Source organism: Acinetobacter amyesii (assembly GCF_023499985.1).
Taxonomy (GTDB): domain Bacteria; phylum Pseudomonadota; class Gammaproteobacteria; order Pseudomonadales; family Moraxellaceae; genus Acinetobacter; species Acinetobacter amyesii.
This window is the reverse complement of the sequence record NZ_JAMCOU010000013.1, coordinates 345,375-403,045: the sequence shown is the minus strand read 5'-3', so window position 1 is coordinate 403,045 and position 57,671 is coordinate 345,375. Positions and strand designations below refer to the sequence as shown.

The following is a 57,671-nucleotide window of genomic DNA, read 5'->3' as shown; positions in this document are numbered from 1 at the left end:
TTTTTACCAGATCAGGAACAGGCGCAAGCGGTGCATGAGTTGGATCGAGTTTGGCAAGAATTAATCCAACGTTTTAAGGCTTCTAAAAAAGCGTTTCGTCGTTTCCGTCGTCAAACTGCACCGAAAGGGGTGTATATGTGGGGCGGTGTAGGACGTGGTAAAACGTGGCTGATGGATCAGTTTTATGATTCTGTGCCATTTCGACGCAAAACTCGTATGCATTTCCATCACTTTATGCAGTACGTACACCGTGAATTAAATAAGCTTTCAGGTCAGCGTAATCCACTAGACCTTGTTGCCGACCAAATTTATAAAGAAGCAGTCGTGATCTGCTTTGATGAATTCTTTGTATCCAATGTCACGGATGCAATGATTTTGAGTGATCTATTCCAAAAATTATTTACGCGTGGGATCACCCTTGTTGCAACATCTAACATCGCACCAGATGGTTTATATAAAAACGGGATCCACCGTGACCGTTTTATCCCAACCATCGAAATGGTAAAAAAGAACTGTGTGATTTTAAATGTAGACTCAGGCGTAGACTATCGTTTACGTGTATTGAAACAAGCACAGTTGTTTAAGTCGCCTTTAACACATGAACATAAGTTGTGGATGGCACAGCGTTTTACAGCATTAACGCAAACCCAAACGGTTTCACAAGAGCCAATTATTATTAATCAGCGTATTGTAGAAACCATTGGTCATACGGAAGATGTGCTGTGGTGTGAATATTCTGAGCTTTGCCTAAAACCACGTAGTCCAGCGGACTTTATTGAAATTGCCAATATTTATAATACAGTCTTGGTAAGTAATGTGCCGCACATGACGGATTATTTGTCTGAAGGGACACGTCGTTTTATCTATTTGGTCGATGAATTTTATGACCGTGGTGTGAAGTTGTTGCTTACTTCAGAAGATACGATTATTGAATTATATCAAGGTGAAAAATTGGCATTTGAAATTGAGCGTACACGTTCGCGCTTATTGGAAATGCAATCTGATGATTATCTACATACATCTCACCGTCAAATCAATGCACCAGAATCTACAGCAGAAAATTAAGCGTTTCTGTTGGAATGAAAAAAGAACGTCTTGATGGCGTTCTTTTTTTTGATATTTAGTTTTAGATTACATGCATAGATAAGAAAAAGTATAGATCGAACAATCGACTTTAAAAGCGAGGTCGGAAGATAAAAGCATCATTTAATAAGAAGAAGGGTTGTTTAATAATTCATCGATAAAAGCGTTAAATTTAAACTGATTGGTTGAAGTTGTAGCATCGACATTGGCAGCATTTCATGGCTTAATCGAGTGAGTTTGTTTGACGCTTGGGTCTATTTGTTCAGTTTTAGAACAAAATTCTGCACTTAAGTCTAATTTCGACATTTCAAAAACTTTATACACTGTAAAAAGGTATTCAGGCTGATGATGACGTCGTATTTCTGATCTTTATTATGTTGAATGATGAGGGTATTTCATTACATAGAAAATGATCATTATTTAGGAATGTGATAGTACTATTCAGCAAAGTATAAATGGGTATACTAGAATCTCTTGTTATAAAAAATAGCAATATCAGGAAAGACAATGACTGCACGTATTCAAAAAGGCAAGTTAGCGATTGCTAAAGAACTTTACGATTTCATCGAAAATGAAGCACTACCGGGTTCAGGTTTAGACAGTGAAACTTACTGGAAAAACTTTGAACAAGTCGTTGTCGATCTTAGCCCAAAGAACAAAGCACTATTGGCTAAGCGTGACGACATTCAAGCGAAAATTGATGAATGGCACCGCAACAACAAATTTGAACTCGAAGCTTACAAAGCTTTCCTTACTGAAATTGGCTACTTATTACCAGAAGTAGAAGATTTCCAAATCAGCACAGAAAATGTAGACGAAGAAATCGCATTATTGGCTGGTGCGCAATTAGTAGTGCCTGTACGTAATGCACGTTACTGCTTAAACGCTGCGAACGCACGTTGGGGTTCACTCTACGATGCTCTTTACGGTTTTGACGTGATCTCTGAAGAAGACGGCGCGGAAAAAGGTAAGGGCTATAACCCTGCTCGTGGCGCAAAAGTTATCGAATTTGCTAAAAACTTCTTAAATGAAACTTTCCCGCTAGCTAGTGGTTCGCATGCAGATGCAACTAAATATGCTGTAGAAGGCAAAAAGTTAGTTGTAAGCCTAAAAGATGGCTCAACTGCAACTTTAGCGAAAGAAGCTCAGTTTGTTGGTTTTAATGGTGACGAAGCTGCGCCAACCGAAATCGTACTCTTAAACAATGGTTTGCATGTAATCATTGAAATTGATGCGACGAGCCCAATTGGTTCAACTGATGCTGCGGGTGTTAAAGACTTAGTTCTTGAAGCTGCGGTAACCACAATTCAAGACTTAGAAGACTCAATTGCAGCAGTTGATGCTGAAGAGAAAGTTGAAGGCTACCGTAACTGGTTAGGCTTAATGAAAGGTACGCTTTCTGAGTCAATCGAGAAAAATGGTAAGACCATCACGCGTACATTAAATAAAGATCGTACGCACAAAAATTTAATCGGTGGTGAAACTACGCTTCACGGTCGTTCATTGATGTTGCTTCGTAACGTAGGTCATTTGATGACAAACCCTGCGATCCTTGTAGATGGTGCTGAAATCTACGAAGGCATCATGGATGCATTGATCACACCGTTATTGACGTTTGCAGATATTAAAGGTGAAAACGAAAACAAGAACTCTCGTAAAGGTTCCATGTATATCGTTAAGCCAAAAATGCACGGTCCAGAAGAAGTTGCATTTGCAGTTGAATTATTTGAGCGTGCTGAACAAGCGCTTGGTCTACCTGCGAAGACTTTGAAAATCGGTATCATGGACGAAGAACGTCGTACTTCTGTGAACTTGAAAAACTGTATCGCGCAAGCGAAAGATCGTACGATCTTTATTAATACAGGTTTCATGGACCGTACGGGTGATGAAATCCATACTTTCATGGAAGCAGGTCCATTCGTTCGTAAAGGCGAAGTGAAGTCTCAAATCTGGTTCCCTGCATATGAAAACCGTAACGTGATGATCGGTCTACAAGCCGGCTTACGTGGTAAAGCGCAAATCGGTAAAGGCATGTGGCCAAAACCAGATATGTTGCTTGATATGTACAAAACTAAAATTGAGCATCCAGAAGCTGGCGCAAGCTGTGCATGGGTTCCGTCTCCATCTGGCGCTGTAATTCACGCGATCCATTACCATCAGTGCAATGTTTCTGAGCGTCAAAAAGAGTTGTTGAATACTCAGCCGCTATCTTTAGATGACTTGTTAACGCCGCCTTTAGCGACAGATACAAACTGGTCTGAAGAAGAGAAAACCAAAGAACTCGAAAACAACCTTCAAGGTATCTTGGGTTATGTTGTTCGTTGGGTTGATTTGGGTGTAGGTTGTTCAAAAGTACTAGATATCAACAACGTTGGTTTGATGGAAGACCGTGCAACTTTACGTATTTCTTCTCAACACGTTGCAAACTGGTTACGTCACGGTATCGTAACTGCTGAGCAAGTTGAAGAAGTATTTAAGCGCATGGCGAAAGTTGTGGATGAGCAAAATGCCAACGATCCACTTTACACACCAATGGCACCAAGCTTTGATGGTTATGCATACAAAGCTGCTTATGATTTAGTATTCAAAGGTGGCGAGCAGCCTTCTGGTTATACAGAGCCTCTATTACATGCTTACCGTTTAAAATTAAAAGGTTATACAGGTGACTAATCTGTAAATCAAAAAAAGCCTCTTCGGAGGCTTTTTTTATTGCTTGAGAAAGTTAGAATGTCGACATAAAAAATGAAAAGGAAACTCCATGTATTTATGGAATGTAAATCGGTTAGTGGATGATATAAGACTGAATAAAGTCTCTGAAAGCCATTATAAAAACTATTATATTGCCAGCTCAATATTGATTTTCTTTAGTTATTTAGCGCTGACCTTAACCCAGAATCCAAACCTACAGAAGCTTGGGCTTCGTTTGTTTTACAAGTTGGTCTGCTGATTAGCTGGGTGAATGCCATATTTAAAGCCAATGGCGGCGAGCAAGGCCGAGATTTTTTAAAGCGCTTTATTGCATTGTATTTGCCCGTAACGATTCAGAGTTTAGTCCTCTTTATCTTGATCGCTGTTGTTGTCGAAGGGCTGTTACCCATGTTGACCCTAAACATGGAGGAGGCTGCGCTTGAGCAACTCACCACAGTTAAAGATCTAAGTTTTGAAGTCATCATTAGCTGTTATATTTATTGGCGAATCTATAAAGCGATGCGGCAGATTCATCAGCCTGTTTAAAGTATAAGGTTGTAAAAGAAATTAATTATAAAGTTTTATCCTGTTTTTCTCATAGCTTTTCAATGCTGAAGCCTTTACATTGGGATGAATGATAAAAATAGGATGGAAGCGATGTCAGCATATACAGCATTAGATTTGCAATATATTGGTGGGCAATGGCGAGCAGGGACTTCAACGCGTCACATCAAGAATATCAATCCCTTTAGTCAAGCAGAAATTTTTGAATTGCAGGCTGCCAGCAGTGTCGATGTAGACAGTGCTTATAGTGCGGCAGAAGCTGCATTCAAATCAGAAATGACCAAGCCCATTGAAATACGTCAGCAAGTTATCAATAAATTAGCTCAAACCATTCAGCAGCGCAGAGAAGAAATTATTCAATGGCTGATAGATGAATCTGGGAGTACACGTTTAAAAGCCAATATTGAAGTTGATGCGGCGCTCGGCATTATCCAAGAATCGCTGAGTTTTCCTGAAAAAATGCAAACCACGCAGTTGGAGAGTAAAGATCCGAGTCGAAAGAGTTTTGTCTTGCGCAAACCCTTGGGTGTCATTGCGGTGATTAGCCCTTGGAATTTTCCATTTCATTTGTCGATGCGTTCTGTGGTGACTGCGATTGCCTGCGGCAATAGTGTGGTGCTGAAGCCTGCAAGTGACACGCCAGTGACAGGTGGAACGTTACTCGGGAAATTATTTGAAGAAGCGGGTTTGCCGCATGGCGTATTAAATATTGTTGCAGGCAGCGGCAGTGAAATTGGCGACTATTTTGTAGAGCATCCTGTACCTAAATTGATTTCATTTACAGGTTCAACTGAAGTGGGTCAGCAGGTCGGGGTGAAAGCACTAGGAAGTTCACGGATTAAGCGTTTAGCGCTGGAACTTGGCGGTAATGCGCCTTTAGTGATTTTAGATGATGCAGATTTAAATTTAGCCGTTGAACTGACCGTGATGGGGCGGTTTTTGCATCAAGGGCAAATCTGCATGAGTACCAATCGAGTGATTGTGGATGAATCCTTGCACGATGCTTATGTTGAAAAATTAATTAAACGGGTAAAAAGCATTGTGGTTGGTGATCCGAATGATGCCGAAACCCTGATAGGGCCTATCATCAATAAGGCGCAGGTCGATAAAATAAAAACCATTATTCAAAATGCTATTCAGCAAGATGCAATTTTAGCCTACGCAGGTGGTATTGAAGGTCAATTGGTTGCACCGCATATTTTCACCCATGTGGATGCACATACTGATATAGCATTAGAAGAAAGCTTTGGGCCAATCTTGCCGATTTTAAAAGCGCGAGATGAAGCGCATGCACTTGAATTGGCGAATTCAACCCGATTTGGTTTATCGAGTGCGGTATGTACCTCAAATTTAGCACGCGGCGGAGAGTTTGCGGCCAAACTCGATATAGGCATGACGCATATCAATGGCATCAGTGTGGCGGATCATTCTAATGCACCCTTTGGCGGTGAACGGAATTCAGGCCTTGGTCGCTTTAATGGTGAGTGGATATTTGAGGAATTTACCCGCACCCATTGGCAAACGTTCCCTGCTTAAAATACACAAATTGAAGTCTATTTTATCTTGTGCAATAGACTTCACTGCAGGTTCTGTTATGCAGGAGATTTCTAGTTTATTTCCATGAAATATCAGGAAGTATATAGTCCCAAAAACAACTCCAACCTGTTTTGTAATACAGAAAAGAGCCAATATCTTGGCTTGAACAATTATCCTGATAGTGCATTTGCTGATTCATCAACAGCATAGGTTTACGCTGCAAGGCCGTCATATACAGCTTGACCTGAACCTTGTAATTGTAGATTGAATAATTAGAAGAAATACTCTCGGTTTTCATTTTTTGGATATGGTTAATATACACATCAAACTTCAAGCTATTTTTGTAATCCGTTGCCTCATGAATTGTTCGATCTTCGATTGGAATAAGCGGATTGTTATCACTAAACGCTAAATATGCGTTATGTATTTTGTTTCCTTGTTGATAATTAAACTGAATAGCTGAATTTGCAGTAGTGAAATAGGGGAGCGCATCTTGAGGATTGATTTTAAACGTGCCTGTACAATTAGTCCTGACACGCCCTTCATCTGCGTTAACCGTAAACCAGCCAAATTGATCTTCCAATTCCGTGGTATGGGCTTCATCTGCGTCAGGAAGAATCACGCCAAACTGATCTTTTTGTCTTTGCTGATTTTGCATCAAGCGATAACTATTTTGAGTACGTTTTGCAAAACGGATTTCAGGAAACATCTCTGGAGATGTAATTTTAAAATCAGAGACATTGATTACTTCACCATCAGACAAGATGACCAATGAAAATTGTTGTTCTTGGGTGTTGGGAAGATTTTTAACCGTAACCCAATGATGTGTACTGATCATTTGCTGATTGCGAAAATGCTTATATTGAATGTGGTACTTGCCTGCCGGAATCTCAGTCTAATTGATTAGGTCTTGTTTAAATGGATATTCGTTGAGATAGAGCGCGTCCAGACTAAAAGGTAGAAATGAAACGGTATGTACAGAGACTTTTGCGGCATGTGCGGTTGGATACAGGCACATACTTAGAATTAAGACGATAAAGCGACTTCGGTCTAGATTTTTCATTTATTATAAAGATTGATTTTTTGCGGATTATGGCAAATATGTGTACTAATTTCAAACCGATTACCTTATCGCAATTAAAGTCTCAAAACTTGCCTGAAATCAGCTTTGAATATCCTGAGGAAGTCTATCCAAATTATGATTTGCCGCTACTCTTTAAGTCTGAACAAGGGCTAGAGTGGCGAAAAGTGAATTTTGGCATGGTGCCTAAATGGGCCGAAGACAAATCAATTGCACTTAAAACCTATAATGCACGAAATGAAACTTTGTATCAAAAGCCTACGTTTATTAATGCGATTTCAAAATGTAAGTTTGGCGTGATACCCGTGTCTGAATTTTATGAGTCAATGTATATCGATAATAAGCCGCAGCGTTGGAGTGTCAAACGCAGAGATGGAGAAGCGTTTTATATTGCTGCCTTATATGACATTTGTCGGCAAGGTGATGAGATTGTACGTTCAAGTACCATGATTACGATGGATGCTATTCAGCATGAGATGATGAAACACTTTCATGAGCCGGGCAATGTAAAGCGCTCGGTCATTGTGATTCCGCATGCGCGATTAGAGGAATGGCTAAGTTGGAAATCACCCAACATCCAAAGTTTTGTACAAGGTTTTCCTGTTGATGAGTTTGAATGTGCACACGCACCCAAAATAAAAATCGAAAAAATCAGTCCCCAACTGAACTTTTTCGATTGATATTTCGGTGATGCAAATGCTTATCGAGCTAAGTTTTTAAAGATGTGCTTTAAGCTTTCCATGGTTTTTTCAATTTGTAGGGGTGTTAAGCCCTCAAAAGATTGCTCTAGAACGACATTCGTTAGATCGTTAATCTTCTGTGTCATTGCAGTGCCTTTATCAGTTAATACAACCCGGGTAATACGTGCATCATCTTCACAAGAATAAGTATCTACCAAGCCTTCATCTTTTAAGCGATAAACGATCTTGGTTGTGGTCGACATTTTAGATACGACCATTTCAGATAAATCTGAAACGCTAGCATGTGGTTTAGACTTGAGTGCGAGCAGGATACGACGACGTGAATTATCAACGCCATACTTTTTCAATGCATGGTCGACGTTTAAAACATATTGTGAATGCACCTGAGTAACCCAGTAGAAAGGAAAATTTTCTAAACTAAAGTCATCGGTGGATGGTAAAAATTTTGAATACTTTTTTGTCATAAAGGAGTCCCCTGAATATTTGTTTTAATTTTATTTAATGTTTTAACATTCTATTGAAAAATAGAGGGTAATAGCAAGAGTTCACAATAAAAAAATAGAAAGTAGAGGATATCTCATTTTTAGATTATCTAAATAGATTATATTGATATTCTGTCTAAATGCTTAACAGAAATTAAAAATAAGGTTAGGTATAGAGATAGTGTAGTGAAAATAAATAAGTTTTTAATTTGAATTGAATATTAATATTTTTTACCAAAAGGTAGAAATAAATAATTCATTAGATTTGTCATACAATCTCATACAACGTATTTAATTACATTTAATTAAAAGTCAGGTGAATTCATACTTATTTTAAAGTGGAAGAGGAGATCTCAAAAAGTAGGTTTTAACATCTAGATGTGTATTTTATATCGCCCATTCGATTTGTAATACATTCAGCGTTTTTAACATTTTGTCATATTGTTGATGCGAAAAAATATGCTTGAATACATTACAAATGCGCAAGATTATGCATAATGGAATGGTCTCTAGTTACACAGGTTAAATTTATGGATCCGTCGCCGTGCGTTGGTCTGCTTGAAGATATTCTTACAATCCAGAATGAGGAAGAGAGCTAATGGAATTTTTGTTAGATCCCGGAATCTGGGTTGGTTTACTTACATTAATTATTTTAGAAATTGTACTAGGGATTGATAACCTAGTCTTTATTGCCATTTTGGCAGAAAAACTCCCTCCAGAACAACGTGATAAAGCCCGCGTACTTGGTCTTTCACTCGCATTATTAATGCGATTAGGATTGTTATTTGCAATCTCTTGGTTGGTCACATTAACAAAGCCCCTGATTACCGTTTTTGATTGGACATTCTCTGGTCGAGATCTCATATTATTGTTCGGTGGATTGTTCTTAGTTTATAAGGCAGTCACAGAGCTACATGAGAAATTAGAAGGAAAACCAGAAGTTCAAGTGACAACAAAAGTGGCATATGCCAGCTTTACAGCAGTTGTTGCGCAAATTGTTGTCTTAGATGCGGTTTTCTCTTTAGACTCTGTCATTACAGCGATCGGTATGGTCGACAACATTTATGTCATGATGGCAGCAATGATTGTGGCAATGGCAGTGATGTTACTTGCATCTAAACCGCTAACGGCTTTTGTAAACCGACATCCGACCGTCGTGATCCTATGTTTAAGCTTCTTATTACTGATCGGTATTAGTTTGATAGCAGAAGGTTTTGGTTTCCATATTCCGAAAGGCTATATCTACTCAGGTATTGGTGTTGCGATTGTCATCGAAGCCTTTAACCAGTTTAGTCAACGCAATGCTCAAAAACACGAAGCGAAAATTCCATTACGCCATCGTACTGCAGACAGTATTTTAAAACTGATGGGTGGGCGCTTAGAAGCTGATCAAGTCGGTAATCAGGCGCAAGAAACCTTTGCAGACGAAGAGCGTTACATGATTGGGGGGGTGTTGACGCTTGCAGAGCGTTCAGTTGCGTCGATCATGACTCCCCGTAATCAAATTTCTTGGGTGGATTTAAATGACACACCTGAGCAAATTCGTGAGCAAGTCCTTTCTGTGCCGCACAGTTTATTCCCTGTGTGTCGTGGTAGCTTGGATAAAGTGATTAGTATTGTCCGCGCGAAAGAACTTATTGATGTTCTAGACAGTGAAGATGATCTAAAAGCATTGATTAAACGTCATCGTCCGATCTTTATTTTCCAAAAGATGAAGGTGATTGATGCGATTAATACCTTGCGGACTTCTAAAGGCTCTTTGGTATTGGTTACGGATGAGTTTGGGGCGGTACAAGGTCTGATTTCACCACTCGATGTGTTTGAAGCGATTGCTGGTGAATTCCCTGATGCAGATGAACAACTTGATTTGATTAAAATCGATGATGAACATTGGAAAGCTTCAGGCATGCTCGATCTGTATCAGTTAGAACTTGAATTGGAAATGCTGGATTTGATCGAAGAAGATGATGGTTATATCAGTGTTTCAGGTCTTATTTTAGATCAGACCCACGGCAATGTAGAAGTCGGTACTGTGGTTGATTTTAAAGGCATTCAATTTAAAGTCACGGCAATGGATGAAAACCGCATTAAAACGGTTGATATCTATTACCAGGCCTAATGCTCAAATATTAAAAATGACCCTAAGACAGCTTTTCGAAGCTGTCTTTTTTTATGACTAGAAAGTATAAGAAATCCTATATAACGAGGGCTGCAATTCACGATGTTAAAACGTATTATATTTACATGATGTAACAGTCAAAAAACGCTGCAACTTTTGAGCTTTTAGAGGGTTAAAGCGGTTCAAAAGTAAAAAATATTGATAGGGTTGATTTTAAAAAAGCAAGAGGGTAAATAGCGATTCATTTTTAACTTGGGGTTTTAATCATCATTGATGATCTATGAATAATTTTATTTCATTTAAATACCGCTTCGGAAAACTTTATAACTAGGGACTTTGAAAAAACATCAAAGTTAATCCATTAAGAAAATGGGTGTTGGTATGGCGATCACTGAGAATATCATTGATTTTTGCAAACTCACGACTGAAGAAAAACATGAGTTGTTTCAACGGCTCTGGGAGTTTGATCAATGTATTTTCCCAACTTCTAAGATTGAACAACTCTATCAATACATGCATGACCCCGATATTGTTGCATTACCAATCATTCAGTATTTTGAGCACGATAAACTGATCGGGCAAAATATTGTGCGTATATTAAAAATTATGCATAACAATCGGCCGATTTTTATTTTTAATTCACGGGCAGGGGTATTGGTTGATTATCGTCGGAAAAACCTGACCTTAAACTCGGCGATTAAAGTGGCGATGCAGCATCAGATTCGATTTCCAGCGATTCCGATGTGGTTTGTGGCTACATTGGCACAACCAAAGGTATATACATTATTTGCCTCGCGCTCTGTTAAGTTTTATCCAAGGCATGGTGTCCCGATGCCCACCGAGTATGTGGATGTTTTAAATAGTTATAAAATCCGTCAGCATGATGTGCAGCATCGGGCTGAGGATATTTTTGTTCATCGTTGTGATTTACCGAAGGTGACGCCTGAGCAATTGGTTCGGCTACGGAAAAAATCTGATGAACATGTTCAATTTTTTATGCAGCACGTGCCAGATTATTTTGATGGCATGGGTTTAATGTGTATTTGTAAATTAAATGTTTCAACCATTTTTGAAGCAAGTATGAATCTGGCAGTTGGGCGAGCAGTTTAATGACGGACATGGATGTGTTATGGGACAAATGACGATATATCGATTATTAGGTTTTGGTGCGGCAATCTTTTTAACGGCTTGTCAGCCTGCAGAGCAAAAAATACAAGAGCAATCGCAGAAATGTGTTACTCCTGAAAAATTGGTCAAACAAATTTATGACCAAGAGTTGAAATTACATGCTTTGAGTAAAGATCAACTCGCTGCCTATTTTGAGCCATCGTTAGCGGAACGTATGCAAGCAGAAATTAACTGTAAGCAGTCGCAACAAGCGTGTAATGTAGATTTTGATATTTTCACGGATAGCCAAGATCCGCAGCAAGATTCGAAAAAAGGCGTTCAGCCTAAACTGAGTTTTGATGAAAATAAAAACGTTGTTCGTGCTGAGTTTAAAATTGGTGATGAAGCCAAAGTCTTAAATTATGAAATGAGTGATGGCGACTGTTCAAAAATCAAAAATATCGTCTATGCGGGTGACTATGACCTCGACATGATTTTGAGTAATCCAACAGAAACGATCGAAGATTCAGAAATGTTTGATGCCAATGCTGCAAGTGATAGTACGGCACAGTAAGCTTTTTGACGCGTTCTAATTATTCAAAAACAGCATGAAACCCTGAACAGCTTGAGCCTTTTACTCAAGCTGTTTTTTTCTCAAGCTATCGTAGCTTCATAGTGCATAAATTTGCATGTTGGCAAGTTGATTGAAATCGTCTTCATTGAGAGTATAAATTTCATCTAAAAATGCAACATTAAAACTGCCGACACTTGAGCTAAGTTCATAGGCTTTTTGACCTGCAATCGCAAAGTGCAAATGTGCTGCGACCGTTCCAGCAGTTAGCGATTCACTTACGGCGCAATACGCCGCTGTTAATGCACCTAAAGCGCAGCCAGAAGCCGTCACTTTGGGTTGTAAGTAAGATCCACCATTAATCTGTATCACCGCATTCATTTCTTTCGATAAGATGAAATCCGATTCGCCTGAAATTGCCACACATTCACAGTGTTCTAATAAGGGCGCAGCATTTAAATAAATCTCGGCACTATTTAGTGTGCTATCGACACCGCGGGATTCACCTTGATTACCTGCAAGACCACTGATTTCTGATGCATTGCCACGAATAATGCTTGGTTTGTATTGGAGTAATTGGTCAACCATTTCAGATCGCCACGGCAAAACGGGGCCATAACCGACAGGATCAAGCACCCAAGGTTTATTTAAATTTTGTGCTGTTTGTGCGGCAATTTGCATGGCCTGCATTTGTTCAGACGTTGGCGTGCCTAAATTGATATTCAATGCACTGGCAATCGAGGCAAAGCTTTCGGCTTCAAAGGGATTGTCAATCATTGCAGGAGAAGCACCTGCAGCCAAAAGGACATTAGCCACATAATTGCTCGCGACTGCATTGGTGATGATGTGCACCAAAGGTTGTTTGGATTGAAGTTCAATCCACGCATTAATGACGCTTTGCAAAAGCGGGCTATTTAAGTCAGTCAATTCACTGTTCATGGTCGTTTCAAAATTTTCAGATTGATTCATCGGTTTCTCCCTTAGCGGGTGAAGTAATGGTCTTGATGTTTACAATTACGGCAGAACAGGGTCACATAATCTGCGGCATCATAATCGACAGAGAGCTCTTGTGAACCACAGTACATGCAGCGCTTTGTGGAATAAAAATTTAATCGAGGTTCGATTTTTTTCCAAGCATGGCGTATCGGTTGCACAAAGATACTTTCATCGAGTCCTAAAAAGTTAAAGAGTAAAATTTCACTCATTTTACTAAAGGGGAGTTGTGGCGGACGAGGGAGGGTAAAGGTTTCCCATTTTTCCTGTAAGCCACGTTCACGGTATTGCTGTAAGGTCTTTTTTAACAGATTGGTATTAATGAAATTTTCATTACGCACTTGCAGGGCTTTTTGTTTATGTAGGTATTCGAGTGCTGACTGAATCATATAATAAATCTGCCCAACCGCAAGATGGTCGAGTAGGCGATAACAGAACACTTGAAAGCTTTTATTCCCTGCAATTTGAATACCCCATGTCTTACAGTAAAACTGCATAAATTGCACAATTTCTTGAAACAGTAGGAGATACAAACATTCTTTCACTTCGTCAGCGCTTTTAAACGGGACACCCAAGGCTAAATTTTCATAAAACCAATGGCGGAGTTGCTGCGCTACGCTAAAAAGACTGGGCTCTGAATATCCATCCAAACGGACATTGATATAATACTGTTCAGCTTGTAGCGCATCATCTTTCACAATCAAAATTTGCTCATGCACGAGATGCTTTTTGAGCGACTGTTGGAAGAGATAATTTGGGCTGATGTTGTGATATTTAATAGCATCCCAGTCGATAAATTCTTGATGTGCCGTATGTTCTTGGACGTGATTATCCAATAAAGCCAGCAAAAAGAGTTTCTGTAAAAAACTCAGTTCACTTAATTCACGTTCAACGATATCTTTATTTTTGAGTTTTCGATGTTCTTGTAAGCGGGTTTCTTTCAGTAGTTTTTTTCGCGCAGCCTGACAGTTTTCACAATGACAGTTGTATTGCTGTTCTGGAAATATTTGATGATGACAGTGGCTACACTGATAAAAATTAAATTCTTGCTCATCTAATTTTTCAGCATCTACCCAATACATAGATGCACGACACAACGGGCATTGCGTACTTTCATCCATTTGTTTGCGTAGAATATTGAACATGTTGCCAGCGTTTATTGAAAGATTAAATTGATTATACACATCTCTGTTTAAAGACGGGTTTGCAATTTCAGTTGCGGCAGCTCAGGCGATAGGTCGACAAATAAAAAAAGCTGCATAGTTATGATGCAGCTTTTAGTCAGAATGGATTATTAATAGGCGGCTGGGCATGGGATCGATTCGTCCTCCTCTCCAACTTGTTTGGCTTGTATTAAAGCTTGCACTTTTTTAGACGCGACTTTTTTAGTGCCTAATGCACTATATGAATTAAGTAATGAACTGACCTCAAAGGCTTTGAGTGGAATCCCTTCGCAGGTCATAAACATTGCAATCACCTGATGGTCGATATTTGCAGCATCAAGCGCTTGCAGTGTCTTCATATTTTCAATACGGATGATGTGTTCTTTAATAAACATAATGCACCTCTTTTTGTTTTAGCCTGAATATTTTGCTTTTGGCAATTAAGTAGATGCAAAACGCATGCTCAAATGTTTTGAGTAGACATTTTAAAGCAGATAAACGGCATATTGTTTTATTAAGATATTGAAAATAAATTATTAATTTAAAAGTAACAAAATAATATTGATGCGTATGGCTATGTCTAATGAATTCTCAAAATGCTTAAACTGTTGAAAAAGAAACATCTTGGTGCATCGTTTAAACAGAAGTATGCAATCAAATCTAAATCAGAATATTGATATGATTCGAGAGTTAAGGTGCTTTTTGGAGGGAATCGTCTAAGCGATTGGATTTGAAAAGTATATTTGTATATATTGAGCTTATAATTCTAATGATCTTAACTTGCAGGACTGAAACCAAGCGGAATCTACTGAACTTGATAAACAGCATGATTTAGCTGGATTTCTATAGGTTTTGATCTTTTTTTATCCTTTCTTTGTATGGAATACATATGTCAGACGCACTTAAAAACAGCAATATCACCCGTATGCAATTATATAAGCAGCCACAGGGTACGGTTGGTGCGCTGATTATTGGGCATGATCAAACTTTAGAAAAGACGATCGAGTTACTTGGCCTGGCGCAGCAACATCAAGTATCTAAAATTTATGTGGCGGGTGCGACGGAAGAAATTCAGCAATTCCTCACCTCAAAAGTCACGGCATTTCAATTTTTCTTTGCTGCAGACTATGACAGCGCGCTCGATTTAATTTTCGAAAATCAATAATCGTATAAGTCTTAAGCAGGTAAGTTTGAGCGCAATAATTTGAACGTACAGATGGATTAAGCACCTGTACTTTCTCTGTCTAGTATATAGGCGCTTTATTTATTTTAGGTAGATAAAAAATTTGCACATTGTTATAGCTGTACTCAACTCAGGCATTTATTTTGCTTAAACATGGCGAAAATATGTGCCAGCCTTTAAATTATTCTATAAAGATGATTGAAAACAACATGCGCTGAGCCCATATATAAATCATTGTAAATGCGAAGACAGCTTATGCATCTTGTCGTATGATCAAGTCATTCACAATGTGTTCAAAAAGCTGATGAAGCAATAACTAAGGAATAGGACGAGATATGAATATTGCGGCAAATCCAGTGGTCGAAGCAGACCAAACTGTTTATTTAAAAGATTATCAAAAACCATCATTTGTCGTAGATAGTATCGATCTTGATATTCAAGTCTTTGATAAGCATACCAATGTCAATGCAAAATTAGTGATGCAGCGTCAAACGGCTGGGGATTTGGTGTTATTGGGTCGTGATTTGGAACTCAAATCAATTCGCTTAAATGGTCAAGTTTTGCCAGCAGATGCCTATGTTGTAGATGCAGAACAACTGGTGATTTCAAATGCACCTGACCAAGCTGTCATTGAAACCGAAGTCGTGATTCATCCTGAAAGCAATACTCAACTCGAAGGTTTGTACCAAGCGGCAGGCGATTTATTCGTTACTCAAAACGAGCCTGAAGGCTTCCGTAAAATTACCTATTATCCTGACCGTCCTGATGTGCTATCGGTATTTACCACACGTGTTGAAGCGGATAAAAAATTCCCTGTATTACTTGCCAATGGTAATTTGATTGAAGCGGGTGAAACCGGTGAAGGTCGTCATTATACCGTTTGGCAAGATCCAACCAAAAAACCATCGTATCTATTTGCTTGTGTGATTGGTGATTTGGCAGTACTTAAAGACACTTATGTGACGTCTGAAGGTCGTAATGTTGCTTTAGAAATCTATGCAGAAGAAAAAGACATTCCAAAATGTCATATTGCCATGGAAGCTTTAAAACATTCGATGCGTTGGGACGAAGAACATTATGGTCGTCCTTATGATTTAGACAATTATATGATCGTGGCAACCAGTGCATTTAACATGGGTGCAATGGAAAACAAAGGTTTGAATATTTTCAACACCTCTTGTGTGCTTGCTGATGAAGAATACACCACAGATGCAGCGATCATGCGTGTTCAGTCTGTGATTGCCCATGAATACTTCCATAACTGGACAGGTAACCGTATTACATGTCGTGATTGGTTCCAACTTTGTTTAAAAGAAGGTTTGACGGTATTCCGTGATCAGTCGTTCTCAGAAGATTTACAATCTGCTGCGGTACAACGAATCGATGATGTTGCAGTATTAAAATCACATCAGTTCCCAGAAGATTCAGGCCCGCTTTCACATCCACCGCGTCCAGATCATTTTGTTGAAATTAATAACTTCTATACCGCAACAGTGTACGAAAAAGGTGCGGAAATTAACCGCATGATGGCGACATTGTTGGGCAAAGAAAAATTCCGTGCAGGTACAGACGAATATTTCAAACGCCATGATGGTCAAGCCGTGACTGTTGAAGATTGGGTAGCAGCACTAACAGCGGGATCAGGTGTAGATTTATCGAGTTTCTTGATTTGGTATAACCAACCGGGTACACCAAAACTTGAAGCAAAAGGTGAGTACGATGCTGCAAATCAAACCTATACTTTAAGCTTGAAACAAAGCTTAAAAGCTCATCCGAAATATCCAAATTTAAAAGCTGTGCCTATTCCTGTGGCTTTGGCATTGTTTGATGCGACGAGTGGTGAACAGTTAGTTCTCAGCTCAGATGCATTGGTTGAAAATGGCATCAAAGATGGCGTGTATTTATTTGATACCGATACTGCAACCATTACATTTAGCGGTGTAAAAACCCAGCCTGTTGTGTCTTTACTGCGTAATTTCTCTGCACCTGTTAATCTTGAATTTAACTATTCAGATGAAGAGCTTGCTTTCCTAATGCAGTACGAGCCGAATGGTTTTAACCAATGGCAAGCCAGCCAAACCTTGTTAGAACGTATTTTGTTAAATGGCCATGATGCCGACATCTATGTTCAAGCTATTCAAAATACATTACCAGCATTGGTTGAGCGTGATCCATTACTTGCTTCACGTTTATTCGATGTACCGACAGAGGGTTATTTAGGTAGTCGTATTGATACCGACTACAGTCCTGCCCAAGTGCAAGAACAGCGTGAAGCACTGTTAAGTCGTGTGGCACGTGAGCTAGGTTCATTCTTTAAAGAGACTTATGCAACTTTAGACCCAGATGCGCAGAAAGAGTTTTCACAAGCTATGGGTGTTCGTGCATTGAAAAACATCATGTTGAGTATGATGGCACGTCAAGGTGATGCTTCTGTATTTGAATTGGCTTATGAACAATTCAGCTCAACAGGCAATATGTCTGAACGCCTTGGTGCTTTAAAAGTATTGGTTTGGAATGATGCACCACAAGCACAGCAAGCTTTAGAAACCTTCTATACACGCTTTAAAAATGAAGCTTTGTCGATGGACCAATGGTTTATGTTGCAAGCGGCACATCCGAAAGCAACTGCGGAAACCATTAAGGCACTGACTGCTCATCCTGATTATGACTTGAAAGTGCCGAACCGTATTCGTGCGGTTACTGGTGGTTTAAATAGCAATCCTGTCAACACTTGGAGCTTTGGTGTGCAGCATATTGTTGAATTAGCAAAATTCCTCGATGAGAAAAATCCAATTGTCGGTTCACGGTTACTGCAAATTTTGTCCCGTTGGTACACGTTGGCAGAGCCGCAGCGTAGTGAAGTTAAAGCCGAACTTGAAGCGCTTAAACCTGTCGTGAAATCGAAGAATGTATCAGAAACCTTAAACAGTATGTTGAGTGTTTAATCGTTCTACTTCTCAGTAAGATTGATTTGAGTTAAATCAGTCTTACTAAAATGAGTCTGTTGTCATGGCTATGGCAACAGGCTTTTTTTATATCCAATTTTTTTATTCAATCTTTAGCTAGAATTGAAAATCAATCATGTTTAGATGGCTGAAACTCAAGAATTTTCTCTGAGTATTTATTTAAATTGCATAATAATTGCAACATAAATCACATAATGGCGCTACAATAAAATAGGTCTAACATATGAATGACTGTATGCGGTAAGGCATCCAAGTTCATGAATGTTTAGATTTTTTATCTATTTCATTATGCAAGATTTTGAGGCGGGTCATGTTAGTTAAGGTTGATGAAGGTTTTTATTTAAACTCACATCATATTATTGCAATTCGGATTAATAGAGATTTGCTTGATACCTTTGTTGTGTCGGTAGAATACACGCCCAATAGTGTGCAAAACACAGGTGTATTTGAAAAGAAATTCAATGCGCGCCGCGATGCAGAACAATACCTACAGACTCTGAATCAAATCATTGGTAAATCGTAAAAGCTAAAGTGTATATCGTGGATATTGTCTAGATTGAAATGGGCAAGATACGAATCAGACTCAGATTGACGTCTAGCAAAAGGGATGAAGCGCATCCCTTTTTTGTCTTATCTGAGCGAAACTGATGTAAAGAATTGAAAATAAATCATTCTATCGATACGACTCGATTTGCACGTCGGATATTTTCCTGACATGCTGTAGCCATCCAAAATGAGTTAGAACTATATGCGAATCAGTATTGTGGGTGCAGGTCGTGTTGCACATCATTTGCTCAATGTGCTTCATCCACAACATCACATTGTGCAAGTTTATGCGCGAAATCTTGATAATGCAGAAAAACTTGCAGCAACTGTAGGTGCAGAAGCCATTCATACCCCAACTGAGTTGAATGCTGAGATTGATCTTTTGATCATTGCGGTGAGCGACCAGTCGATTGCAACCATTATTCAGCAAGTTACAGCCTATGTGCCACAGGTTTTGATTGTGCATACGTCTGGTAGCACCAATATCACGGTACTGACCCAACAGCATTCGCGAGCAGGTGTGTTTTATCCTTTACAAACCTTTAGTTTAGACCGAGATGTGGACTGGACGTCGACACCGATCTTTGTAGAAGCGGCGGATTCTACAGATTTGAGGACACTTACAGATTTAGCAAACAGCATAAGCCAAAGGGTTTATCAATATGATTCGGCACAGCGTTTAAGTCTGCATCTTGCTGCGGTGTTTGCCTGTAATTTTAGTAATTATTGTTATGACATGGCAAAGCAGATTGTTGATGCAAAACAAGTCGAATTTAGCTTACTTTATCCTTTGATTTTAGAGACAGCTAATAAAGCTACTCAGGCTGAACCACGTAACATGCAAACAGGTCCTGCAATGCGTGGGGATCAAAATATCATGCAAATGCACGCCCATATGCTTGAGCAAGCTGATCAAGTCGATCTGAAAGCGGTCTATGAAATGTTGAGTCAGCAGATTCTTGGGCATCATCAGAAATAAATAATCCGTATAGAATAATGAATATTTATTAGCTTAGACATACATGTCAAACAGGATGTTACATGGCAAAAGATTTTAATAGCCCAAAAGTGGTCGAAAGTTATGATGCACATATACGAAAATTAATTCCCGGCTATGAACTTGTCCATCAACAAATTCAGGCGGTGTTGAATTGCCATGTCGCTGAAGGTGCCCATGTACTGATCATTGGATGTGGGACGGGCTATGAATTGGGTTATCTCATGGCCTTGAATCCAACATGGTCATTTACCGTTACAGAATTGTCTGAAAACATGCTGAATCAAACACGCCAACGTGTTGAAGCTGCTGGACAGTTGCATCGCGTCAAATTTGTTTTGGGCAGTCACACTACTTTTGAGCAGGCGAGTTGTTTTGATGCGGTGCTGAGTATCTTGGTGACGCATTTCATTCCATTGTCCGAAAAAAATGAATTTTTAACTAAAGCTTTTGAATTACTTAAACCGCATGGCATTTTTTTAAGTTTTGACTTGATGCAAACTCATTCGAATTTTGAGCAGCGTGTCCTGCCTGAATTTTGCCAAATGCAAGGTTTATCTGCTGCGCAAGCGACAAAAATGATGCAGCGTTTAGAAGATGATTTTGAACTGATTAGCCAGCAGCACTATCAAAGCTTACTGACGGAAATAGGCTTTGATCAAATTTATTGTTTCAGTCAAATCTTTAGCTATGCAGCTTACAGTGCATTTAAAACGGCTATGGATTAAAAGAATAAAGACCAAGTTTGAGTGTATTAAGTTTATCGATCATTTTCACCGATATAGTTACTACGTTGCATGAGTGAAACTTGCATCAAAATTTTGATCAATAGTCTCATTTTTCTTGCTCGGTATGGCGCTCATTATTTTAAGAAAGAAACTTTTCTGTCAGCGTTAAATCCATTATTGTGCATTTATAAAAATAATAAATTGGATGAAAATAATGTCAAAAATGGAATTTGATTACATTGTGATTGGTGGTGGAAGTGCGGGGTGCGTACTGGCTGCACGCCTCAGTGAAGATCCACATATATCTGTGTGCTTACTAGAAGCAGGCGGGCAAGGTGATCAGTGGACGGTCAATATTCCAGCTGCATGCGTGGTGAGCTTGCCGACCAAGATCAATAATTGGGCCTTTGAAACTGTGCCTCAAGCTGGCTTGAATGGTCGTAAAGGCTATCAACCACGTGGAAAATGCCTTGGCGGTTCATCCAGTATTAATGCCATGATTTATATTCGTGGACATAAAAATGACTATGATCAATGGGCGGTACAGGGCAATACTGGCTGGTCATACGACGAGGTCTTGCCATATTTTATTCGCTCAGAAAATAACAACCGAATACAGAATGAATTCCACGGTAATGACGGCCCTCTATCTGTTACAGATGTACAAAGTGACAATATTTTCCATCAACGCTATACCGAAGCGGCTCGTGCACAAGGCCATAAAGTCCTTGATGATTTTAATGGCGCAGAACAAGAAGGCTTAGGGGTTTATCAGGTAACACATATCAATGGAGAGCGTTGTAGTGTGGCGCGTGCTTATTTGTTTCCGCATTTAAACCGACCAAATTTAACTGTATTGACCAAAGCAACAACGCATAAAATTACCATAGAGCATCAAGTCGCGACTGGCGTAGAAGTACAACATGCAGGGCAAATGAAACACCTAAAAGCCAGACGGGAGGTTTTACTCAGTGCCGGAGCGATGCAGTCACCGCAGATTTTAATGTTGTCTGGAGTAGGCGACCAGAGCGAACTCCAAGCGCATGGCATTGAAGTGAAACACCATTTACCGGGTGTAGGAAAGAACTTCCACGACCATCCCGATTTCATTTTTGGTTATAAAGTCAAAGAATACCAAGGCACATTTGGCATGTCTTTACCCGGCTCAATTGATATGTTCAAGCAGTTCAGTCGCTATCGTAAGGAACGAAGGGGTATGATTGCTTCAAATTTTGCAGAATGTGGCGGTTTTCTAAAGTCTTCACCCGATTTAGCGATACCAAATTTGCAATTACACTTTGTCGTGGCGTTAGTAGATGACCATGCACGGAAATTTCATACAAGCCATGGTTTATCGTGTCATGTGTGTCTGCTCAATCCAAGAAGTCGCGGCACGATCAAACTAAGTGGTTCCAGTGTCAATGATCCATTATTGATTGATCCAAACTTTTTAGGGGATGAGCAGGATTTAGAAGATTTGGTACAAGGCTTTAAGTTGACGCAGCAGTTAATGATGTCGCCGTATTTATCGAGTCATTATCAGCAAGATTTATTTACCTCACAGGTCAAAACAGATGATGATATACGTGCAATCTTACGTCAGCGTGTGGATACGGTTTATCACCCTGTCGGTAGTTGTAAAATGGGCATAGATGAGATGTCTGTAGTTGACCCTGAATTGAAAGTCTACGGCATTCAAAACCTCCGTGTCGTCGATGCTTCCATCATGCCTTCTGTGGTGAATGGCAATACCAATGCACCGACAGTGATGATTGCTGAAAAAGCCGTGGATATGATTCGACAAAGTCAGCTCCAAGCGCAAGTAGCTTAGTGGTTATTCATTTTATTTGATTTGATACAACACAGATAAATCTTAGATCAAAAACAGCAATAAAAAACCACCGCTAACGGTGGTTTTTTGCTTCATTCAAAAATTAATATACTTTTTTGAAGATGAAGTCATTAATTTTATGGCCTGCTTCAATTCCGCGACGTTCAAACTTAGTTTGTGGACGCCAGTCTGGGCGAGGGTAGCTATTGCCTTTACCCGCAAGGTTTTCAAGACGTGGGCGTTCTTCAAGAACTTCGATCATCCATTCAGCATACGGTTCCCAGTCAGTCGCTGAGTGGAATGTACCGCCGATTTCTAATTTTTCTTCAACCAATGGCATACGGTCATGAGATACAAAACGACGTTTGAAATGACGTTTCTTCTGCCATGGATCTGGGAAGTATAATTGCACAGTGTTAATACTGTTGTCTGGCATTTCACGTAGCACTTGGATGGCATCAGCATCCAATACTCGAAGGTTAGTTAAACCTGCAAGACCGGCTTCATACACACATTGAGCGATACCCGGAACATGTACTTCAATACCGACAAAGTTACGTTCAGGGTTTGCTTTTGCCATTAGTACCAAAGAACGCCCCATACCAAAACCGATCTCAACAGTTAATGGACGTTCAGGGTGTTCAAAATGCTGACGCAAATCCCCAACAGGATATTCCAAAATTAGATGACCATATTGTTCCAGCGCAGTACGTTGCGAAGTATTAAGTGGCGCAGAGCGGCGCATAAACGTCACGATTTCACGGTGTTCGTTCAGGTTATCCAGATCTACTGCGTGCTGGTCTAATTGATCGTTCGACATAACTTTGGCAAATGTAAAAAATTCGAATGCCGTATTTTAAGTCCTGAGATACACAAGTCAAATTTTTACCGTGAATAAATCCGCTTTTTGCTCAATCTTACCGATTGGAGCCGTGCTGAGCATTTGCCATGTACAGTGAATTACTCAGCTCAAAAGTCATGAATTAACATTAATCTAGGCTGTTTTTTCATCAAGATCTTCACTGTCAGCACCATCAGATTTAAATGGCAAAATGGCCTCAAGAACGGTGGAACCCGGCTGTGACTGTATTTTAAATTCACCACCGATACGATGGATTCGTGTTTGCATACTATGTAGACCAACATGTAGACCTTGTTCAACATCGTTAGGGTTGAAGCCTATACCGTTATCTTCAATACGTAATACCAACTGAGTTTCTGTTTGGCACAAACTGAAATGAACTTTGTTGGCTTGACTGTGTTTTAAAATATTGGTCAGGGTTTCTTCTGCGACACGAGTCAAATTGAGACATTGGGTCGCAGAGGGTGAGTGAATCCATTCGGTAGCAAATTTCCAGCTTGAGCTCATGTCTAATTCTTCAAAGAGCTGTACAAAGCGATGGCGAATCGGTGCTGCCCATTCGACCGGGGTGTCTGGAACTTTCGTCCCTATACTTGAACCTGAATCGATGACTTGTCTTAAATCATTACGGAACAGTTTAAGCATCGACATGATTTGTGGTTTTTCAATTTTGTCATTTTGTTCTAACAGTAAAATTGAACGGACAATTGATCCGCCTAAACCATCATGTAAGTCATGAGATAAATGAATTCGTTCTTGAAGTCGTGCATTTTCAAGCGCGAGTTGATGTTGTTGACCAAGTGAGGTAGCGAGTTTCAGTTCAGCTCGTTGTACATTTTCAGTTAAGGTCTTATTAAAACGCTCAATTTGACGCGTGTGTCGAGCTAAACGCAAAGCCAGTACGCCGCCCAAAACGAGGGTGGTTAGTGGGCCAGTATATGGTGAGAGCGCATGGCCTTCCATGGTCATCATAAAGTGCGCATCATGTACCGCAATCGGTAAATAAATCAAATACAGCGTTGCAAGCAAATAGGTTTCAGCCATTTTGGCTTTATAGGCTAAATAGGGGTAGCTAATACATTTGGCCACAAAGACCAAAACAAAGAAGCTAAAACAAATTTGGATGACGGTCTTTAAATAAGCCTCTGGCGCAAAACCTATACAGAGAGCGGCGATGGTGGCAAGACTTAATAACAGTTTCTGAATTTTTGGAAATGGGTGGTTTGCAAAATACCATGCACCAATACAGCCAAAAACCGTATAAAAGCAGAAAATGATATTTTGCATACGGTCGATCTGTACGGTGGTTAGAAATGCAATTGGCCCATTAAAAATAATACACAGGCTATAAAACACCCAACACATACCAGTGATGGTTAACCATAAGTAAGCTCTTTCATTACGATTGGCGAGCCATGCTAAAAAAAAGAACACAGCCACGACGAAATTAATCATCGTATTGAGTTCGACTAATTGTCGTTGTTCGAGTAACCAAATTTTAAAGGTGTCATAGACTTGCGGGTATTCCCCAATTTGAACTGAACTGAGTCCTGATTTTTGGGTCACCGAACCATACACTTGTACCCAAATGGTATTTACACCTTGCTTTAAACTCGAGCTAGGCAAGTTCAATAGTCTAGGATGATGTTGGCTTCGTGAAAAATGTTCTGCTGAAATGTAATCTTGCCAAAGTAGGGCATCGTTGATATAAACCCGACCACTTTGGGTGATGCCTTGTATAGCGATAGCAATGGGTTGATTTAACTGATGGAGTTCACAGTTCAACTTAAATTGGATTTTGTACCAAGCGATACCATGATAATCCGGCCAACGTTTATTCCAAGTGTCTGGAAGCTTTTGCAGATTTTGCCAACCTGTACGTGGGCGCTCTTGCTCGACAGCACTTTTAGCTGTAGCAATATGGGTGATTTCAACAGGACAATGACGGCTTGAGATCTGTGTGGTGGAATTGGCAAAAGTGGGTATAGCAATACAACATAGCAGGCAAAATAGACTCGCTAAGACCAGCAGCCGATTTGCTTGAATGCAGTGTCGTGACCAAAACCATACCATCAAAATTCCCCCAATTTTGTGTATCCACAATTTAAAAAAATAAATAGAAAGTCACATCAAATCTTTGTTTTATTTTTGATAGTTATAATTTTATGAGATGAATTATACAGTTAAATCGAATGAATGGTGAATTTTTCTCTTTTTTATAGGCTTAGTATTTTATGTAATGTCATTACACTTCTTAGCTTCGAAACCCTTTGCTATATATATCCTGCATAGGGTCTCAATAGGTCACATTTTATTGAAAATTGATTGGATTTAAAGTCAACATTTCAAAAATCATTATTCACTGACACGGTCAAGTAAAGTGCTACTTGCTTCATTTAAGCCAAAAACCTCTACTTGAATCTGTCTTGATTCAAATTTTTGCACGACATTCTTCAAAATATTAACAGAAGTAATATCCCAAATATGTGCATGACTCAGATCAATTCGCACATGACTAACCCTCTCCTGAAAATCAAAAAATTGATAAAAAGTCTCAGAGCTACTAAAGAAAATTTGTCCATAGACTGTGTAGCTACGAATATTGTCTTTAAGTTCAGATGTGACTTTTACCGAGCTTTCCAGTTGATTGATAATAAACAACGCAGAGAGGAGCACGCCAACCATTACGCCAAGGGCTAAATTATGTGTTGCAAGCACCACGATCACCACAGCAATCATTACGACATTAAAAGACATCGGATGCTTCGAAAATTGCTTGACTGATTTCCATTGGAAAGTGGTAAACGATACCATAACCATAATCGCGACTAAGGCCGCCATTGGGACATAAGCCAGCCAGTCTTTTAAGAACATCACTAAACACAACAAAAATACACCTGCAACCAAAGTGGAAAGGCGAGTTCGCGCGCCAGAACTAACATTAATAATCGACTGCCCAATCATGGCACATCCAGCCATGCCGCCCATAAAGCCACTGACAATATTGGCAATCCCTTGACCACGACATTCCTGATGACGATCTCCTTCAGTTCCAGTGACTTCATTGATCACTGTCGTGGTCATCATGGTTTCTAATAGGCCAACTGTTGCAAGGGTGATGGAATAAGGGAAAATAATCGTGAAGGTTTCAAGATTGAAAGGAATTTCAGGAATCAAGAAAATAGGTAAAGTCTCTGGAAACTTACCCAAATCACTCACAGTACGCAGGTCAGCACCTAAAAATAATGCCAAACCACTGAGGACAATAATGCAAATCAGCGGTGATGGGATGGCTTTGCCAATTTTAGGTAGATATGGAAAAAGATAAATAATCGCAAGCCCTAAAAGCATAAAGACATAGCCTAAACTATCCATCTTTGACATTTCAGGTAGCTGTGCGACAAAAATCAAAATCGCGAGTGCATTTAAAAAACCATACACCACTGACTGCGAGACGAAGCGCATAAGTCTTGCGACTTTAAAATAGCCAGCAATGAACTGAATCACACCAGTTAAAATCGTGGCAACCAAAAGGTATTGCAAACCATGATCTTTGACTAACGTGATCATAAGTAAGGCCATCGCACCCGTAGCAGCTGAAATCATTGCTGTACGACCACCAAAAAAGGCAATGGTGACGGCAATACAAAACGAAGCGTACAAACCAACCTGAGGGTCAACCCCAGCAATAGCTGAAAAGGCGATGGATTCTGGAATCAACGCAAGTCCAACCACCAAGCCTGCAAGCACATCGGTACGAATATTGGAAAACCATTGTTCTTTTTTAAGTTGTAACACGGTAACTTTTCATCAAATCTTAAACGCGGCTATGTTAAAACAACTGAGTATAAAAATGCATAACACAGTGACTTGAAATCTTCTTAAATATGGATAATAGTCAATGAGTATATGTGTTTCAGCATTTACGCTTTTTTGCAATTTACAGGTTTGATCACTTGAAAGTTTGACAGAAGAGATTTAAAACATTGAATAGTACATAACAAGGATCAGATATGAAGCTTTATTATTCTCCAGGTGCATGTTCATTAGCATCACATATTATTTTAAATGAAATTAATGTCGATTTTGATTTGGTCCGTGTTGACCTAAAAAACCATAAAACAGAAAAAGGGGTGGATTATTACGAGATCAACCCAAAAGGTTATGTACCTGCATTAGAAATTAACCCAGGTTTGATCCTGACCGAGAACGTGGCAATTTTACCGTTTCTTGCACAGCATGATCCAAAACAAGACTTAATTCCACCATCAGGTTTAGGTCGTGCCAAAGTTTTAGAATGGCTTGGCTATTTGAACTCAGAATTACATGATGCTTATGCCGTATTCTTTGGTGCTCCACTAGATGCAGACGCTAAAGAAAAAGCTTATGCAGAAATTGATCGTTTATTGACATATATCGATAAAGCGATTGGTGAATCGGATAACGACTATTTGGTCGATGATAACTTTGGCCCAGCAGATGCTTATCTCTTTGTACTGACAAATTGGTCAAATGGCATCGGTCATGATTTAACGCCATATAAAAATATCATTGCATTACGCAACAAAGTTGCAGAGCGCCAATCAGTTCAAATTGCGATGCGAGATGAAGGTTTAATTCCTTAAGTTGTGTATTCAAATTGAATTAAAAAAGACCGCCGAAATTGGCGGTTTTTTTATTGCTAGATTGGCATTGCTCAGGTTCAACTTAGTACTCGAACTGTGTATAGAAATCATCAAAGTTAATATTTTTAAGCGTCAGTTGTTGTGGTGCTTTGAAGCTTGACCATTTGGTTTGAGTTTTTGCATCTTCAAACATATTGCCGCCTACAATTTCCTTACGTTTTAAGGTCGAAAAATTATAACTTTTCGATGTTTCTTCACCAGAAGCGCGGTGAAAGCTATTGTAGTCAAAACCAATCAGGTCAAAGCGTTGATTTTGCCAACGGAAGGTATAACTATGTCGGGGCCATTCCCAGCCACCACAAGCCATAAAATAACTAAAATGAACGAGTAAATTGCCTTTACTGATTTGGATGTCTTCTGCTTCAGCAAGTGGATCAAGTAAGCATGAATTCGGTTGCTGAGCGACTGGGATACTGTTGTTTTCTACGATACGTTGATATCCCTTTGCGGTTTTAAAAAATACGATGAGTTGTCGTGGATGGTTATGAACGACTTTGCCATCGTCATCATAGGTCACCACATCGACTTTTTGTTTTTCCACGATCATCGCAATATCTGGCATTTGATCTTTGTTTAGGTCGCCAGTCGTAGCCATCAAAATGTCCCAACCTTGAGGCGCGAGTGATTTGGCTGTGCTGGGCACTTGGGCAGACAGCCAACTAGATGCGACACAAAGACTCAAAGTACAAAATATATGGGATATTTTCATTGTTATCAGGTTTTCAAAATCAAAAAAAGGACTCAATGGAGTCCTCTTTTATACCGTGAATGAGTTCTTATTTAAAGAAGTATCCAGTTTCAGGTGAACTGGCATTTGCCATGCGTTTACGCGGCATACGTCCTGCTAGGAATGCTTCACGTCCTGCTTCAACTGCTTTTTTCATCGCTGAAGCCATCAGAACAGGGTTTTGTGCAGCTGCAATTGCTGTATTCATTAATACGCCATCACAGCCCAATTCCATCGCTATCGCTGCATCACTTGCTGTACCGACACCAGCATCGACCAAAACAGGTACTTTGGCATTGTCTTTAATGATCGAAATGGTGTGTGGGTTGAGAATACCTAAACCTGAGCCAATAAGACTACCTAAAGGCATAATCGCTACACAGCCCATGCTTTCCAGTTCTTGTGCCACAATTGGGTCATCTGAGGTATAAACCATGATTTCAAAGCCATCGTCAATCAATGTACGTGCAGCTTTTAAAGTCTCAGTAATATTTGGATATAGGGTTTTCTCATCCCCTAAAACCTCAAGTTTAACCAGATTGTGACCATCTAATAGTTCACGCGCCAACATACAAGTACGAACCGCGCTGTTCGCATCGAAACAACCGGCTGTATTTGGCAAAATCGTATATTTCTCAGGTGGAACTACAGAAAGCAAGTTTGGCTGGTCTGGATGTTGACCAATATTCACACGGCGAATGGCAACGGTCACAATTTCAGCACCACTGGCTTGAATGGCCTGGTCAGTTTCCGTTAAGTCCTTGTACTTACCTGTACCAACTAAAAGTCGTGAATTAAATGTACGTGAACCAATGATTAGGGGTGTATCTTCCATGGGAGCTCCATTTTAGCCGCCACCTACGGCATGAATAATTTCAATATGATCTTGCTCAGTAATTGGGGTTTGTTCCAATTTACTTTTCGAGATGATCATTTCATTTTTTTCAACAGCGAAGCGTTTGCCTTCCAGTTGTAATTGTTGAACCAATTGCAAGAGGTTGACACATTCGGTTTGTGTAGCTTCGCCGTTTAAATAGATTTGCATTTGCGGATTCCATTCTTGCTGCCTTGCCTGTTGAGTAAGGCCAATTCTGCTGTTGATTATTTTGCGTATTTAAACGCATTCCATGCCAATATGAGCCATCCAGCAATCATCAGCGCTCCACCAATTGGAGTAATGGCACCGAGACTGCGTGGTAAACCTAGAGCCATCACATATAAAGAACCACAGAAGAAGAAAATACCAATTTGTATAAGTAGGAAACTGGCTTTTATTGGAAGTTGGGGAATGACTTTGGATAAGATCGCGAGGGCAAGTAAGCCCAGTGCATGATAAAAGAAATAGTCCGTTGCAGTTTGCCACCAAGCCACTTGGGCTTCAGTCGCGCGAGCTTTTAATCCGTGTGCACCAAAGGCACCAAGCATTACAGCAAAAGCTAAGTTAAGTGCGGAAATGGCAATCCACATGTGCATTCACCTTAACAAAATTTGCGCATAACCATAGCATATTTAGCACGCAGGGTTAAAGCAAAAATGCCCAAAGTTTTTGTGTTGTAGCTTGTCATTCAATACTATTCAGACATAAAAAAGAGCATCGAAATGCTCTTTTTAAGAATGACTGGAAAAGCCTTCAACTTAGTTTGAGGACATTGCGACTTTAATTTTTTCCATCGCATTTTTTTCCAACTGACGAATACGTTCAGCAGATACATTATATTCCGCCGCCAATTCATGCAGCGTCGACTTTTCGTCATCTAACCAGCGACGTTGTAAGATGTTACGTGAACGGTCATCCAACTGATCCATGGCTTCATGTAAAGCTGAAGTGCTTTGTTCTTCGTAATCTTCATCTTCCGCTAAACGCGCAGGGTCGTAACGGTTATCTTCGAGATAAAGGGCAGGAGCGACATGGGTCGAACCTTCATCGTCGTCATCACCTTGAGCTTCAAAGGCAGCATCATAAGCGGTTAAACGGCCTTCCATTTCCAAGACTTGTTCAGGTGTTACATTTAAGTCATTGGCAATCGACTGTGCTTCAGCCAAAGTTAATTTTTTAGATGACTTTTTTAAGCTACGTAAATTAAAGAATAATTTACGCTGCGCTTTAGTGGTCGCAATTTTGACAATACGCCAGTTACGAATCACATATTCATGAATTTCTGCTTTAATCCAATGCACAGCAAAAGATACGAGACGTACGCCCATGTTTGGGTCAAAACGTTTTACCGCTTTCATTAAGCCCAAGTTACCTTCTTGAATCAGGTCACCTTGTGGCAAGCCGTAGCCTGCATAGCTACGTGCGATATGTACAACAAAACGAAGATGTGACATCACAAGCATTTTAGCTGCGTCTAAATCTTGGTCATAATAATAACGTTCGGCCAGCTCTTTTTCTTGTTCGGCCGATAAAATTGGAATCTGATTAACAGTACTAATATAAGCACCAAGATTCACCCCAGGTGCCGATAATGACAGGGGCATCAATTGATTGCTGCTGTCACTCATGTTTTCTCCTTGAGAATTAAAATGGGTAAGCCCAATAACTAAGATTCATCTTAATCCAATATTTCCGTAAATTATGGAAAATTGGGTATAGAAATGTAAACTTTTATTCAATTATGAAGCAATTTAGTTTAACTGAATCTTTTTAAGATTCAATCAAGTAATGAAACTCAGAATCGGAAATTTTGCGCATTTCACAGTTTAACTGATGTATTTGACAGTATCGTGATACATCTTGTTGGCTGTGCGGATCGGATGACTTTAACAATAAAGATTGGTCTGGACTTTTCTTTAAAGCTTTTTTGAGCATCAATAGTGGCATCGGGCAGGGTTTACCCATTGCATCTACAGTTAAAAGCGAATTTTGGCTGTCACTCACGAAGCAGATCCAACATGTTTACATTTCAATGGAAATATTAGCAAATACAGTGCCAAATCCCAACCTAAAATAGGTAAAAATCCTTTGTGATTTATAACTCAAACGATGTGAAAAAATAAGAATATTCAAAAGGAAAATAGATCAAAAAAATCTATTAATTGCGGTAAACCCGTGTTAAGCTCGTTGCGTTGTTAAGATTTTTGTTGGCTGTGAAGCCTCTTAACTCTTGATATATTTGGATGTAACCGGGATTTTGTTGATAGTTTTACAGAATGATTACAAGCTTAGAAATAAAAATATTTTTTTTAACCTTGTTTGGTCTGCTGTTTGCAACACCGGGTGGTCCTTCTTTTTTAAATACGATAAGGATTAACTTATGACAGCTCGTGAACAAGGCGTTGTTAAATGGTTCAACGACACTAAAGGCTTCGGCTTTATTCAACGTAACGGCGGCGACGACGTATTCGTTCATTTCCGCGCAATTATGGGCGAAGGCCACCGTTCACTTCGTGACGGTCAACGCGTAGAATTCAGCGTTGTTAAAGGTCAAAAAGGCTTCCAAGCTGAAGAAGTACAACCTTTAGACTAATCGTCTGAATGTACTCAAAAACGCTCCAATGTAAATTGGGGCGTTTTTTGTTTATAATGCTTCAGCAATTTTGTGATTATTCAATTAGGGCACATCTATATGTCATCAGGTTTTGAAACCTTAAATTTACATCCGAACCTTAAAAAAGCCATTGATGCTTTAGGTTTTAAGGATATGACGCCTATTCAGCAAAAGGTTTTAAAATTTACATTGGCTGGACATGACGCTATTGGTCGTGCTCAAACTGGTACTGGTAAGACTGCGGCTTTCTTGGTCAGTGTGATCAATGACTTGTTGAATAATCCAATTAAGGAACAGCGTTATCGTGGTGAACCGCGTGCATTGATTCTTGCACCAACGCGCGAACTTGCTTTGCAAATTGAAAGTGATGCAAAAGAATTAGTGAAATACACTGATCTCAATGTCATGACTTTGCTCGGTGGGGTAGATTTTGATAAGCAAAAAAATCTATTAAATCGTAATTTTGTCGACATTATGGTGGCGACACCGGGTCGCTTAATTGACTTTGTTGAACAAAAAGAAGTTTGGCTCGATCAAATAGAATTTTTAGTGATTGATGAAGCTGACCGTTTATTAGATATGGGCTTTATCCCATCTGTAAAACGTATCGTGCGCTTTTCACCACGTAAAGAACAACGACAAACTTTGATGTTCTCTGCAACATTTAGTTATGACGTTTTAAATTTGGCACAGCAATGGTTGTTTGAACCAGTAACTGTTGAAATTGAACCTGAGAAAAAAACTAATGCAGATGTAGAGCAACGTGTCTACATGGTGGCGAAGTCTGATAAATATAAATTGCTGGAAGACATCTTACGTGATGAACCAATTGAAAAAGTTATGATCTTTGCCAATCGTCGTGATCAAGTGCGTAAACTTTATGATCATCTCAAAAAAGACGGTTATAAAGTGGTGATGTTGTCAGGTGAAATCGCTCAAGATAAGCGTTTGAAAATGCTTGATCAGTTCAAAAATGGTCAACATAACATCATGATTGCAACAGACGTTGCGGGTCGTGGTATCCATGTCGATGGTGTTTCTCATGTAGTGAACTTCACACTTCCTGAACAGTCGGATGATTATGTACACCGTATCGGTCGTACAGGTCGTGCGGGTACTCGTGGTGTGAGTATTAGTTTCTTGTCTGAAGATGATGCTTTTTCACTGCCTGAAATTGAAAAAGCCATTGGTCAAAAATTACCTTTAACCCGTTTAGACGGTTATTGCTAATTTTGCTTCTAAAAAGCCTGCAGATTTGCAGGCTTTTTTATTTCATGTCGACTATTTCATTTTGAGTTAATGACAAAACAAAATCACAGACTAGCGTTTTAGTTTGCACGGCAACTAAAGGTTAGTACGGTTTGGTAATCATCATCTTTGCTGATGCTACCGCTATTTCCAGTAATGGTGCCAAGTACGCCAGCCGCCGCCTGAATCATTTGACCTGTCTTTTCATCGACCACGCCTTTTAAAACTCCGTTGTATTCTTGCTTTTCATCCACCACGACAGGGGTCGCATTTTTACCACAGGTACTATTTGCAGCTGCAATTGCATTATTTTTTGCCGCTAAACTGGTTTTACCTACGGCAGTCACTTCATATTGATTATTTGGTTTTTGAATCGCTAAAGATTTTGTTGGCGTTGATGTACATGCAGCTAAAAGCACAGTTGCGCTTAGCGTGCTAACAATGGCAACAGTTTTGTTGAATTTTGTCATGCGGTGCCCCGAGTTAGAAACAATTTGATTTATTTGAACATAAAATTTCTTATAGAACAGGGAACTGCTGTACAAGTTATGCGGTTTTTTTATAGTAAATCTGTGAATAAAGCTGACTTAACAAATAAGCACCGAGTCTGATGTAAACATTCTAGAGTAAGTTATTGAGAATATGCTAATCTTGAGCAAACGTTTTAAAGTACAGTGTATAGATGTCAATTCTAAAATCAGCAGTTGATACAGTTCATCAAAATATTCATCAGCGTCAGTCGATTGGTCATTTAATTGAACCTGCGCCGAATGCTGAGCAATTGGAAAATGCGTTTCAAGCCGCTTTAACGGCGCCAGATCATCATCGTCTTAAGCCTACGCGTTTCGTGATTATTCCTGAAACTGAACGTGAAGCATTTGGTGAGTTGCTTTCACATGCTTTAGCCGATACTGGACAAACAGAAGAAGCGCAGTTGGAACGTGTGAAACACCATCCATTTCGTGCGCCACTATTGGTTTTGGCTTTAACTCAATTACAAGATCATCCCAAAGTTCCGCATTTCGAACAAATTTTAAGTTCAGGCGCAGCAGTACAAAACTTTTTGCTCTCTTTACAAGCACAGGGCTTTTCAACTATGTGGCGTAGTGGGGCGGTGGTTGAATCTAAATTGTTTAAACAAGCCTTGGGTTTAACGGAAAACGATTTGATTTCAGGCATTATTTATATCGGTACAGCAGTGAAAGCAATTCCACCGCGTGCTGAAATACAGTCTGCTGATTTTGTAAGCCATTGGCATAAAGCAAACCAATAAAAGTGAAAAATAGGTCGATTGAACAAGACCGATCAGTAAAGAAATTAGGATAAAAGAACAATGTCAGAACTTGATTTTGCAAGTCTTGTTAGCCCTGTGTCAGTAGACCAAAAAACGGCACTGCGTGTTACGGTGTTGGGTGGTGGGAGTTTTGGTACTGCGATGGCCAATACTGCAGTACGTAATGGCTGTGACACCATGATATGGATTCGTGATGAGGCGGTGGCTGCGGATATCAATGCAACACATATCAATAAACGTTACTTGCCAGATTTTCAATTAGAAGCCGGTTTGCTCGCTGTTTCAGATTTAGAAAAAGCAGTATGTAATCGTGACATTATTTTGGTGGCCATTCCGAGCCATTCTTTCCGTAGTGTTTTACAGCAGATCAAACCTTTTATAACCTCACAAGCAGTGGTGTCTTTGACCAAAGGTATTGAAGCCAATACCTTTAGTTTTATGAGCGATATTATTCGTGAAGAACTTCCTGAAGTCCCTTATGGTGTGCTTTCAGGGCCAAACTTGGCGAAGGAAATTGTTGCAGGACAACCAGCAGGAACAGTGATCGCAAGCCAATCTGAGCTGGTTCGTTACGCAGTTCAACAAGCGCTACACAGTGCGTTATTCCGTGTATTTGCCAGTGATGATGTGCATGGCGTGGAATTGGGCGGTGCTCTGAAAAATATCTATGCAGTCGCGATGGGTCTAGCTGCGGCTTATGGTGTCGGTGAAAATACCAAGAGTATGATTTTGACACGTGCTTTGGCAGAAATGAGCCGTTTTGCAGTGAAATTAGGCGCAAACCCATTAACATTCCTAGGTTTATCTGGTGTCGGTGATTTATTTGCAACTTGCAGTAGTCCACTCAGCCGCAATTACCAAGTCGGCTTTGCACTCGGTAGTGGTAAAAGCTTAGAACAAGCCACCAAAGAACTCGGACAAACTGCGGAAGGGATTAATACGATTGTGCAAGTACGCGCACGCTCTGAAGAGCTCGGTGTGTATATGCCAATTACCAGTGCATTGTATGAAGTGATTTTTGAAGGTGCGCCGGCCCTGAACATTGCATTGTCATTGATGAAAAATGGACATCGCAGTGACGTTGAATTTGTCTTGCCACATCAGCAAGTTTAAGTTTGCTGATTAATATGCAATACACATAGCTTTGTCATACTGGCTGTATATAATGTGCGGAATAGAATAAGGAAATTTTATGCAACTGACATTGGTTAGGCATGGCGAAGCTGCTCCGCCAGTAATGGGGAATGATGAAAAGCGTCCTTTAACAGCGCGCGGACAAACTCAAGCGGCAGAAACTGCAGCATATTTGAAAGATATAATTCAACCAGACGTTTTTGTGGTGAGTCCGCTACTGCGGGCGCAGCAAACACTTTCATCTTTGCAAAAACATTTTCCACATGTGCCTGTGGTTATTTGTAATGCCATCAAACCGGAAGATGATGCCAAAGTTGCAGTGGAATGGTTGTCACATTTACCGTATGAGTCTATTGTAGTGGTATGCCATATGAACGTTGTGGCACATATGGCCAGTGTTTTGGTCTCAGAATATTTTAATCCCTATGCTTTGGCAGAAGCGCGCATTTATGAACAAGCGGTCATTGCTCCAGGGTTATCAACACAAATTAAAACGTTTATACCATCAACATAAAAACCAATTAAAACGGCAGAAAAATTAATGTTGTATTTATGGATGCCCGAAGCCAATGGGGTTTGGCAATGGTCAGAAGGGGATTTCTGGAAGCAGTCATCGACACTTGAACAATTGATTCAGGAAATTCAGCCACATGCGGGAAAGGAAGCGGTTGTTTTTTTTCCAAGTCGTGATGTACAAATCATTCAGCAAAATTTTCCAAAAAACCAATATAAAAAACTTGGCCCAGACGGCGTAAAATATTTACTTGAGGAATATGTCATTTTGCCTTTGGATGCAATGAAAGTATTGCATCATTTTCAAAGTCCAGATGAATTAACGGTCATGGGGATTGCGCATAGTACACTTGAAACGATGCAGCATGCTTTGACGCTAATTCCTGTAAAAGTCATTTCGTTATTACCTGACTTTTTGGTCTTGCCAAGCCCAGAAGCTGGGCAACATGTTTTGGCAAATGTCAGCGGTCATTTATTGGTCCGAAATGGTGAATATGTCGGGCAATCCGTTGATGATTTGGCTTTGTACTTAGATTATCAAATTGGTCAGCCGAACTATAAGATTTCAAATCTAAGTTCAGATCAGACGCATAGTCTTGAAGCCGCTGTAACGCATGATCACATTGAATCTTTTCATTATGAATTACCCAATATAAAAAAACCGAAACACCATCCACTGAATGTTTTGCCGAAAGCCAAAGCCAATACGGGTGTGAGTGGCTATTGGAAAGCATGTGCAGCTGTTTTGGTTGCGGCTCTAATTACTCAGTTTAGCTATGATGCAGTTCGTTGGTATCAATACAAAAAAGTGGCTAATATCACTGCGGCACAAGCGATTGATCAGTTTAAATATTGGTTTGGGCAAAGCTATCCTGTCACTGAACAAACGCTGAAAAGCCAGTTCGAATCACAATTGCGTCAGAGTCAAACAGGCAATGCGCAGGCGCTGTCCTTACTGAGCCGTGTTGGTCCTGTTCTAATGCAAAACCAAATTTCTGCAAATCGTGTCAGCTATGAAGCCTCGATGCTGAATATGGAGTTAAAAGCTAATTCAGCAGAAGTGCTACAAACCCTAACCAATCAATTAAAACAACAAGGTTTTAAAGTTGAATTAGGGAATATTCAACCAAGTGCCAACGGCGCGATTGGATTGGTGAAAATACAATAATGACAAAAATGGAAAACCTACAGCAACGTATAGATGGGCAAATTGAGCGCATCACTGATTATTTAGACCAACTTTCTACTCGTGAACGAGTCATGGTGATCTTTACCACGATTTTTGTTGTAGTGGCAGCGATTGGTTCGGCACTGTTTTATATGAACAAAGCTGCAAATTTTCAACAAAAGCGCGTGAATGAACTTAAAGATACTGTTGTTTGGATGCAAAGTAATGCCGTCACGATGAAACCAGCAGGTGATACACAACTGAGTGCGTTGGAAAAAGTTCAGCGTGTGTCGCAACAACAGGGCTTGTCAGTGGCATCGCAACAAGTCGGCGAGCAAATACAGATTGCTGTGATGCATGAAAATTATGCAATTGTGGCCAATTTTTTGACGCAATTGGTTCAAATGGGCTTAAGTATTGAAAAGATGGAATTAAGTTCTGAAGCGGGACAGGTCAAATTAACAGCGAGTGTACAATAATCGGTAAAAATAAAGATCTGCTAAGCATGGTGTTTTATTTGTGCTGTGCCTATAATATGCCGACTTAAAAAGCAGTAGACTTTTATAGATATGTTGTATTCTCTAGCCCGCCCTTTGTTGTTTACTTTAGCACCAGAGCGTGCACATGAGCTGACATTATCGCTGTTGAAATCTTCTCACAAGATGGGAATGATGCGTCAAAACGTGGCGTCTAAACCAGTGACATGTATGGGAATCGAATTTCCTAATCCAGTTGGTTTAGCAGCCGGTCTTGATAAAAACGGTGCTTATATCGATGCGCTGGCGAGCCAGGGCTTCGGCTTTATTGAAATTGGTACAATTACACCACTTCCACAATCAGGGAACCCTGAACCTCGTTTATTTCGTTTACCGAAAGCAAAAGCCATTATTAACCGCATGGGTTTTAACAACGATGGCGTGGATCAGTTGATCGAAAATGTCAAAGCTGCAAAATTTAAGGGTGTACTTGGGATCAATATCGGTAAAAATGCAGTCACACCTGTTGAAAAAGCAGTTGACGATTATCTGATTTGTCTAGAAAAAGTTTATAACTACGCTTCTTATATTACGGTTAATATTTCATCTCCTAACACAAAAAATCTTCGCAGCTTACAAAGCGGTGATGCTTTGACTGAACTGTTAGAGACGCTCAAGAAACGTCAACTCGAGTTGGCGGATGAAAATCAACATTATGTACCTTTAGTACTTAAAGTTGCACCAGATCTAGAACCTGAAGATATTAATTTTATTGCACAACAATTGTTAAAATTTAAAATTGATGGTCTGATTGTCACCAATACGACTTTGTCACGTGAAGGTGTTGAAGGCCTTCCATTTGGTGATGAAGCTGGTGGTCTATCCGGTGCGCCAGTCTTTGAAAAAAGTACGGCATGTTTGGCGGCTTTTGCTAAAGTATTAAATGGTCAAATTCCATTGATCGGTGTGGGTGGTATTTTATCGGGCGCAGATGCTGTTGCGAAACAAAAAGCAGGAGCAAGCCTTGTACAAGTGTATAGTGGCCTCATATATACAGGTCCGACACTTGTAAAAGACTGCGTAGACGCATTGTAAATATCATGAATACCATTGATATCTTTATACTGATTATTTTGCTCATTGGAGGGCTTAACGGTTTGCGTCAAGGATTTGTAAAAGCCTTTGCGAACTTCATTGGATGGATTCTTGCACTTGTCATTGCGGCAAAGTATGCAACCGTCCTTGCACCTTCGATGACATCTTTAAGTACAGATCCAGTGGTACAGAAGATTGCCGCGTTCGCATTTATTGTATTGTTGATTGTAGTCATGACTTGGGTCGCGACATGGTTATTGAACAGTATTTTGAAAACATTAAAGCTCGGTCCGTTAAATCGACTGGCAGGTGGTGTTTTTGGAAGCTTAAAAGGATTGTTGGTGGTGCTGATCACTATGCAGGGGCTAGGTCCTTGGGTAGAAAGTTCACCACATTGGAAACAATCTAAAATGGTTCAGTCATTATTGCCATATGCGCCTTGGGCAACCGAATTGTCCAAAGATGCTGCAAATCAAGCACTTCATCATATTCAGTCTGAAGATGCTCAGAAATCTTCAGACCTACCATCTGAGTCGCAGAACAAGCACGGACGTTCTGGATCGGGTGAGTCAACAAATAATCCTTTTTATTAACCCTAGCTTGTCTGCGAGGTTGCTATGTGTGGAGTAGTTGGTATAGCTGGTAAATCACCTGTTAACCAAATGTTGTTTGATGCGTTAACGATGTTACAACATCGTGGACAGGATGCAGCCGGGATCGTAACTTGTCAGGATGGTCGTTTATTCCTGCGTAAAGATACGGGTATGGTACGTGATGTGTTCCACACACGTCATATGCGTGCATTACAGGGTAATTATGGTATTGGCCATGTTCGTTACCCAACTGCTGGTTCTTCTAGCAGTGCTGAAGCTCAGCCATTCTATGTAAACTCACCTTATGGCATCACGCTTGCACATAACGGTAACTTAACCAATGCTGCTGAAATTCATGATGACTTGTTCAAGACTGACTTACGTCATATGAACACTGATTCAGACTCAGAAGTATTATTAAACGTATTTGCACACGAATTGCAAAAACGCGCAAAACTTACACCAAGTGCTGAAGATGTATTCCACGTGGTATCACGTGTGCATGAACGTTGCAAAGGTGGTTATGCGGTTGTTGCTATGATCACCGGTCAGGGCCTTGTGGGTTTCCGTGATCCAAATGGTATTCGCCCATTGATCTACGGTTCGCGTGAGACTGAAAATGGTATGGAATATATCATTGCGTCTGAATCTGTCGCAATTACAGCGCTCGGCTTTAAGGTTGAGCGTGATATTGCACCGGGTGAAGCAATTTATATTACTGCTGATGGCGTGATGTCGACCAAGCAGTGTGCAGTAGCCCCTGAATATCGTCCTTGTATCTTTGAATACGTATATTTTGCGCGTCCAGACGCAACCATTGACGGTATTTCAGTTTACAAAGCACGTTTGAAAATGGGCGAAAAACTTGCTCAGAAAATTCTACGTGAATGGGGTGATGAGCACGATATCGATGTCGTGATCCCAATTCCTGATACTTCACGTACTTCAGCGCTAGAGCTTGCAAATACTTTAGGTGTGAAATTCCGTGAAGGCTTCATGAAGAACCGTTATATCGGTCGTACCTTCATTATGCCGGGTCAGCAACTTCGTAAAAAATCTGTGCGTCAAAAGCTTAACCCTGTAGAGCTAGAGTTCCAAGGCAAAAACGTACTATTGGTCGATGACTCGATTGTACGTGGTACGACTTGTAACGAAATCATTCAAATGGCGCGTGATGCGGGTGCGAAAAAAGTATTCTTTGCGTCTGCTGCACCGATGGTGAAATATCCAAACGTGTACGGTATCGATATGCCAGCCAAATCTGAACTGATTGCGTCTGAACGTAGCGTTGAAGAAATTCGTGAAATTATTGGCGCTGATCGCTTGATTTTCCAAGACTTGGAAGATCTAAAATCTGCTGTTCGCACCAAGAAAGTCCCTGAGTTACAAGACTTTGATTGCTCGGTATTTGATGGTAAATATGTGGCAGGTGGTATTGATGCTGAATATTTGGCAGCATTAGAGCGTAAGCGTAATGACTCTGCAAAAAATGAAAAGCCAGCTTATATCGATGTTAACATTGATGCAGCTTCTGTGGATTTAACAGGTGTTCGCGAAGAATAATCTGCTGAAAACACACTGAAAAAGCGGGAATTTCCCGCTTTTTTCATTTATGATGAGCAAACAAAAGACAATGTAGCTTAAGGGTATTACATTGAGACGTGTGGGTTATGATTTTATAAAAAACAAAAATATGTTTTGGCCTGTCACCATGTGTATGGCGGCAGTGTTTTTGACCGTCGCAATTATTAATGTAATTGTCGGTTTAATTGTGGATTATTATGATTCCACTCAGTCTATCTATTGGCATGTTCTTAGCCCATTTTTAGTGGCTGCTGTACTGCTGATTATGTTGGTTTCAGTTCTCTATGATTTTTACACCTTTCGTTTAGGTGGTTATTCACTTGCAAAACAGTTAGGTGCGCGTCGTCTCAGTCTGATAGAAAGTATTCCTGAAGAAAGTGTTGCACTGCGTATGACTGAGCAGCTGGCAGATACCTTTCTAATCGATACTCCTGCACTTTATGTCCTACCCGATGAAGTGGGTGTGAATGCGCTCACCGCTGGTTTTAGCCCTCGAGATACATCGATCATTTTAACTTGGGGCGCCTTACAAACCCTAGATGAGATGGAAATGTATGGTTTGCTGAGCCATGAATTTAATAAAATCTTGTCGGGGGAAGCTGCGGAAAATACCCGTTTGAAAATCTTATATAGCGGGTTGACGACCTTTAGTCAGTGGGGCAGTAAAATTGCAAAACGTGGCTTCTATAAAAATGGACAAGCACGGGACAATAAGTTTGAAACCCTTTTTGTTGCGATTGGCGCGGTCATTTGGTTGATCGGAAGCTTAGGTGTATTGATTTCCCGCTTTATTAAATATATCTCTTTGGGTTCTCGAACCTATCGTAATGACCAGAAAACTAAACGTCTGATTCAAAATGATGCCAATATTCAAACCTTATTAAGGATTTATGTGCATCATTCAGGTTCGCAAATTCATAGTGAATATGCGGAATCGATTTCTCATATGTGTTTTGCAAACTCACTCAGTCCGCAAAACTGGATGAATATTCACCCAAGTATTGAACAGCGTATTTTTGAATTAAATCCGGCGCTCATTCATGACCTGCAACTAGAAAATTTAAAAAAACTGCGAAACCAGCCGCTATTTTATTTATTCCGTTCACTAGAAGAAGCTAGTCCAGATGTTGCAACACCATGGAACTCGCCACAACCATTACCTTTACTGCGCTTGTCACCGATTAGTTTTGCGATACGAGATGCAATTAAACCGTTGAACCCCGAGATTCGTGAAAATTGGCAGCGGCCTGAATTGATTCAACGTGCCTTACAAACTGCAACCGGTTCGCGTGAGGTGATGGTTGCGATTTTAATGATTCGTCAGTATCGAGAATTTATTCCGACTGAAGCTGAAGTCAGTCGTGCGATTGTGGATGCCTTATTGAATCTTGATGGTCGTGTGCATATCTCCATTTTTCATGAGGCATGTAAAAATATTGGTACCATGCCAGCAACAATTTCACGGCAGTTCTTAACCAAGCTGGCCAAAATTATTCAAGAAGATGGTGAAATTGGATTACTCGACGCCTTACTACTTGAAACAGTGAAATATGAGTTGAATCTGTTGCCTGCACATACACCTACGTCTTTAGAAGATGTAAAACCGAGTATTGTGCGTTTGATTGATGCCTTGTTGCATGTGCAACAAATTAACAGTGACAACCAACTCGAAGTGCGTGAAAAAATCCTCAATCGAATCTTAACGAAAGAAGAATTAGAGTTTTATCGCGATATTTCTGATGAGCCAATTGATTTGGCTGAAATCCTAAATGATATTTCAGGATTGTTGCTTCGTGAGCGTCTAAGCATCCTTGGGGTTGCAGAAATATGTTTATGGAATGATCGAATTATCACGCAAGATGAGTTGGATGTTTTGCAGCTACTATATTGGCGTATTGGATTTGAATCAGCTGAGATAGTTGAACTAATGCAAAAGAAAAATAGTTTAATGATCGTATAATTATTTATAGCGGCTTGATTTATGAATAAATTGTTTAATTTTAAGTCAAAAGTAGTCTGAGCAAGTCTACAGAATCTTTAAAGAAATAGAGTGGTCTAATTGATTTATAAAAGTTCAGCAAAACAGAGTGAATCCCGTTAGAATAACAAGCCTTGCATAGGTGAAAATGAAAGCATGATTGGGCATCAGCGAAGCATAATGGCGGCAATGGGAATTGATATATGGATTCCTCATGCGGCTCCGTGTCAGCAATTTAGCTCAAATATTTGGCGAGATCAGGCGGCTCCTGAAATAGTCTCTGAAATTCTACTCAAAAATGAGCCTCAGCCAACGCCTGTTTCATCACAGACTGAGCTTAAAAACAACGTTGATGTTGTTGTAAATCAACCTGTAGAAGCACCTAAAGATGAACCAAAGGTTGTTGAGCCTGTTGAAGTTCGTCCAATTGTTCAAATCCCTTCGTTTAACTTAGAAGCCATCTGTTTAATGCACTGTGTCATTGTCATTGATGCCACAGAATTAACTGCAGAGCAGCAAGTTTTGTGGAGCAATATTCAGCGCGCAGTCAGTGCCGATTTCTTTGCTTTACAGTGGCCATTTGGTTGGGTGAATTTGCAAGATGGTCGTGGTGCGGCATCTTATGTGCAGGGTTTTATCGATGCGATGAGCTTGGATAAAAATGTCATTTGCCTAGGCGATATTCCGCATTTAGAGCATGCGAAAGTGTATCCATTGGCATCTTTACAGCAAATGATTGAACAGCCTTTATTGAAAAAACGCCTATGGCAATTTATGCAAAATAAGGCAGGACAAAATACTTAAATTACGTAAATGGAAAATTTATGCAAAAAAAAGTAGTGGTTTTTAGTCAAATAGATCAAGAAATAATCCAACGTTTAGAACAGCAATTTAAAGTTTTCCAAATTAGTCCTAAATTGGGCGATGTGAATCAGCAAATTCTTGAGCATTCAAAAGATGCTGACGCCATGATTGGTGCAGGACGTTTGTTGAATGCCTCAAATTTAGCCCATGCATCACAATTAAAAGTCATCTCAAGTGTAAGTGTAGGTTATGACAACTATGATCTAGCATTTTTAAATCAAAAAAATATCTGGTTGAGTCATACACCACATGTGTTGACGGAAACTACAGCAGATTTAGCATTTACCTTATTGATGAGTGCGGCACGTAAAGTGCCTGTATTGGATCAATGGACCAAACAAGGGCAGTGGAAGCGTACAGTGGGCCCTGAGCAATTTGGCATGGATGTCTTTGCTAAAACTATTGGTATTATTGGCTTAGGACATATTGGTGCAGCCATTGGGCGTCGTGCTCGCTACGGCTTTAATATGAATGTACTCTATCATAATCGCCGAGAAAAAATTGAATTGGCTGAATCGTTATCAGCGCAATATTGCGATTTGGATGATTTGTTGCAACGTGCTGACTTTGTGGTCGTTGCAGTGGATTTAAATGCAGAATCGAAAGCTTTAATTGGTGAACGTGAGTTGGCCTTGATGCAATCGCATGCGGTATTGGTTAATATTTCACGCGGTTCAGTGATTGATGAAGCCGCTTTAATCGATGCATTAAGTCGTGGTCAAATTTTTGCAGCAGGCTTAGATGTGTATGAGCAAGAGCCACTTCAAGAATCGCCATTATTTACATTAGCCAATGTCGTGACATTACCCCATGTGGGTTCAGCAACAGCGGCAACCCGTAAACGTATGGCAGAGTTGGCTTATCAAAATCTAGTGGATGTTTTGGTACATGAGCGTGCGCCACGCTATGTGGTCAATCCAAAATTTGAATAAACAATCACAACAGTTTTCTCCATAATTCACCAAAATTCAATGCTATATTCGATGAAGTACGAATATGAAATTTAGAGAATAGACTTTGAAAAAGATTTTACTGGCATGTGGTCTCGGGCTTTGTTCGACATTGGCGCAGACGCAGTCCGTAGATTTTAGTTCATCCCCACAATTTTCTGTGCCTGAAATTGGTAGTGGCGTCGGTTTGTTGGATCAACAAAAAGAACGTGCCATTGGTGAGAAAGTGTATCGTGAGGTGCATCGTCAACTTCCTGTGACTGAAAATCCGTGGATGGAAGATCGTCTTTTATCTGTCTTTACGCATATTTTGAGCCAAACTCAACTTAATCAACCGGTCGGTTTGTTATTAATTAATGATCCACAAATTAATGCTTTTGCTGTACCAGGTGGCTTGTTTGCATTAAATGCGGGATTAATTAATTCAGCACGTAATATGGATGAAGTGGCAGGGGTGATGGCACATGAAATTGCACATGTATCACAACGTCATTACAGTCGTTCACAAGAAGCCTTTAAAGGGCAAGGTTTATTGTCACTAGCCGGTATCTTGGTCGGAGCCTTGGTGGCCTCACAGGCAGATGGTGATGTCGGTGCGGCTGTAATGATGGGCTCACAAGCCGCTTTGATGGATAAGCAACTAACCTATAGCCGAAACCAAGAACGTGAAGCAGACCGTATTGGGATGCAGTATATGTACCGTGCTGGATACAATCCGCAGAGCATGGCTGATTTCTTTGAAGTGATGCATCGCTCTACGAGTCGAGTGAGCTTTCTGCCTGATTTTTGGTTGACGCATCCTTTAACCACGGAGCGTATGAGCGAAGCTCGCTTACGTGCCAATCAGTTGCCTAAAGTTAAAACCAGTTTGGTTGATCAAGATTTTGAAATTCTGCGTTGGTATAGTCGAGTACTATCAGGTCAGGCGACTGAATTGCAATTAAATGCAATGGTGGCACAAAAGAACTATGCAGCTGAGTTGGCTTTGGTGAGCTTGCATATTAAACAAGGTGACTTTAGTGCTGCTCAAAAGTTATTAAATGAAGCAGCAAAACAAAATGCTTCGCATGCACTTTTTACTATTTTGCAGACCGATGTGCTGTTGGGTCAAAACAAAACAGCCGATGCTGTGAACGCTGTGAAAAGTTCGGCAATCATCATGCCTGAAAATCGTGCATTAAATTATAAATATGCAGAGGCTTTGATTCGAAACAAAGAATATGCGCAAGCACAACTGATTCTACAGCGATTTTTACAAGCAAATCCACGCGACTTGAGTGGTTGGCGACTGATGTTGCAAATGGCTGATGCAGACAAAGATGCAAGCTTCCGTTCGGTCAATGTGCTGCGATATCGAGCTGAAGTAGAGTATTGGGGTGGGGATGAAGAGCGCGCGATTAAATCTTTGCTACAGGCGCAGCGCATCGCCAAAGACTCGAAAAGTCTTGCTGCGAAAATCAAGCTACGTGTAGATGAAATGCAAAATGAACGGAAATTAAAAATATAAAGATTTCAAATGTGATGCACTTATCTATGTCGATTATAAAGTGTAAATTGTAGTTTTAGTGGCTTGGATTAATCAGTGTAAACTAGCTGGATGTAAAATGTTTATGATTAAGAACTTACAAATGAAAAATATGATTTTGGCGGCCTGTCTGTTGGGTTTAGCAACGAATATTGCAGCAGCTAGCGCAGAACAATATGTGATTGCTGTGAATGATATTAACGAAAAATATAAAACCGATGTACGCCAATTTTTTAGTCAGTTAGATCCGCAGCAACAGGGATTTAAAGCAGACCAGCAAGTGAAATACTGCGGTATTGTTCAGACTTATGTAAATGATCTATATCGTGCTGCAGACGAAAATCGTGCATTTTTAGATCGTGAGTACCGTACTATGAATAAGCAGGATGTGATTCAGCAGGTGATCGCATCAAAAGAGATGCAATTATTAAAAAAATATAATGTGCAATGTACCCTAAATTAAAAATAAATTTATAAGCATTTTAAATCATCACGAGAAACTGAATAAAAATGAAACTCAATGATTTTGAGATGAGTCATGGCAGAATCACGCTTCAGTTGATTCAGCGCCACGATGCAAAAGCACTTTATGAGGCGATTTGTCAAAGTATAGAAACCTTACGAATGTTTCCTGCAAGTTTGGCTTGGTCCTTACAAGAACCTAATTTAGATGCTTCATTGGCATTTTGTGATTCGAGAGTGTTGGCTGCGTTAAATCAGGAAAATTTTGTTTATGTGATTCGTGAGCAACAGTCGCATAACTTTTTAGGTGTCATGGATATTCATCAAATCAATTGGATGGAAAACCAAGCTAACGTTGGATTTTGGGGAAATGTTGAATTTAAAGGGCAGGGTTTGATGACAGAAGCTTTGCAGTTATTTGTGGATCAATTATTAAATGGTCTAGGATTTCAGCAATTAAACGCTTTTGTAGATGTGGAAAACAAGCGAGCGCGACGTCTATGTGAACGAGCAAATTTTAAATTGATTGAAATCGAACAAGCTGCAATTCAAAATCCAGTAGATGGAAGTTGGCGAGATATTTGTAAGTATGAAATCGTTAAATAAGAAAGATAGTTATAAATGATGAATGAATTTGAATTATTTTTGAATTTGGCTATTTAAGTCATCAGCGTACTTAAATAGACCAAATCAAACAATATAGATGAAAGATTAAGAGAGTTTCGCTTTAATTTTAGCTGAAACTTGTGCAGGATCGGCACGTCCGGCTATGAGCGGACGTAGAGAGTTCATCACCTTACCCATATCTTTCATGCTAGTAGCTTCTTGCGCAGTAATTGTTTGCGCAATGATGGAATCAAGTTCTTCCTCAGTCATAGCTTCTGGTAGAAATTGAGATAACACCTCAATTTCGGCTTGTTCCTTACTAGCTAAATCATCTCGATTTGCACCTAAAAAGGCTTTAACCGATTCTTTGCGTTGTTTGATTTGCTTTTCAATGACCGCAAGAACTTGCTTATCGTCAAGCTCTATGCGCTCATCGACTTCGATTTGCTTGATTGCTGCCTGTAGACTACGTATTACCGTTAACTTGTCCATTTCTTTAGCACGCATAGCGGCTTTTAAAACTTCAGTTATTTGGTTTTTTAAAGTAGTCATTTATCTTGTCCAGGTTAGTCAATCAATCACAAATTAATCTTAGTAAAGGCGAGTAGTACGTACTGATTCGCGAGCCAATTTCTTTTGGTAGCGTTTAACAGCAGCAGCTTTTTTACGTTTACGTTCTTGAGTTGGTTTTTCGTAGAATTCACGTTTACGAACGTCAGCAAGAACACCCGCTTTTTCGCATGAACGTTTGAAACGACGGATAGCTACGTCTACTGGTTCGCCTTCTTTCAATTTAACTTGTGGCATGAAGAATCCTCATTAAGTTATGGATAAGATCTCGGGTCGAATTACCCTTGATCACAAGTGAAGGTCAGTATTTTACTCATTTACATCTCATATCACAAGTCTATAATAGGTTTCGCAATATTTTGAAATGGGCAAAAGGCAGTTTAATGATCGTTTTAGGCTTGGAAACTTCGTGTGATGAAACAGGACTCGCACTCTACGATAGTGAGCAAGGATTACGCGGACAAGTATTGTATAGCCAAATCAAACTGCATGCAGAATATGGTGGTGTGGTACCTGAATTAGCTTCACGTGACCATGTGCGTAAGTTAATTCCTTTAATAAAACAATTGCTTGAAGAAAGTCAGATGGATAAATCTGAAATTGATGCCATTGCATATACTCGCGGGCCGGGCTTGATGGGTGCATTAATGACAGGCGCATTGTTTGGTCGTGCGTTGGCATTTGCACTGAATAAACCTGCAATTGGTGTACATCATATGGAAGGTCATATGTTGGCGCCGCTGTTGTCTAAAACTCCACCAGAATTTCCATTTGTGGCACTTTTAGTCTCTGGCGGACATACTCAATTGATGGCTGCTTATGGAATTGGTCAATATGAATTATTGGGTGAGTCGATTGATGATGCAGCAGGTGAGGCATTCGATAAAGTCGCTAAAATGATGGGTCTACCATACCCAGGTGGTCCAAATATTTCGAAATTGGCGATCAATGGTGACATCAATGCCTTTGAATTTCCACGTCCAATGCTACACCAAGGTTTAGATTTTTCATTTAGTGGTTTAAAAACTGCCGTTTCAGTTCAACTAAAAAAAGTTGAAGGCGAAGGTCGTGAGGCGGATATCGCTGCATCATTCCAAGAAGCGTTGGTTGATACATTGGTGAAAAAATCAGTGAAGGCCTTAAAACAAACGGGTTTAAAACGTTTAGTTATTGCCGGTGGTGTAAGTGCAAACAAGCGTTTACGTGAGCGCTTAGAAGCTGACTTGGCAAAAATCCGTGCAAATGTGTTTTATGCAGAACCTGCGCTGTGTACAGATAATGGTGCAATGATTGCGTTTGCAGGTTATCAGCGTCTTAAGGCGGGTCAGCATGATGGTTTGTCTGTTACAACTACACCGCGTTGGCCGATGACGGAATTGAGTAATCCAAACGAAGCGTAAAAATCGTTAAAAAAAAGAACCGCATTTGCGGTTCTTTTTTTTAATCTAAATTTGAAAATAACTGCGCGCTGCTGATTTTTCGCATAAATCCTGCACGTTTTAATGCCAATGTCACCATGTTGGTATTGCAAGATTGAATGCCTTCAAAATTACCAAGATCTTCTGTAATGAGTTTCCATAAATCACTTAAATCATTACATAGGACATGCCAGAAAAATTGTGAATCTCCACTAATGCCAAATAGGCAGCGTGTGTTTTTAAGTTCAGACAAGGTTTTGGCAATTTGATTTGCTGCATCTGGACGAGCTTTAATCAAAATAATCGCTTCGGACTTATAGCCCATCAAACTGGGTTCTACATCGACACGAATGTTGAAAATGCCTTCTTCCAATAAATCATTCAATAATTTCTGAGTTTTATGTTCACTGAGTTCGATTTGCTCTGCCAAACTTTTAATAGATGAACGCCCATCAATAGACAGAGCATGAATCAGTTTTAACTCTATTTCAGTCAAACTTCTAAAATTGACGTTTTTATCGCTTGTACCTTCTAAAGCTTTGGGTTTGCTTGCCCAAGTAAATGGTTTTAATACGGCTTGGGTTTCTACGGTTTTAATATCCGGAATATGCGTAACAAAATCATGCATCCAAACAGAGAGATCGGCGGCCTTTTCTAATCCAATTTCAAGAAAAATATCGGCAAGTCCTGTGGTTAGAAAAACAATGCGTACTTCTGGACGGTTTGCAAAAAATTGCGCAACTTCTTTTTCCTTCCCAAATTTCACACTGATCCAGACATGAACGGTGTAACCCTTATTGGCAACCACAGGATTTAATTCAATTGCAGTTCGTATAACTTGGTCATCTAGCAATCTACCTAGACGTCGAGACAGCTTTTTTTCAGGGACATCACTAATCTGGCTCAGTTCTCGCCATGATCCTCTCGGATTGGAGATAAGAGCTTTGATGCATGCAGTATCGATTTCGTCGAAACTAAAAGATTCACTCATGATGATTGACTTGTCCAAAAACTAATTATAATCTAAATTTAAGTCTAGAAAATAAAATACAACCTGTATTTATGTCTAAATATTAAATGAGACGCTTATGGATGAGTCAAAAATGCAAAACTCAATTTCCACACAAGGAAATGTATCACAAAAGAAAGTTATTCTTGCAGGAACTGTAGGAAATGCTATTGAATGGTTCGATTGGACGATTTATGCAACTTTTGCAGTATTTTTCGCGAAACAATTTTTCCCTTCAGATGATCCAACTGCATCCTTGCTTGCGACCTTCGCAATTTTTGCTGTAGGTTTCTTCATGCGCCCACTAGGTGGAATCGTATTGGGTATCTTTTCTGACCGCTATGGTCGAAAAGCAGCTTTGGCCGCAACCATCATAATGATGGCAGGTGGTTCTTTGATGATAGGTCTTTCACCAACCTATGAATCAATTGGTATTTTTGCGCCGATTATTTTGGTATTAGCGCGATTACTTCAGGGTTTATCTTTGGGTGGTGAGTTCGCTTCAGCGGCAACTTATCTTTCAGAGATGGCACCGAAAAATAAACGCGGATTCTATTCAAGCTTTATGTTTTTCAGTTCAGCGATTGGTATTTTGATGGCCTCAGGTCTTGCTTGGGCTTTAACAAGTACTTTAACTGAAACCCAAATGAGCGAATACGGATGGCGTATTCCGTTTATTTTGGGTGCGATTGGCGGCTTGGTGGGTATGTGGATTCGTAAATCAGTACCTGATAGCGAAATGACCCATAAAAAAGAATCAGTAAAAAATCCTTTGGTTGTACTGATTAAACATCATCCGAAAGAAACGCTTCGTATTGTGGGTATTTCTATCTTAACAACATTTGCATTCTATATTTTTGTGGTCTATGTCCCGACCTATGCCATTAAAGTTTTAGGCGCAGAGCCACAAACAGCCTTTGCTGCAAATACTGTTGGCTTAATTATCTTTATGTTGTGTCAGCCTGTATTTGGCTGGCTATCAGACAAAATTGGGCGTAAACCACAGTTGATCGTATTTGCTGTGGGATATTTAGTGTTCTTTTATCCAATCATTAAATGGATGGATGGCACGTTTGCATCAATTTTATTGGTCGAGCTTTTCGGCTTGGTTTTATATGCTTTATATACCGCCATTGGCCCAGCTGTCATGTGTGAACAGTTTCCGACAGAAGTTCGTGCAGTTGGCATTGGCGCACCCTACAACTTGATGGTGGCTTTACTCGGCGGCACAACACCGTATGTGCTAACTTGGCTACAAAGTATTGGTAAACAAGATTATTTCTACTTTATGGTATTGGTTGGCGCATTATTAACATTAATCACGTTTATGAAAATGCCTGAAACGGCAGGAAAAGGTTTGGAAGATATAAAATGAATATTGTGAATTTATCTGCACTTGAGCTTGGTCGCCAGATTGCCTGCAAAAAGATAACTTCAGTAGAGACAGTTCAATTTTATATTGATCGAAACCAAACATTTAAACATCTAGATTGTATTTCGGAATTATTCGAAATCGAGGCTTTGCAACAGGCACAACATTTAGATGAGTTGCTTCAGCAAGGCACTCGATTGAGTCCATTTCATGGTGTGCCAATTTTACTAAAGGATAATCTGGATGTAGCGGGTCATATCACCTATGCAGGTACGGTTTATTTAGATCAAAAAGCGCAAGCGAACTGCAAACTGGTTGATCAATTGCAAGATTTAGGTTTTGTGATTTTAGGTAAAACTAAAATGACCGAGTTGGCTTTTGGTTTGTCTGGTCAAAATCCAATGCAAGGCACACCTAAAAACCCGTGGGCAGAGCAGCAATTTGCACCGGGTGGATCATCTTCAGGTTCAGCGGTTGCTGTGGCTAGTGGTCTTAGTCCTATGGCCTTTGGCGGTGATACAGGTGGTTCGATTCGTACACCAGCAGCATTAAATGGCATATTTGGTTTTAAACCTTCAGCCCATAAAATTGCCGACACGGGTGCAGTACCTTTATCCAAAACTTTAGATACTCTAGGGCCTTTTGCACGATTTGCAGATGATATTAGCGCTTTAGTCAATGTATTGATGGATGTAGATGTTGGAGCGGCATCAAGTCAAAATGTAATTTATGCTTTAGATGAATCTGCATTTCCATATCCGCTTGAGCCTGAGGTATTAATACTTTGGCGCGAAGGGCTAAAACGCATTGAATCATTGGGAATCGAAATTAAAAACTGGCAACCACCTGCACATTTCGATTTTCATGATTTATCGGACCGGACGTCTGACATTATTGCTTATGAAAGTTATTTATATCATGGCGATACAGCTGAAAATGCTGAAACACAGATGTGGGAATTAGTTCGTCAGCGTGTGCTACGCGGTAAGAGTATTTCACAGGAAAAATACGAGTCATTGATTGCAGAGCGAACTGAGTTTCAGCAGACATTTAAAGCTTCTTTAAATGGTCAATGTTTGCTGTTTCCAGTGAGCCCATTCCTTGCAGCTGTGTCAAGCTCAACGGATACCGAGTTTAGTCATGTGGGTGAATACACGCGTCCATTTAACTATTTAGATGCACCAAGTTATGCTTTTCCAATGACTCAAAGTGAAAATGGACTGCCGATGGGTATTCAGTTGGTTTCATATCAAGCTAATGATGTTAATGTGGTAAACACAGTGCAGAAAATTGCCAATGGTTTAGGTATTCGTTCTGTCCTTCCACCTATTTGTCAGAATTAAAGAATCATTTGTCATATTCAATTATAAAGAACCGCTATAGCGGTTCTTTTTTTATTTAGTTTTTGGGCTCTAGGCTTGTTTAAGTTGTTCTGACCCAATCCAATGCTTTGAAAATTGATAAGCAGCACGCCCTGAACGTTGCCCACGACCTTGACACCAACGTAGTGCCTCAGCACGCGCTTCATCTGTCCAAGGCATTGCAGCTTTAGCCAAATAATGTTCAACAATTTCTAAATATAAATTTTGATCCATTGGGTAAAAAGACAGCCACATCCCAAAGCGGTCAGAAAGAGATATTTTTTCTTCAATCGCTTCTTGTGGATGGAGCTCAGTATATTGAGGCACATCTACCTTGGTTACAGGTGTGTTTTCATGCATGAATTCTGGCAATAAATGACGACGGTTACTGGTAGCATAAATAATAAAATTACTTGAACCTGATTGTAATGAACCATCCAAAACACTTTTTAAGCTGCGATAGTTTTCATCTTCAGCATTGAATGCCAAATCATCACAATATACGATAAATTTTTCAGGGCGATGTTCAATTAACTTTTGGATTTCTGGCAAATCAGATAAATCATCACGCTCAATTTCAATTAAACGTAAACCTTGGTCTGCATAATGGGTGAGCAGAGCACGGACGATGGATGATTTACCTGTACCACGAGAGCCAGTGAGTAAAACATCGTTGGCAGGTAAGCCTTTTAAAAACTGTAAAGTGTTTTGAATCACTTTTTCTTTTTGACGCTCAATTCCTTTTAAATCTTCTAAATACATGACTTTGGGCTGTTGAATGGCTTTAAGCTGTTTATCTTGCCATTTAAAAGCGATACTCGAAAAATCGGGTGCTTGTTTAAGCTCAGGCAAACTATGCTGTAGTTGTAAGAGTACAGTAGATAGTGATTGAAGGATGTTGTCAGGTAAATCAATTGTAGCCATGATAAGTCAGCTTGTCGTGTCTTGTTGTTGGTTAGTATATGACAGCAGTGTACATCAATAATGCAGTTATAATCGCCTAAATATGTCAAAGTTAAATGATTGTTCTGGCAGATCAGCGCTATTCGAACAACCAAAAAGTTGTTATAAATCTAGCCGAGTGAACAGTTTAAAATGTGCTGAGGGATAGTCATGTTGTTTACAGGGTTTTCAAAAAGTATTAATCCACATCAGGCATATCGGATAAAAAAATTAAAGCGTCAGCTTGACCGTGCTGAGTGTTATGAAGAATGGCAAGATATCGCACTTAAAATAGATGAAGAATCGGGTGCGCAAGAATGGAAATTCGATAATAGTTCACCGTATTTTGATGCAGAAATTATTACTCATCGTTTAGGGTTACTGAGACGATATCGTGCTCAGAAACGTACCCGAGATTTGATGTACATTTTAAGTGAAGGTTTAACTTATGATGTGGGCAATATTGCTCATCCTTTACTGTTTACAGAAGCCTACGTCGGCACCAAAAAAATTATTGAAGACTATGTTGATGAGGTGAGTCAAAGTTTGGCTTTTATCGCATCCGACGAATGCGTTTGTCTCAATGCTGTACAAAAAATTGAATTTTTTGAACAAAGCCAAAAAGCCTATGGTCAACCTGTTTTGATGTTTTCAGGCGGTTCAACTTTAGGTTTGTTTCATACCGGTGTGTGTAAAGCACTGATGGAACAAGATTTGATGCCAAAAGTTCTGTCTGGTTCCAGTGCTGGCGCCATTATGACCGGGATGTTGGGTGTATCTAAACCGTCAGAATTTACCAATTTATTAAATGGACAAAACTTCTTTAGTGAGGCATTTCACTTTCGTAAATTGACTGAGTTAGTGCAGGGTAATGGCGGTTTGGCAGATGTAAAATATCTGAAAAAATTTTTGGTTGAAAACTTAGGTGACTTAACTTTTGCCGAAGCATATAAGCAATCAGGTCTGCATATCAATGTGGCAGTTGCGCCTTATGATGCATCACAAGATGCACGAATTATGAATGCGTATACATCACCCGATTTGTTGGTGTGGAGTGCAGTGTTGGCATCTTGTGCAGTGCCCATTCTATTTCCACCAGTACGACTGACCAGTAAGCGTTATGACGGGCAATTTACGCCATATATGTCGGCAACGCGTTGGGTGGATGGCAGTGTGCGCAGTGATTTCCCACAGGAGAAAATGGCGCGTTTGTATAATATTAATTACAGTATCGCCAGTCAGGTCAATCCGCATATTGTGCCGTTTATGCAGGATGATGCTTCACGCTTTCGTAAAAGCATGTTGAGTTGGCCTGAGCGGATCGTTCGTCGTCAAGGTAAGGTGATTAGTAAAGGGGTGATGGATTTTGCCCGTGAGCGTGCAGGAAGTATCCCACCTGTAAGACGTTTGCTTGATCATGGTTATGGCGTGGTGGATCAGCGTTACTATGGTGATGTCAATATTGTGGGGAAATATGGCTTAAGACACTATAGTTATATGTTGCAAAATCCTCGACCTTACCTGTTTAAAGTATTGCAGCGTGAAGGTGAAAGAGCCACTTGGCCGAAGATTTCATTAATCGAAACGCAAGCCCGCATTGGTAAGACCATTCAGCATTGTTTGGAATTATTAAATTATCAAAATGAACCCAGTCAACGACATGCAGAATTTATTGCGGTTTAAATCCACAGATTTAGCGCAAACCATTTGCGAGCCAAAAACCAAAACCAAAAGTTTGGTTTTTGGCCGTCGTCTATATCAATTTCAATTCAATCAACAACGTTATTGGCTCAAGGCGCAAGTCAGTGACAGCAGCCCTGAACATGTAGTTAGTTTTGGTCGAGAAATTGAGCTGTACCAGCTATTCAATCAAGCGTCTAGACAAAACAGCATCACGCTACCTTTTCAAGTGATAAAAGAGACGCATCTCAGTATTCAGCAAGAGCCTATTGATCGCCTATTAATACTACCCAATGCTGAGCCTTGGTTCTTACAGCCTGTATCGAATTTGAGCATTGAGCAGGTGAGGCAAGTGCTATGGCAAGCAATCGATGTGGTTGAGCGATTAAGCTTGCACGGTTGGATACATGCAGATTTAAAACAAGAGCATTTTGTGAATTGGCAAGGGCAGTGCAGACTCATCGACTTTGAGCAAGCGCTACCATTAGATTTTGATCAGCAAAATGCCTTAACTGCGACACCACGTTATATGGCTCCAGAACTTTTCCATGGACAAGCAAAATCTTTGCACAGTGATATCTATGCGCTGGGGATTATTTTCTTGGAATGGCTGACATCACAGCGTTTAGAGGCGAAAAACTATGAAGATTGGGCCTTTTTACATTGCCAACGCTTAAAGCTTGATCTGCCGATGCAATATCAAGGGTTTAATCAGCTATTGCAACACATGTTGATGAAGCAAAAAAATGACAGATTGGTGGATTTTTATCGCTTAAAAAGCGACTTAGTTGCTGAATTTGCTTAAGAAAAATACAAAAAAGGCACTATTGTTTTTTATTTAAACAAACAAGATGCTTTTTTATAAAAAAGGCTTGTCATGTAAGGGTGATCTCTATAATATACACAGCCATCGGGGACGTGGCGAAATTGGTAGACGCACTGGATTTAGGTTCCAGCGCCGCGAGGTGTGAGAGTTCGAGTCTCTCCGTCCCCACCACTGAATTACTAAACATGAGTTTGGTAATGAAGGTCACAGAGGATTGGTGTAATGGTAGCATGACGGTCTCCAAAACCGTTCGTCAAGGTTCGAATCCTTGATCCTCTGCCAAGTTTTAAAAAGTCTGACATTGTCAGCAACCCTGTTGGGGACGTGGCGAAATTGGTAGACGCACTGGATTTAGGTTCCAGCGCCGCGAGGTGTGAGAGTTCGAGTCTCTCCGTCCCCACCACTTAATTTATTAAGTTGCCAAATAAACAGGTTTTTAAAACAAATTAAAGTCTGACATTGTCAGCACCCGAGTTGGGGACGTGGCGAAATTGGTAGACGCACTGGATTTAGGTTCCAGCGCCGCGAGGTGTGAGAGTTCGAGTCTCTCCGTCCCCACCATTAGATTAAGCAAGGTTTTATACCTTGCTTTTTTGTTTTTGAAATGCGAAAAAATCAGTGTCTTAAACATGGTCTTTTTTGAAGACTAATTCTAATAAAAAAATCTAATGAAAGAATGATGAACGAAGAGATACAGCAAGATGTCTAATCTTGCTTTTTGATTGTCTAAAATTTCTCTGGTTAAAATGAGTCAGTAAAACAAAGGTGAAAAAAAGCCCGAAAATACGGGCAAATTTTGAAATGCGGATTCGAATCAATCGAATTAAATCATTTATTTCTAATCGTTCGAATAAATTATAAAGAAGATTATGCCTTTAAATGATCTTCAAACTCTTCAC

The 57,671-nt window shown here is 39.9% G+C and carries 56 protein-coding genes and 4 tRNA genes (2 of these 60 cut by a window edge); 40 read left to right on the top strand and 20 right to left on the bottom strand.

The genetic code is table 11. The features are described from left to right. The 4 genes from zapE to M5F03_RS03460 all read left to right on the top strand — a co-directional run. Positions 1-1,065, top strand: the 3' portion of a protein-coding gene (gene zapE / locus M5F03_RS03475) for a cell division protein ZapE (RefSeq protein ID WP_111885050.1). The gene continues 87 nt to the left of window position 1, outside the view; 1,065 of the gene's 1,152 nt are visible here — the last part of the coding sequence; its start codon lies off the left edge, out of view; it ends in the stop codon at positions 1,063-1,065. Positions 1,066-1,590: 525 nt separating this feature from the next. Next, positions 1,591-3,753 carry a malate synthase G gene (locus M5F03_RS03470; RefSeq protein WP_180132997.1) on the top strand — a complete coding sequence of 721 codons (2,163 nt, stop codon included), beginning with the start codon at positions 1,591-1,593 and terminating at the stop codon, positions 3,751-3,753. A 285-nt stretch (positions 3,754-4,038) separates the two neighbouring features. Then, positions 4,039-4,317 carry a hypothetical protein gene (locus M5F03_RS03465; protein WP_249706642.1) on the top strand — a complete coding sequence of 93 codons (279 nt, stop codon included), beginning with the start codon at positions 4,039-4,041 and terminating at the stop codon, positions 4,315-4,317. Positions 4,318-4,428: 111 nt separating this feature from the next. Continuing rightward, the gene (locus M5F03_RS03460) at positions 4,429-5,871 is read left to right on the top strand and encodes an aldehyde dehydrogenase family protein (protein ID WP_249706640.1); all 1,443 of its coding nucleotides are present in this window, start codon (positions 4,429-4,431) and stop codon (positions 5,869-5,871) included. Between the two features lie 76 nt (positions 5,872-5,947). Here M5F03_RS03460 and M5F03_RS03455 read toward each other — a convergent pair whose 3' ends face one another. Beyond that, entirely contained in the window at positions 5,948-6,709 is a 762-nt protein-coding gene (locus tag M5F03_RS03455; RefSeq protein ID WP_249706632.1) for a hypothetical protein, read from the bottom strand. Between the two features lie 263 nt (positions 6,710-6,972). On the opposite strand from M5F03_RS03455, the gene M5F03_RS03450 reads away from it, so the two are divergent. Next, the gene (locus tag M5F03_RS03450) at positions 6,973-7,632 is read left to right on the top strand and encodes an SOS response-associated peptidase family protein (protein ID WP_249706629.1); all 660 of its coding nucleotides are present in this window, start codon (positions 6,973-6,975) and stop codon (positions 7,630-7,632) included. 20 nt (positions 7,633-7,652) lie between these two features. On the opposite strand, the gene M5F03_RS03445 is transcribed toward M5F03_RS03450, so the two are convergent. Next, positions 7,653-8,117 (bottom strand): MarR family winged helix-turn-helix transcriptional regulator, encoded by a 465-nt coding sequence (locus tag M5F03_RS03445; protein WP_078193646.1) that lies wholly within the window; start codon positions 8,115-8,117, stop codon positions 7,653-7,655. Positions 8,118-8,733: 616 nt separating this feature from the next. Here M5F03_RS03445 and M5F03_RS03440 point away from each other — a divergent pair. The 3 genes from M5F03_RS03440 to M5F03_RS03430 all read left to right on the top strand — a co-directional run bounded on the left by M5F03_RS03440 (position 8,734) and on the right by M5F03_RS03430 (position 11,935). Further along, positions 8,734-10,254, top strand: a complete 1,521-nt coding sequence (locus M5F03_RS03440; RefSeq protein ID WP_180155344.1) for a TerC family protein — start codon at positions 8,734-8,736, stop codon at positions 10,252-10,254. Between the two features lie 381 nt (positions 10,255-10,635). Next, the gene (locus M5F03_RS03435) at positions 10,636-11,364 is read left to right on the top strand and encodes a hypothetical protein (protein WP_180084230.1); all 729 of its coding nucleotides are present in this window, start codon (positions 10,636-10,638) and stop codon (positions 11,362-11,364) included. A 19-nt stretch (positions 11,365-11,383) separates the two neighbouring features. Then, on the top strand, positions 11,384-11,935 hold the full coding sequence (locus M5F03_RS03430; RefSeq protein ID WP_249706627.1) for a hypothetical protein: 552 nt from the start codon (positions 11,384-11,386) through the stop codon (positions 11,933-11,935). A 96-nt stretch (positions 11,936-12,031) separates the two neighbouring features. Here M5F03_RS03430 and thiM read toward each other — a convergent pair whose 3' ends face one another. The 3 genes from thiM to M5F03_RS03415 all read right to left on the bottom strand — a co-directional run bounded on the left by thiM (position 12,032) and on the right by M5F03_RS03415 (position 14,483). Next, on the bottom strand, positions 12,032-12,901 hold the full coding sequence (thiM, locus tag M5F03_RS03425; protein ID WP_372491116.1) for a hydroxyethylthiazole kinase: 870 nt from the start codon (positions 12,899-12,901) through the stop codon (positions 12,032-12,034). 11 nt (positions 12,902-12,912) lie between these two features. Then, positions 12,913-14,070, bottom strand: a complete 1,158-nt coding sequence (locus M5F03_RS03420) for a hypothetical protein (RefSeq protein ID WP_249706625.1) — start codon at positions 14,068-14,070, stop codon at positions 12,913-12,915. 149 nt (positions 14,071-14,219) lie between these two features. Next, positions 14,220-14,483, bottom strand: a complete 264-nt coding sequence (locus tag M5F03_RS03415; protein ID WP_111885040.1) for a hypothetical protein — start codon at positions 14,481-14,483, stop codon at positions 14,220-14,222. Between the two features lie 494 nt (positions 14,484-14,977). On the opposite strand from M5F03_RS03415, the gene M5F03_RS03410 reads away from it, so the two are divergent. The 6 genes from M5F03_RS03410 to M5F03_RS03385 all read left to right on the top strand — a co-directional run bounded on the left by M5F03_RS03410 (position 14,978) and on the right by M5F03_RS03385 (position 22,339). Beyond that, positions 14,978-15,253, top strand: coding sequence for a hypothetical protein (locus M5F03_RS03410; RefSeq protein WP_249706623.1), 276 nt, complete (start codon positions 14,978-14,980; stop codon positions 15,251-15,253). 353 nt (positions 15,254-15,606) lie between these two features. Then, the gene (pepN, locus tag M5F03_RS03405) at positions 15,607-18,216 is read left to right on the top strand and encodes an aminopeptidase N (protein ID WP_249706621.1); all 2,610 of its coding nucleotides are present in this window, start codon (positions 15,607-15,609) and stop codon (positions 18,214-18,216) included. Positions 18,217-18,547: 331 nt separating this feature from the next. Then, positions 18,548-18,760, top strand: a complete 213-nt coding sequence (locus M5F03_RS03400) for a hypothetical protein (RefSeq protein ID WP_078193638.1) — start codon at positions 18,548-18,550, stop codon at positions 18,758-18,760. A gap of 225 nt (positions 18,761-18,985) precedes the next feature. Then, positions 18,986-19,762 carry a Rossmann-like and DUF2520 domain-containing protein gene (locus tag M5F03_RS03395; protein ID WP_249706610.1) on the top strand — a complete coding sequence of 259 codons (777 nt, stop codon included), beginning with the start codon at positions 18,986-18,988 and terminating at the stop codon, positions 19,760-19,762. A gap of 62 nt (positions 19,763-19,824) precedes the next feature. Next, a complete protein-coding gene (locus M5F03_RS03390; protein WP_249706607.1) occupies positions 19,825-20,508 on the top strand; it encodes a methyltransferase in 684 nt (227 codons plus the stop codon). A 214-nt stretch (positions 20,509-20,722) separates the two neighbouring features. Continuing rightward, a complete protein-coding gene (locus tag M5F03_RS03385) occupies positions 20,723-22,339 on the top strand; it encodes a GMC family oxidoreductase (RefSeq protein ID WP_249706604.1) in 1,617 nt (538 codons plus the stop codon). Between the two features lie 103 nt (positions 22,340-22,442). Here M5F03_RS03385 and trmB read toward each other — a convergent pair whose 3' ends face one another. From trmB to M5F03_RS03370, 3 genes are all read right to left on the bottom strand, one after another. Beyond that, a complete protein-coding gene (gene trmB / locus M5F03_RS03380; protein WP_180023891.1) occupies positions 22,443-23,159 on the bottom strand; it encodes a tRNA (guanosine(46)-N7)-methyltransferase TrmB in 717 nt (238 codons plus the stop codon). Positions 23,160-23,333: 174 nt separating this feature from the next. Beyond that, positions 23,334-25,274, bottom strand: a complete 1,941-nt coding sequence (locus tag M5F03_RS03375) for a sensor histidine kinase (protein ID WP_249706602.1) — start codon at positions 25,272-25,274, stop codon at positions 23,334-23,336. 282 nt (positions 25,275-25,556) lie between these two features. Further along, positions 25,557-26,999, bottom strand: coding sequence for a SulP family inorganic anion transporter (locus M5F03_RS03370; protein WP_249706592.1), 1,443 nt, complete (start codon positions 26,997-26,999; stop codon positions 25,557-25,559). A 215-nt stretch (positions 27,000-27,214) separates the two neighbouring features. Here M5F03_RS03370 and M5F03_RS03365 point away from each other — a divergent pair, with 215 nt between their 5' ends. Further along, on the top strand, positions 27,215-27,826 hold the full coding sequence (locus M5F03_RS03365) for a glutathione binding-like protein (protein ID WP_078188886.1): 612 nt from the start codon (positions 27,215-27,217) through the stop codon (positions 27,824-27,826). 82 nt (positions 27,827-27,908) lie between these two features. Here the strand turns inward: M5F03_RS03365 and M5F03_RS03360 are convergent, their stop codons facing one another. From M5F03_RS03360 to M5F03_RS03335, 6 genes are all read right to left on the bottom strand, one after another. Then, on the bottom strand, positions 27,909-28,481 hold the full coding sequence (locus tag M5F03_RS03360) for a hypothetical protein (protein ID WP_249706590.1): 573 nt from the start codon (positions 28,479-28,481) through the stop codon (positions 27,909-27,911). Between the two features lie 181 nt (positions 28,482-28,662). Beyond that, complete coding sequence (locus M5F03_RS03355; protein WP_111885685.1) at positions 28,663-29,448, bottom strand: thiazole synthase; 786 nt, start codon at positions 29,446-29,448, stop codon at positions 28,663-28,665. Positions 29,449-29,460: 12 nt separating this feature from the next. Then, positions 29,461-29,658, bottom strand: coding sequence for a sulfur carrier protein ThiS (thiS, locus tag M5F03_RS03350; RefSeq protein ID WP_180007313.1), 198 nt, complete (start codon positions 29,656-29,658; stop codon positions 29,461-29,463). A gap of 56 nt (positions 29,659-29,714) precedes the next feature. Further along, positions 29,715-30,080 (bottom strand): DUF423 domain-containing protein, encoded by a 366-nt coding sequence (locus M5F03_RS03345; protein WP_249706579.1) that lies wholly within the window; start codon positions 30,078-30,080, stop codon positions 29,715-29,717. Positions 30,081-30,248: 168 nt separating this feature from the next. Further along, entirely contained in the window at positions 30,249-31,118 is an 870-nt protein-coding gene (gene rpoH, locus M5F03_RS03340; protein ID WP_078188879.1) for an RNA polymerase sigma factor RpoH, read from the bottom strand. Between the two features lie 142 nt (positions 31,119-31,260). After that, entirely contained in the window at positions 31,261-31,455 is a 195-nt protein-coding gene (locus tag M5F03_RS03335) for a sulfurtransferase TusA family protein (protein ID WP_078189214.1), read from the bottom strand. 415 nt (positions 31,456-31,870) lie between these two features. Between M5F03_RS03335 and M5F03_RS03330 the strand changes: the two genes are divergently transcribed. After that, positions 31,871-32,083, top strand: a complete 213-nt coding sequence (locus M5F03_RS03330) for a cold-shock protein (protein ID WP_005014923.1) — start codon at positions 31,871-31,873, stop codon at positions 32,081-32,083. Between the two features lie 99 nt (positions 32,084-32,182). Continuing rightward, positions 32,183-33,334 (top strand): ATP-dependent RNA helicase RhlB, encoded by a 1,152-nt coding sequence (rhlB, locus tag M5F03_RS03325; RefSeq protein WP_180003018.1) that lies wholly within the window; start codon positions 32,183-32,185, stop codon positions 33,332-33,334. 98 nt (positions 33,335-33,432) lie between these two features. Here rhlB and M5F03_RS03320 read toward each other — a convergent pair whose 3' ends face one another. Beyond that, the gene (locus tag M5F03_RS03320) at positions 33,433-33,822 is read right to left on the bottom strand and encodes a hypothetical protein (protein ID WP_249706577.1); all 390 of its coding nucleotides are present in this window, start codon (positions 33,820-33,822) and stop codon (positions 33,433-33,435) included. Positions 33,823-34,034: 212 nt separating this feature from the next. Between M5F03_RS03320 and M5F03_RS03315 the strand changes: the two genes are divergently transcribed. The 14 genes from M5F03_RS03315 to M5F03_RS03250 all read left to right on the top strand — a co-directional run bounded on the left by M5F03_RS03315 (position 34,035) and on the right by M5F03_RS03250 (position 47,594). Continuing rightward, on the top strand, positions 34,035-34,625 hold the full coding sequence (locus tag M5F03_RS03315) for a nitroreductase family protein (protein ID WP_171525909.1): 591 nt from the start codon (positions 34,035-34,037) through the stop codon (positions 34,623-34,625). 60 nt (positions 34,626-34,685) lie between these two features. Next, a complete protein-coding gene (locus M5F03_RS03310) occupies positions 34,686-35,759 on the top strand; it encodes an NAD(P)H-dependent glycerol-3-phosphate dehydrogenase (protein ID WP_078188874.1) in 1,074 nt (357 codons plus the stop codon). A gap of 79 nt (positions 35,760-35,838) precedes the next feature. After that, complete coding sequence (locus M5F03_RS03305) at positions 35,839-36,294, top strand: SixA phosphatase family protein (RefSeq protein WP_078193626.1); 456 nt, start codon at positions 35,839-35,841, stop codon at positions 36,292-36,294. 27 nt (positions 36,295-36,321) lie between these two features. Continuing rightward, the gene (gspL, locus tag M5F03_RS03300; protein WP_249706574.1) at positions 36,322-37,461 is read left to right on the top strand and encodes a type II secretion system protein GspL; all 1,140 of its coding nucleotides are present in this window, start codon (positions 36,322-36,324) and stop codon (positions 37,459-37,461) included. Next, entirely contained in the window at positions 37,461-37,940 is a 480-nt protein-coding gene (locus M5F03_RS03295; RefSeq protein WP_249706572.1) for a type II secretion system protein M, read from the top strand. The genes gspL and M5F03_RS03295 overlap by 1 nt, the downstream gene beginning before the upstream one ends. A gap of 90 nt (positions 37,941-38,030) precedes the next feature. After that, positions 38,031-39,032, top strand: coding sequence for a quinone-dependent dihydroorotate dehydrogenase (locus M5F03_RS03290; protein ID WP_078188867.1), 1,002 nt, complete (start codon positions 38,031-38,033; stop codon positions 39,030-39,032). Positions 39,033-39,037: 5 nt separating this feature from the next. Next, on the top strand, positions 39,038-39,625 hold the full coding sequence (locus M5F03_RS03285; protein ID WP_078188866.1) for a CvpA family protein: 588 nt from the start codon (positions 39,038-39,040) through the stop codon (positions 39,623-39,625). Between the two features lie 24 nt (positions 39,626-39,649). Next, a complete protein-coding gene (purF, locus tag M5F03_RS03280) occupies positions 39,650-41,188 on the top strand; it encodes an amidophosphoribosyltransferase (RefSeq protein ID WP_078193623.1) in 1,539 nt (512 codons plus the stop codon). Between the two features lie 91 nt (positions 41,189-41,279). Beyond that, positions 41,280-43,169, top strand: a complete 1,890-nt coding sequence (locus tag M5F03_RS03275) for a M48 family metalloprotease (RefSeq protein ID WP_180007308.1) — start codon at positions 41,280-41,282, stop codon at positions 43,167-43,169. Positions 43,170-43,343: 174 nt separating this feature from the next. Continuing rightward, the gene (locus tag M5F03_RS03270) at positions 43,344-43,991 is read left to right on the top strand and encodes a hypothetical protein (RefSeq protein WP_249706570.1); all 648 of its coding nucleotides are present in this window, start codon (positions 43,344-43,346) and stop codon (positions 43,989-43,991) included. A gap of 20 nt (positions 43,992-44,011) precedes the next feature. Further along, positions 44,012-44,983 carry a 2-hydroxyacid dehydrogenase gene (locus tag M5F03_RS03265; protein ID WP_180034723.1) on the top strand — a complete coding sequence of 324 codons (972 nt, stop codon included), beginning with the start codon at positions 44,012-44,014 and terminating at the stop codon, positions 44,981-44,983. An 85-nt stretch (positions 44,984-45,068) separates the two neighbouring features. Next, entirely contained in the window at positions 45,069-46,508 is a 1,440-nt protein-coding gene (locus M5F03_RS03260; protein WP_249706568.1) for a M48 family metalloprotease, read from the top strand. Positions 46,509-46,629: 121 nt separating this feature from the next. Beyond that, positions 46,630-46,989 (top strand): hypothetical protein, encoded by a 360-nt coding sequence (locus M5F03_RS03255; protein ID WP_249706565.1) that lies wholly within the window; start codon positions 46,630-46,632, stop codon positions 46,987-46,989. Between the two features lie 68 nt (positions 46,990-47,057). Beyond that, entirely contained in the window at positions 47,058-47,594 is a 537-nt protein-coding gene (locus M5F03_RS03250; RefSeq protein WP_249706562.1) for a GNAT family N-acetyltransferase, read from the top strand. A gap of 105 nt (positions 47,595-47,699) precedes the next feature. Here M5F03_RS03250 and M5F03_RS03245 read toward each other — a convergent pair whose 3' ends face one another. Both M5F03_RS03245 and rpsU read right to left on the bottom strand, forming a co-directional pair. Further along, positions 47,700-48,146 (bottom strand): GatB/YqeY domain-containing protein, encoded by a 447-nt coding sequence (locus M5F03_RS03245; protein ID WP_078193617.1) that lies wholly within the window; start codon positions 48,144-48,146, stop codon positions 47,700-47,702. 39 nt (positions 48,147-48,185) lie between these two features. After that, the gene (rpsU, locus tag M5F03_RS03240; RefSeq protein WP_001136722.1) at positions 48,186-48,401 is read right to left on the bottom strand and encodes a 30S ribosomal protein S21; all 216 of its coding nucleotides are present in this window, start codon (positions 48,399-48,401) and stop codon (positions 48,186-48,188) included. A 146-nt stretch (positions 48,402-48,547) separates the two neighbouring features. On the opposite strand from rpsU, the gene tsaD reads away from it, so the two are divergent. Then, the gene (gene tsaD / locus M5F03_RS03235) at positions 48,548-49,564 is read left to right on the top strand and encodes a tRNA (adenosine(37)-N6)-threonylcarbamoyltransferase complex transferase subunit TsaD (protein ID WP_249706560.1); all 1,017 of its coding nucleotides are present in this window, start codon (positions 48,548-48,550) and stop codon (positions 49,562-49,564) included. A 40-nt stretch (positions 49,565-49,604) separates the two neighbouring features. Here the strand turns inward: tsaD and M5F03_RS03230 are convergent, their stop codons facing one another. Next, positions 49,605-50,573 carry an Lrp/AsnC family transcriptional regulator gene (locus M5F03_RS03230; protein ID WP_180023872.1) on the bottom strand — a complete coding sequence of 323 codons (969 nt, stop codon included), beginning with the start codon at positions 50,571-50,573 and terminating at the stop codon, positions 49,605-49,607. Between the two features lie 112 nt (positions 50,574-50,685). Here M5F03_RS03230 and M5F03_RS03225 point away from each other — a divergent pair, with 112 nt between their 5' ends. Next, positions 50,686-51,966 (top strand): MFS transporter, encoded by a 1,281-nt coding sequence (locus M5F03_RS03225; protein WP_249706558.1) that lies wholly within the window; start codon positions 50,686-50,688, stop codon positions 51,964-51,966. After that, entirely contained in the window at positions 51,963-53,306 is a 1,344-nt protein-coding gene (locus tag M5F03_RS03220) for an amidase (protein ID WP_249706556.1), read from the top strand. The genes M5F03_RS03225 and M5F03_RS03220 overlap by 4 nt, the downstream gene beginning before the upstream one ends. Before the next feature lie 69 nt (positions 53,307-53,375). Here the strand turns inward: M5F03_RS03220 and M5F03_RS03215 are convergent, their stop codons facing one another. Beyond that, positions 53,376-54,248 (bottom strand): ATP-binding protein, encoded by an 873-nt coding sequence (locus tag M5F03_RS03215; protein WP_249706553.1) that lies wholly within the window; start codon positions 54,246-54,248, stop codon positions 53,376-53,378. 189 nt (positions 54,249-54,437) lie between these two features. On the opposite strand from M5F03_RS03215, the gene M5F03_RS03210 reads away from it, so the two are divergent. From M5F03_RS03210 to M5F03_RS03185, 6 genes are all read left to right on the top strand, one after another. Continuing rightward, positions 54,438-55,949: a DUF3336 domain-containing protein gene (locus tag M5F03_RS03210; RefSeq protein WP_180084249.1), complete on the top strand. Its 1,512-nt coding sequence runs from the start codon at positions 54,438-54,440 to the stop codon at positions 55,947-55,949. Beyond that, positions 55,927-56,751, top strand: coding sequence for a protein kinase domain-containing protein (locus M5F03_RS03205; RefSeq protein WP_249706550.1), 825 nt, complete (start codon positions 55,927-55,929; stop codon positions 56,749-56,751). Before M5F03_RS03210 ends, M5F03_RS03205 begins: the two co-directional genes overlap by 23 nt. Positions 56,752-56,858: 107 nt before the next feature. Beyond that, positions 56,859-56,943 (top strand) — tRNA-Leu (locus M5F03_RS03200). 37 nt (positions 56,944-56,980) lie between these two features. Continuing rightward, positions 56,981-57,054 (top strand) — tRNA-Trp (locus M5F03_RS03195). Positions 57,055-57,090: 36 nt separating this feature from the next. After that, positions 57,091-57,175, top strand: a tRNA-Leu gene (locus tag M5F03_RS03190). A 73-nt stretch (positions 57,176-57,248) separates the two neighbouring features. Beyond that, positions 57,249-57,333: transfer RNA gene (locus M5F03_RS03185), tRNA-Leu, on the top strand. A 306-nt stretch (positions 57,334-57,639) separates the two neighbouring features. Here M5F03_RS03185 and M5F03_RS03180 read toward each other — a convergent pair. After that, positions 57,640-57,671: the 3' portion of a hypothetical protein gene (locus M5F03_RS03180; protein ID WP_078188846.1), read on the bottom strand. 172 nt of this gene lie beyond the right edge of the window; the window shows 32 of its 204 coding nt (coding positions 173-204); its start codon lies off the right edge, out of view; the stop codon is at positions 57,640-57,642.

Bases quoted from the DNA above. Each gene is read 5' to 3' on its own strand.
- M5F03_RS03205 (WP_249706550.1), top strand. From the start codon at position 55,927: ATGCAGAATTTATTGCGGTTTAAATCCACAGATTTAGCGCAAACCATT.
- M5F03_RS03310 (WP_078188874.1), top strand. From the start codon at position 34,686: ATGTCAGAACTTGATTTTGCAAGTCTTGTTAGCCCTGTGTCAGTAGAC.
- M5F03_RS03295 (WP_249706572.1), top strand. From the start codon at position 37,461: ATGACAAAAATGGAAAACCTACAGCAACGTATAGATGGGCAAATTGAG.
- M5F03_RS03315 (WP_171525909.1), top strand. From the start codon at position 34,035: ATGTCAATTCTAAAATCAGCAGTTGATACAGTTCATCAAAATATTCAT.
- M5F03_RS03255 (WP_249706565.1), top strand. From the start codon at position 46,630: ATGAAAAATATGATTTTGGCGGCCTGTCTGTTGGGTTTAGCAACGAAT.
- M5F03_RS03440 (WP_180155344.1), top strand. From the start codon at position 8,734: ATGGAATTTTTGTTAGATCCCGGAATCTGGGTTGGTTTACTTACATTA.
- M5F03_RS03220 (WP_249706556.1), top strand. From the start codon at position 51,963: ATGAATATTGTGAATTTATCTGCACTTGAGCTTGGTCGCCAGATTGCC.
- pepN (WP_249706621.1), top strand. From the start codon at position 15,607: ATGAATATTGCGGCAAATCCAGTGGTCGAAGCAGACCAAACTGTTTAT.
- M5F03_RS03230 (WP_180023872.1), bottom strand. From the start codon at position 50,573: ATGAGTGAATCTTTTAGTTTCGACGAAATCGATACTGCATGCATCAAA.
- M5F03_RS03320 (WP_249706577.1), bottom strand. From the start codon at position 33,822: ATGACAAAATTCAACAAAACTGTTGCCATTGTTAGCACGCTAAGCGCA.
- M5F03_RS03415 (WP_111885040.1), bottom strand. From the start codon at position 14,483: ATGTTTATTAAAGAACACATCATCCGTATTGAAAATATGAAGACACTG.
- M5F03_RS03215 (WP_249706553.1), bottom strand. From the start codon at position 54,248: ATGGCTACAATTGATTTACCTGACAACATCCTTCAATCACTATCTACT.
- M5F03_RS03420 (WP_249706625.1), bottom strand. From the start codon at position 14,070: ATGTTCAATATTCTACGCAAACAAATGGATGAAAGTACGCAATGCCCG.
- M5F03_RS03250 (WP_249706562.1), top strand. From the start codon at position 47,058: ATGAGTCATGGCAGAATCACGCTTCAGTTGATTCAGCGCCACGATGCA.
- M5F03_RS03335 (WP_078189214.1), bottom strand. From the start codon at position 31,455: ATGGGTAAACCCTGCCCGATGCCACTATTGATGCTCAAAAAAGCTTTA.
- M5F03_RS03390 (WP_249706607.1), top strand. From the start codon at position 19,825: ATGGCAAAAGATTTTAATAGCCCAAAAGTGGTCGAAAGTTATGATGCA.
- M5F03_RS03410 (WP_249706623.1), top strand. From the start codon at position 14,978: ATGTCAGACGCACTTAAAAACAGCAATATCACCCGTATGCAATTATAT.
- purF (WP_078193623.1), top strand. From the start codon at position 39,650: ATGTGTGGAGTAGTTGGTATAGCTGGTAAATCACCTGTTAACCAAATG.
- M5F03_RS03400 (WP_078193638.1), top strand. From the start codon at position 18,548: ATGTTAGTTAAGGTTGATGAAGGTTTTTATTTAAACTCACATCATATT.
- rpoH (WP_078188879.1), bottom strand. From the start codon at position 31,118: ATGAGTGACAGCAGCAATCAATTGATGCCCCTGTCATTATCGGCACCT.
- M5F03_RS03345 (WP_249706579.1), bottom strand. From the start codon at position 30,080: ATGTGGATTGCCATTTCCGCACTTAACTTAGCTTTTGCTGTAATGCTT.
- M5F03_RS03455 (WP_249706632.1), bottom strand. From the start codon at position 6,709: ATGATCAGTACACATCATTGGGTTACGGTTAAAAATCTTCCCAACACC.
- M5F03_RS03225 (WP_249706558.1), top strand. From the start codon at position 50,686: ATGCAAAACTCAATTTCCACACAAGGAAATGTATCACAAAAGAAAGTT.
- M5F03_RS03430 (WP_249706627.1), top strand. From the start codon at position 11,384: ATGGGACAAATGACGATATATCGATTATTAGGTTTTGGTGCGGCAATC.
- M5F03_RS03385 (WP_249706604.1), top strand. From the start codon at position 20,723: ATGTCAAAAATGGAATTTGATTACATTGTGATTGGTGGTGGAAGTGCG.
- tsaD (WP_249706560.1), top strand. From the start codon at position 48,548: ATGATCGTTTTAGGCTTGGAAACTTCGTGTGATGAAACAGGACTCGCA.
- M5F03_RS03245 (WP_078193617.1), bottom strand. From the start codon at position 48,146: ATGACTACTTTAAAAAACCAAATAACTGAAGTTTTAAAAGCCGCTATG.
- rhlB (WP_180003018.1), top strand. From the start codon at position 32,183: ATGTCATCAGGTTTTGAAACCTTAAATTTACATCCGAACCTTAAAAAA.
- M5F03_RS03270 (WP_249706570.1), top strand. From the start codon at position 43,344: ATGATTGGGCATCAGCGAAGCATAATGGCGGCAATGGGAATTGATATA.
- rpsU (WP_001136722.1), bottom strand. From the start codon at position 48,401: ATGCCACAAGTTAAATTGAAAGAAGGCGAACCAGTAGACGTAGCTATC.
- M5F03_RS03210 (WP_180084249.1), top strand. From the start codon at position 54,438: ATGTTGTTTACAGGGTTTTCAAAAAGTATTAATCCACATCAGGCATAT.
- M5F03_RS03285 (WP_078188866.1), top strand. From the start codon at position 39,038: ATGAATACCATTGATATCTTTATACTGATTATTTTGCTCATTGGAGGG.
- M5F03_RS03360 (WP_249706590.1), bottom strand. From the start codon at position 28,481: ATGGCTACGACTGGCGACCTAAACAAAGATCAAATGCCAGATATTGCG.
- M5F03_RS03290 (WP_078188867.1), top strand. From the start codon at position 38,031: ATGTTGTATTCTCTAGCCCGCCCTTTGTTGTTTACTTTAGCACCAGAG.
- M5F03_RS03450 (WP_249706629.1), top strand. From the start codon at position 6,973: ATGTGTACTAATTTCAAACCGATTACCTTATCGCAATTAAAGTCTCAA.
- M5F03_RS03330 (WP_005014923.1), top strand. From the start codon at position 31,871: ATGACAGCTCGTGAACAAGGCGTTGTTAAATGGTTCAACGACACTAAA.
- M5F03_RS03435 (WP_180084230.1), top strand. From the start codon at position 10,636: ATGGCGATCACTGAGAATATCATTGATTTTTGCAAACTCACGACTGAA.
- M5F03_RS03470 (WP_180132997.1), top strand. From the start codon at position 1,591: ATGACTGCACGTATTCAAAAAGGCAAGTTAGCGATTGCTAAAGAACTT.
- M5F03_RS03395 (WP_249706610.1), top strand. From the start codon at position 18,986: ATGCGAATCAGTATTGTGGGTGCAGGTCGTGTTGCACATCATTTGCTC.
- thiM (WP_372491116.1), bottom strand. From the start codon at position 12,901: ATGAATCAATCTGAAAATTTTGAAACGACCATGAACAGTGAATTGACT.
- thiS (WP_180007313.1), bottom strand. From the start codon at position 29,658: ATGCAAATCTATTTAAACGGCGAAGCTACACAAACCGAATGTGTCAAC.
- trmB (WP_180023891.1), bottom strand. From the start codon at position 23,159: ATGTCGAACGATCAATTAGACCAGCACGCAGTAGATCTGGATAACCTG.
- M5F03_RS03375 (WP_249706602.1), bottom strand. From the start codon at position 25,274: ATGGTATGGTTTTGGTCACGACACTGCATTCAAGCAAATCGGCTGCTG.
- M5F03_RS03305 (WP_078193626.1), top strand. From the start codon at position 35,839: ATGCAACTGACATTGGTTAGGCATGGCGAAGCTGCTCCGCCAGTAATG.
- M5F03_RS03445 (WP_078193646.1), bottom strand. From the start codon at position 8,117: ATGACAAAAAAGTATTCAAAATTTTTACCATCCACCGATGACTTTAGT.
- M5F03_RS03365 (WP_078188886.1), top strand. From the start codon at position 27,215: ATGAAGCTTTATTATTCTCCAGGTGCATGTTCATTAGCATCACATATT.
- M5F03_RS03355 (WP_111885685.1), bottom strand. From the start codon at position 29,448: ATGGAAGATACACCCCTAATCATTGGTTCACGTACATTTAATTCACGA.
- M5F03_RS03460 (WP_249706640.1), top strand. From the start codon at position 4,429: ATGTCAGCATATACAGCATTAGATTTGCAATATATTGGTGGGCAATGG.
- M5F03_RS03265 (WP_180034723.1), top strand. From the start codon at position 44,012: ATGCAAAAAAAAGTAGTGGTTTTTAGTCAAATAGATCAAGAAATAATC.
- gspL (WP_249706574.1), top strand. From the start codon at position 36,322: ATGTTGTATTTATGGATGCCCGAAGCCAATGGGGTTTGGCAATGGTCA.